Origin of the sequence: Pseudomonas sp. IT-P253 (assembly GCF_949768125.1) — a bacterium.
GTDB lineage: Bacteria > Pseudomonadota > Gammaproteobacteria > Pseudomonadales > Pseudomonadaceae > Aquipseudomonas.
Window position 1 is genome coordinate 169113 of the sequence record NZ_CATKPT010000055.1, and the last position, 57671, is coordinate 226783.

Consider the following 57671-nt stretch of genomic DNA (forward strand, 5'->3'; position numbering starts at 1 on the left):
TATTTGTGCGATCCGGTGATGGGTCATCCGGAAAAAGGATGCAGCGTGCCCGGGGAAGTCAGTGATTTCCTGTTGCAAGAGGCGGCGGCCGTGGCGGATTTCATGTGCCCGAACCAGCTGGAGCTGGACAACTTCTCGGGGCGCAAGCCGCAATCATTGTTCGACTGCCTGGCCATGGCCCGAGCACTGCTGGCGCGGGGTCCGAAAGCAGTGCTGGTCAAGCATTTGAACTATCCCGGCAAACCGGAGGATGTTTTCGAGATGCTGCTGGTGACGGCCGAGGACAGCTGGCATTTGCGTCGCCCGCTGCTGGCGTTTCCGCGTCAGCCGGTGGGCGTTGGCGATCTGACGTCCGGGTTGTTTCTGGCTCGTGTCTTGTTGGGTGATAGCTGGGTGGCAGCGTTCGAATTTGCCGCGGCAGCGGTGCATGAAGTGCTGCTGGAAACCCAGGCTTGCGCCAGCTATGAACTGGAACTGGTGCGGGCTCAGGACCGGATTGCTCATCCGCGAGTGCGGTTCGAGGCGACCGCGATCAGCCTCTGATCCGCGTGGACTCGTTCGCGAGCAGGCTCGCACCCACATGGATCTCCTGTGGGAGAGCCCGCTCGCGAAGATTTGAAGCTCAACACAGCCCTCAAGCGTCGCCCTTGATCTCCTGATAACGCTTTTCCAACTCCTGACGAATCTGCCGACGCTGCTGGGCCTGCATGAAACGGCGTTTGTCCTCACTGTTCTGTGGTTGCAGTGGCGGGACAGCCGTCGGTTTACGGTCGTCATCCACCGCGACCATGGTGAAGAAACAACTATTGGTGTGGCGCACCGAGCGCTCACGGATGTTTTCGGTCACCACCTTGATGCCCACCTCCATTGAAGTGTTGCCGGTGTAGTTGACCGAAGCCAGAAAGGTCACCAGTTCGCCGACATGAATCGGCTCACGGAAAATCACCTGATCCACGGACAGTGTCACCACATAGCGGCCGGCATAACGGCTGGCGCAGGCATAGGCGACTTCGTCGAGGTACTTGAGCAGGGTACCGCCATGAACATTGCCAGAGAAGTTGGCCATGTCGGGGGTCATCAGTACTGTCATCGACAGCTGGGCGTTTCCGGGTTCCATAGCGCTCTCACGGTTCAAGGCAGGATTTGAGGGGCGCACCTCTGCGGGTGCCTTGTCAGCTTTTTCAAACCAACAGTTATCGGGACGCCGGGCGGCTGGCTGCCGTCACGCCGGGATCGATCTGTTTCCATATATTGCACCGGCTTTTCGCCGGAAGTCGCGGTGTTAACCTCCAAAAGTCCACCTTTGGAGGAGGGCATCCTCGGTATCGGCATCATTGCCTTGCTGTCGAGCATCGCGGTCGGCGGTACAGTCAGCTCCGGTGAAGTCTTTTTCACGGTCGGCAAGCTTTCGCTGTTCATGATCGTCGCACTGGTCATCGGCATCCTGTTGGTGCCGCGTTTGTTGGCCGACGTAGCGAAGTTCGATAGCAACGAAATGCTGCTGATCACCGTACTGGGACTGTGTTTCGGCTTCTGCCTGCTGGTCGTCAAACTCGCACGCAGCGAGTGCGTCGGGTGATCGCCGAGGTGATTCCGATCCTCTCGCTGCTGGTGATTTTCCTGCTGCTGGCAGCCTTGTCGGCGAGTATTTTGCCGACCAACAAGTTGCTGATGCTGATCGCCGTGGTCGCGGCCGCCGTAGCGGCGCTACTCTGGCGCTGGTTCATCCGCGTCCACACGCGCATGTAGGTGGCCCTGCTGGAAACCCTGGACAATCACAACGAATCGTCAGGCCACTGATATCTCTGTAGCAGCTGGCGCAGCCTGCGTTCGGCTGCGCAGCAGTCGCAATTCAGGCGATGAGGTTATTCAGGTTAACCGAGTGTCAGGATTTACGACTGCTTCGCAGCCGAACGCAGGCTGCGCCAGCTGCTATAAGCTACAGGCTACAAGTCGAGTCCGATCAGCTTTCCAGCCAGACATCCCGCGCCCAGTGCCATACCGATTCCCAGGTTTCTTCGGCAATCAGCTCTTCTTCGGCCTGCCACAGCACCACGGTGCCGTCTTCTTCGACCAGATAGTAGTCATCACCGTCCTGGCAGATCGGAATCATGCTGCGATCCACGCCGGCATCCCAGGCATTGGCGGCAACGTCCGGCAGGTAGGTGTGGGATTGCGGGTCGGTGACGGTCACCGGCTCCAGGCTGCCGTAGACCACGTCGCTGACGGTCAGCAAAAATTCTCTGAAGACAAACGGAATGTCGATGAACAGCTGTTCTTCGATTTCCACGATCTGATCTTCGTCGGGCAACTCCAAGGGGACCGGTACCGGTTCGTTGGCTTCACGTAGTTGTTCGATGATTTCTTCCACGTCCGGGATCCTCTTGCTTGATGGCGCGGTTTATATGGGGCGGTTTATACAGTAGCTCGCTATAGATGCAACCGCGAAATAGAAAACCCCAGCCTGGGCTGGGGTTTTCATTACAGCATGCTAACGCAGGAGGGATCAGCCGTTCTGGCGGATACCGGCGACCAGCCAAGGCTGGTTTTCGCCCTGTGGACGTTCCATGTTCCAGCTCTCGCTGAACACTTCGCCCTGGTCGAAACGCGAGGTCTTGGACACACCGCTGAAGGTCAGGGTGGCGATGGTCTTGTCGGCGCGATCATCCACACCGTCCAGTTGAACATTGAGGTTATCAATGTACGTGGACTGGAACCCGTCGCCCAGGTCGGCACGTTCGCGCTTGAGGAACTCCAGCATCTGTGGGGTCACGAACTCCGCGATTTTGTCCATTTCGTTGGCGTCCCAGTGTTGTTGCAAGGACTGGAAATGGTTGCGGGCCGCTTCGATGAAGTTCTTTTCATTGAACCAGGCCGGAGCATTGATCACCGGACGAGCGGCAACAGGTGCTGCCGAGCCGCCAAAGATCGAACCGTCGGCAGGCTTTTGCTCGAACACTTCACGTTGCATCGGCGCGTGGCCAGCCGGAGCCATGTGCTCCTGTTGCTTGCGACGACGCGCAGCGATGAAGCGGAAGATCAGGAAAGCGATGACCGCCATGATCAGGATGTCGAAGATCTGCATGCCCTGGAAGCCGCCGCCCATGAACATGGAGGCCAACAGGCCGCCGGCAGCGATACCGGCCAGAGGGCCGAGCCAGCGCGAGGCACCGCCGGCCTTGGCAGCAACGCCAGCTGCGCCGGCAGCACCAGCGGTCGCCGCAGCGCCGCCCATGCCTGAAGAAGAAGGAGCCATTTGGCTGGTCTGGTGGGTCGGCGCGGCGCCGACACTTTTGCCGCCACCAAAGCGCTTGGCGTTGGCGTCGAGGCTCATCGTCAGGCCGATGCACAACGCCATGGCGATGCTAAGAAAACGTTTCATAAAGGGAATTCCCATTTGTGGATGGCACGCGCGCCATGTTGCACAGCTGAAGTGTTACTGGCTAGCGGCAGAGTGTTTCGGGCTTTTGCCTGACAGGTTGTGTTCAGCTTAAATCAGCGCAATAAGGCCTGTTACGTTGCTCTGTAGGACAAGTAGATAGGTTGTGTCGGACGGTTACCTAGCGTCGCAACGCCAGCATCACGACCCCGGCCGTAATCAGACCGATTCCGCCCCATTGGCGCAGGTCGAGCCTCTCGTCCAGCAGGATCACGCCCAGTACCGCCACAAATACCACGCTGAGCTTGTCGACCGGGGCAACAAGAGAGGCCGGGCCGAGTTTCAGGGCCCGGAAATAGCAAATCCACGACGCTCCGGTGCCCAGTCCGGACAGCAGCAGGAACAAGTAGCTCTTGGCGGAGATAGATCCTAATGACTGATATTGGCCCGTCGCGTACAAAATCAAGGCCAGGCTGATCAAAACCACAATGGTGCGCAGCAGGGTGGCGAAATCGGAATTGACGTTTTCGATGCCGATTTTGGCAAAGATAGCGGTCAGGGCCGCAAACGCCGCCGACAACAGGGCCCAGAATGTCCAGGAAGAAAAGAAGCCCGAGCCCATCATTTGCGCCTATTCAGATCAGCTTGTTTCGCAGGGTTAAACAAAAAGCCCTGTGGGAGCGAGCCTGCTTGCGAAAGCCGCACCGCGGATTATCGAATACTCCGAGGCGCTTTCATTCGCGAGCAGGCTCGTTCCCACAGAATATCTATTCGATAGCCTTTAGATCGCTTCCAGTTTCGCGTAGCCGAGCATCAGCCACTTGCTGCCTTCACTGAAGTTGACCTGGACCCGAGCCTGAGCCCCGGCGCCTTCGAAGTTCAGGATCACGCCATCGCCGAACACTGAATGCCGAACGGTCTGGCCGAGACTGAAACCGGTGTCTGGAATCTCGCTGCCGCCGAACAGGCTGCTGGAACTCTGTTGCTGACCGCCACCAAACGGACGGCTGACGCTGTTGGACAGTCGCACTTCCTGGATCAGACCTTTCGGCACCTCACGTACGAAACGCGACACCTTGTTGTAAGTCTCACTGCCATACAGGCGTCGGGTCTCAGCATAAGTCATCACCAGATTCTGCATGGCCCGGGTGATGCCGACATAGGCGAGGCGACGCTCTTCCTCAAGCCGGCCCGGTTCCTCCAGGCTCATCTTGTGCGGGAACAGGCCTTCTTCCATGCCCACCAGGAACACGTAAGGGAATTCCAGCCCTTTGGCGCTGTGCAGGGTCATCAACTGAATGCTGTCTTCGTGCTCGTCAGCCTGGGTATCCCCAGCTTCCAGGGACGCATGACCGAGGAACGCCGCCAATGGCGTCAGGTCTTCGTCTTCCTCAGCGTTTTCGAAGTTGCGCGCGGCGCTGACCAGCTCCTCAAGGTTTTCTACGCGGGCCTGGCCTTTTTCGCCTTTTTCCGCTTCGTGGTAGGCGATCAACCCCGACTGTTCGATAACGGTCTGGGTCATCAGATGCAGTGGCATTTCCATGCACTTGGCGGCAAGGTTTTCGATTAGCTCGATAAACGCCCCGAGCGCCCCGGCAGCGCGCCCGGTCAGGCCTTTATTGACGACCAACAGGCGCATGGCTTCCCACATCGATACATCGCTGTGGCGCGCATGGTCGCGAATCGCTTCGACGGTTTTCTCGCCAATGCCGCGGGCCGGCACGTTGATCACCCGCTCCAGTGCTGCATCGTTGCCTCGGCCTTCCAGCAAGCGCAGGTAAGCCATGGCGTTCTTGATTTCTGCCCGTTCGAAGAAGCGCTGACCGCCATAGATACGGTAAGGAATGCGCTCGCGCAGCAAGGCTTCTTCCAAAACGCGCGATTGGGCGTTGGAGCGGTAGAGAATCGCGATATCACTGCGAGCCAGACCGGTTTTAAGCGCGCTTTCGATGGTTTCGACAACATAACGAGCTTCATCGTGCTCGTTGAATGCGGCGTACAGGTTGATCGCTTCGCCTTCGCCGCCGTCGGTCCATAGCTCTTTGCCCATACGCCCGGTGTTATTGGCAATCAGGGCGTTGGCTGCTTTGAGAATCCCGGCGGTAGAGCGGTAGTTCTGCTCCAGACGAATGGTTTCAGCGTCCGGGAAGTCGTCGGAGTACTGATAAATATTCTCGATTTTCGCGCCGCGCCAGCCGTAGATCGACTGATCATCGTCGCCCACTACCATCAGGCTGTCGCCGCCCTTGGCCAACAGGCGCAACCAGGCGTACTGCACGGCGTTGGTGTCCTGGAACTCGTCCACCAAAATGTGCCGGAAGCGCTTCTGATAATGCGCCAACAACCCCGGGTGGTCGCGCCACAGGTCGAGGGCGCGCAGCAGCAGTTCGGAGAAGTCGATGACGCCGGCGCGCAGGCACGCGGCCTCATAGGCCTCATAAATGTTGCGCATGGTGGCCAGGAACAAATCGCCGCTGGCCTGGATGTGTTTCGGACGCAGGCCTTCGTCCTTCTGTCCATTGATGAACCACTGAGCCTGACGGGCCGGCCAGCGTTGCTCGTCCAGGCCCAGCTCGCGGATGACCCGCTTGACCAGTCGTTGCTGGTCGTCGCTGTCGAGAATCTGGAACGTCTGGCTCAGGCCGGCTTCGTGCCAGTGCGCCCGCAGCAAGCGGTGCGCCAGGCCGTGGAAGGTACCGACCCACATGCCGGCCGGGTTGATACCCATCAGCTGCTCGATGCGATGTCGCATCTCGGCAGCGGCCTTATTGGTGAACGTCACCGACAGGATTGAGTGAGGCGAGGCGTTTTCGACCTGGATCAACCAGGCGATACGGTGCACCAGCACTCGGGTTTTACCGGAACCAGCACCGGCCAGGACCAACTGACGACCCACGGAGGCGGCTACGGCCTGGCGTTGGGCATCGTTGAGGGAATTCAGCAGAAGGGAGAGATCATCGCGCATCGGGGCATTCTAGGGGGCTGCGCCACACCGGGCAAACTCCGCATTGATTTAGCCGATGAAAGTTACTTGGAGGACGACCGGTCAGTCATTCGCTGGAAGCATTGGCGGGGCTCGCCTGACGGCTTTTACGCTGACGGGCGCTGTGGATACTTTCGTCTACATTATGACCTGCAGCTGTTTGGTCCGGGCACTTGCTTGTGTATGCTCCGTCGACGTTTCGGGCTCATGCTCATCATTATAAGAACAAGAACACTGCCTATGACCCTCAGCTCTGACCTGTCGGGCCCCATTGTGGAGCCCCGGGTTATCCGCAAACAATACGCCATGGAAATGGCGGTTGAGCGCACGCGCCTGCTTTACCAGGGTTCGTTGCTGCCCACGCTCTTCATGTTGATTAATGGTCTGGTTTGCGCCGGTTTGCTCTGGAGCCCACAGCGCTACTTCCTGGTCAGTGTCTGGCTGGTGTGGTTGTTGTCGCTGGTGGCGTTGCGGGTGATTCAGGTCGCGGCCTTCGATTCGGCGATTCCCAATCGCCAGGCGCATCCGGTCTGGCGTCGCATGTTTTTACTGGGCTCGGCCATGACCGGCCTGACCCTGGCCGGCGCCGGCATCGCGCTGGTCCCTGCCGACGATTTCATACAGCAAGCCTGGGTGTTCGGCCTGATTGGCGCGGCTGCGCTGTCGGCCAGTGTTGCTTATGCGGTCAGCCTGCCGGCATTCCTGTCCTTTACCTTGCCCTGTCTGTTGCCGGCTATCGGCTATCTGTTTTGGGGCGGTGACGAGCAGGGGCAGGGTTGGGGCTGGTTTGGGCTGATTTTGCTGGGCGCCTTGAGCGTGGTCGCCTGGCAGGTCAATCGATTGATCGATCGCGAGCTGCTGCGGCGCTTCCAGAATCAGGCTTTGATCGAGCATTTGCAGGAGGCTCAAAGCCGCGGTGCCCAGCTAAATAATGCATTGGCCAAGGAAATCGACCAGCGCCGTCGTGCTGAAGACGAACTGCGGGAAATTCAGACCGGGCTGGAAAGCCGCGTCGCCCAGCGCAGCCTGGAGCTGGACGTTGCCAACCAGGCCTTGAGCAAAAGTGAAGCACGTCTGGCGTTGGCGTTGAAGGCCAGTGAGCTGGGGCTGTGGGACTGGAACCTGCAAACCGACGAAGTCCATCACACACAACTTCAAGAGCTGTTCGGCCTGGAGCCGGACCATGTGACGGCGATGCTGCGCCATCTCAAACCGCGCCTGCACCCTGATGATCTGCCGTCACTTAAACGCGCATTGGTCGAGCATTTGAAGGGCCGTAGCGAGGACTACCAAATCGAATACCGTGTGCGCCATGGCGACGGTCACTGGGTCTGGATCGAGGACCGCGGGCGAGCCGTCGAGCGAAGCGAGTCCGGCCGGGTGACCCGCATGGTCGGCACCCGTCGCGACATTAGCGTCAGCAAAGGTCTGGAAGAGCAGCGGCAACTGGCGGCGACGGTGTTCGAAGCGGCCAGTGAAGGTATCGTGATTCTCGACCCGAATTACGTACTGATCGCCATCAATCAGGCGTTCAGCCAAGTCACCGGCTATGACATCGATGACATGCTTGGGCGCAATGTTGTCGAGCTGCCGTGCAGTCGCGACGCTCGTCGGCACTTCGGGGCCATTCATCAGGCCTTGGGACAGCACGGCAGCTGGCAGGGCGAGCTGGTGGAAACCCGCAAGAATGGCGAGTTGTATCCGCAATGGCTGCACCTGAGTGCGGTGCGCGATGCTCGGGGAAATGTAAGCCATATCGTCGGCTTCTTTGCCGATCTGTCGGCTCGGCGCGAATCCGAAGAGCGTATGCGTTACCTGACCCATTACGACGAGTTGACGGGCCTGGCCAATCGTTCGTTGTTCCGCGAACGATTAAGCGAAGCTCATCAACGGGTGCGTCAGGGCAGCCACCGCAATCTTGCGTTGCTGCACATCAATCTGGATCGTTTCAAGCTGCTCAACGACAGCCTGGGCCATGAAATTGCTGACCAACTCCTGCAGAAAATGGCTCGACGGCTGGTCAACGCGTTGCCTGAGGCGGACACCATCGCACGGTTGTCCGCAGACGAGTTCGCCGTGCTGTTCAACGCCTACGGCAACCTCTCGAGCCTGGCACGGGTGGCGACACGCTTGTCGACCAAGTTGCGTTTACCGGTGGTCATCGACGGCCATGAGCTGGTGGTCAGCGCCTCAATGGGCATCAGCCTGTTACCGGACAACGCCCGGGAAATTTCCGCGTTGGTCAGCCAGTCGAATATGGCCATGCAGCATGCCAAGCACTTGGGCGGCAATAATTTCCAGTTCTACACCGACAGCCTGCAAGCCAGCACACTTGAGCGGTTGCAGCTGGAAAATCAGCTGCGCAAAGCCATAGAAGAGAAGCAGCTAAAGGTGTTCTACCAGCCGAAACTATGTCTCGCCACAGGCAAATTGAACGCCGCGGAGGCGCTGGTGCGTTGGGATCATCCGACCATGGGTCGCGTGCCGCCGGGGGATTTCATCGGCCTGGCCGAGGAAACCGGGCTGATCGGTCCGATCGGCGAGTTCGTCCTGCGCCAGGCCTGCTGGCAAGCCTGTGAGTGGCAGCGTCAGGGGCTTGAGCCGATTCGGATGTCGGTCAATCTGTCGGTGTATCAATTGCGTCACGGCAAACTGGTCAGTCTGGTGCGCCAAGTGCTGGAGGAAACAGGTCTTGCTCCGCACTATCTGGAACTGGAACTCACCGAAAGCCAGTTGTTGGACAGTGTCGAGCACATCATCGCGACCTTCCAGCAATTGCGCGATCTGGGGGTGAAACTGGCGATCGATGATTTCGGTACCGGCTATTCGTCCCTGAGCTACCTCAAGCGCATCCCGGTGGATTACGTGAAGATCGACCAGGCATTTATCCGCGGTCTGGGGGAAAGCAGCGAGGATACAGCGATCACCCGGGCGATTATTGCCATGGCGCATGGGCTGTCGCTCAAAGTGGTGGCTGAAGGGGTAGAGCGGCCGGAGCAGCTTGAGTTTTTGAAAGCCGAGCGCTGCGATGAAGTACAGGGCTATTTGATCAGCCGCCCGATAGAAGCGGGTGGGTTGGCGGGCCTTCTGCGAGCGCAATCGGCCCCCTGAAAGTGCGTCGCACAATAACGCCTTCCTGCCACGTAAAGTGAGGGGAAGGCGTTTGTAGGCGCTTAGTTTGTAATCAGAACATCATCGATGTGGTGAATTTGTTCACCTTTATAGAAGATGCTCACGCCTGAAACATTGGAATTGCCCAGTGCTTTATATTCGACAACTTTGTCTGTTTCAACTTGCAACGAAACTTCGTTGGAGTTTTCGAGAAGCAACTCCAGTCGCAGGTCAAAGGATTTATCCTGAATGTCTGTCATTACCAGTTTAGGGGTAATGCCTGTGTGTGCAACGGTTACGGTGCCGAAGGCGCGGAAAGAAGCTGCGCCAGGCATGCGGTCGATTTGTGCGGTCCAGCTTTTGGTTTTAATGCTCATAGTGTGTAACTCCTGTAATTAAGTTTGATTGCGTCCTGCACGATCAATATATCTAACTTGGCTAAGGTGTGGGTAAAAAAATAGCGCGAACTTGTAAGGCGATATTATTTTATTGCATATCTATGAGAATCTTGATATCCACCATCTTACATAAGCCTCGAGGTGTTCATTTGACCATGATATGTACTGCCGCCCTTGATAGGTTGTTAGATGTTTCACGCTTATCGATTCCGATTTTACTTCTGGATATAGCTTGAATATAGCGTCTGGAGTATTTGGGAGGTAGGAAATGGAAGATAGCCGTCCATTGATGAAGCTAAATTGAGCGATTCCCATATTCGAATCACCATCTACTTTAAAGTTGGTTATTTCAAACGTTTGTAGATGGAACTGTCCCCTAAGTAATCCGCCACGCGCCTTTGTATTCTCGAGTAAAACAGGGTTGTAACCACTCGCCTGAAGAGTCATCCGCACTTGATCAACAAGGCTGCAGCTATTTATATCATTTACTAGCGGCGGCGAGGCGTCTTTGCAAACACGTTCAATATCCACCGGGCTGTGATATTTGAACATGATGGCGGTAAAAATTATAAACATCGTAACGACCAATGCTGATATTGATATTTTCGATATCTTTATTTTGATATTAATAGTATGCGCCTTCAGAACTTGTCTCGGTTAGTACACCTAGCGACACTGCCACTATTGTAGGTTGTGACTGGAACTGCATTGACAGTGGTTGATGCAAAAACATTTTCTCCAATGATGCTGTCAATGCTCGACTCCGGATACAGCCAGATCACTAGTTCAATATGTTCCTGGTTCGCAAGTTCAGAAAACAATTGCATCCGTTTTACGAAGTTACTTTCTTAAATGTAAATCATCTTTATTTTCCGATGCCCCATTTTTCAAGAAGAGTCATGCAGTACCCCCAATTTTCAGACGGGTTGTTGCTCTTGGATGTAAAACTACTTTTCTTCACATGACCTAGATAATTTTTCCTCTATTTCTGCCATATCCGCTTTCCCGTATGCGCTCCCTTGGCGAACCCACCCAAATCTGTCTATGTATATTTCTGCGCCGGACGTCAAAACAACAGCTCTTACGTTCTTAGGGTTATAGGCTTGCACTTCGGTTGTTGGGAAGTTCTCGGGGGCTAGTGAGATTGCTACAGACTTAGGTATTGAACCCTTTTCAAACGCTCGCGCCTCAATTGTTAATTCTGACTCCGGCGCATAAAGCTCGGCATCAAAAGGAATCCAGTACGAGTTGATACAATTTTCTCGGGCAACCGTGGGCAGACTAAAAGCCAAGGTAAAAACTGCCATTAATATTTTTTCCATTTTTAGATCCCTCACGGTTTATATTCATAGCTAGTTCTTTCGGGGAGGCCGAGCTCCCTTCTGACATGGTTTTCGTTGGCACTAATATTGTTCATTTCATTGGTGCCATCGTCCCATATTTTAGTCGCGGCGTGTCCGACCTCATGCGCCATAATTGTGGTCGTATCTGCGGGCCGATCACCTTGTGTGGTGTTTGTCATAGGGCTAAAATTTGGGTCAATTCGAATTGCCCTGTTTTTACCATCATACCAAGCAGAACCATTGGCACCATATGTTGTAATTAAGTAATAATTTGGAGACTCCTCCAGTTTTCTACAAATCTCCTCGCCGTGCTTCGTCCCTCTCATTTTGTCGTAAGCTTTTTCTAGTCCTCCAATTCCAAGCGAGTCATCGAACCCTACAGCCAACCCATACGGGTCGATGAAATTGATGGGATTTCCATACACATACCCATAAGTATTCAACCCACCTCGCAACCCAATCGGATCACTCTGCACATACCGGCCTGTATTCGGGTCGTAATCCCTGAAGTAGTTATAATGTAGTTCAGTCTCAACATCATAGTACTGACCAGGGAAGCGGAGGTTGAGATTCAAGGAACCACTGGCCTTCCCAACACCAAAGGCATCGGATTTCCACTCCCACACCATGTCCCGAGCCGCATTTGTTGCGATGCTCGGTGTATTGAGGTGGTCGCTGTGGAGATAAAACAGGTCGCTGCGAGCAAGTGCACCTGTCGTATCGTAATTAACGTTCACGCCGCCCAACGGCATTCCGTCGAGCCAGAAATAAAACTGACTTGTAAGCTTCATTCCGTGGCTGTCAAACTGCGTTTCACCCAGTAATTCTCCGCCAAGTCCATAGAGAAATGTGGTAACACCCTGTGGAGTGATTTTCTGGGTGCGTTGACCTAGAGCGTTATAGCGAAACTGAGCCAGCACCACTCCGTCAATCTTGACTGTGCTAAGTCGTTTTTGCTCGTCGTATGAAAATTCGCGATTGGCTTTATTTTTGATGAGATTACCAGCCACATCGGTGCTGACCAGACGGCCATCTATTTCGATCAAACGATTATTGTTGTCGCCATACTGGTAGGTTGTGACAGCACTGTCTTGACCTTTTTCACTAGCCAGTGGAGTGAGTGTTTTGCTGTTACGGTTACCTACCGCATCATAAGTAAAGGTTTGCTGGTAGCTGACATTTGCTTCTTCTGTCAGGCGATCAAGCGCGTCATAGCTGTAGTTAAGATCACCGAGAGAGCTGCTCTGAATTTTGGTGATGTTTCCGATGGAGTCGTATGCGTAGGTGTTGCTCCATCCAGCGACGGTTTGTCCCGTTAGCCTATAGTCCAGATCGTAGGTACGCTGAAGCGTAGTCCCATTGCCCCACGCCAGGCTTTTGAGCGGACCGAAAGGGAAATATGAAATCTCGCTCGCGAAGTTGATTGGTTTCTCTGTGTCACGGAGAATTTGCACTCGAGTGACCTGTCCTGCGGAGTCGCGCAAGTAAATGACGCTGAAGGCCGCCGGATAGTCGATTCGGCTGAGTCGATTTGCGCCATCGTATCCATAACCCAATTTTTCCAGTTGTGTTGCTGAATTCGAGAGTGGTGTATGCAATTGGGCTGAGAGATTACCTTGAGCGTCGTAGATGTAATTCAGCACGCCGTTGATATCTTCCACAGAAGTCAATCGACCGATACCTATGTTGCCTGCGACAGTTGAGTCGTAGTGGAGCCGGGTGTCCAGTTCCGGGTTTGCCGGATAGTGGCGGGCAGCTAAACGATTAAGGGCATCATAGGTGAAGGACGTGACTACGCCGCGTGCGTCCGTCTGTTGTGTGTTATTGCCAGCGACGTCATATTTATAGGTGCTGGTACCGCTGTCAGGGCTATCCAACATCGTCAGGTTGCCTAGTCCATCGTACTGATATCTAGTTTTAACGCCCCGAGGATCAACAATTTGAGTGAGGTTATCCTGAGTGTCGTATTCAAACTGGGTGATACCGTTCAGTGGGTCGGTGTTTTTCACCAATCGGTCGAGTGAGTCATAGGTTCCGGTATGACTGTAATTGAGGGGATTGGTAAGGATGGTCGGATTATCATTCGGGTCGTATTGCGTGCGACTGGTTTGGCCAGAAGCCCCCACAGAGTTTAATAAGCGACCGAGTTCGTCATATACATTTCGATGTTGCTTGGTCAGATTACCTACATTGTCACTAAACCGTATAGCGGTACGGTTACTCATTGGGTCGAGATCAAATTCGACCTTTTCCCCAAGGCTATTATTGATTCGAATGAGCCTTCTGGCGTCGTCCCAAGTGTAAGTTAACCAGCCACTGTCGCCGCGAATCAGTTTGGTAATGTCACCGACAGCATTGTATTCAAAACGAGTGATGCTATTGGCAGTACTCACTGACGTTACCCAGCCTTGTGGCGAGTAGGTCAAGGCGGTGGTGATTCCATTGGGATCGATAACTGTTTGTGGGTCGCCCATAAAGTTAAAATTCGAACGTTCCGTGATATGTCCGAGTGCGTTGACAACGTGTGTCAAACGTCCTTTCGTATCGTATTTGAAGCGGGTGATGTCATTTACATCTGTCCGGGGTCCATCTGATGACTCAAGCAGGCCTTCCGTGTTGTAGGTGAAAGACCAACCTCGCTCTTCAGCTTTAAAAAACAGGGCGGTGATAATGGTGCCGCCCAGAGCGAACGCTAGCAGTCCTACCCTAAATATAAGTGTGCTCATGATCAGATCCTTCTGAATCAGCGTGAAGTTATAGTTTTCCTAAGTTGTCGCCCTTGGGTGTCGTAGGTATATCGGGTCTGCCGTGTGGGTTCTGTGACTGTTATTGGAAGAAACATAGTGGGGTGCCATTCGGTAACTATCGTTTTTGATGCTGATGTCCCACTGGCCTCCGTTCTGGATACTTCCAGTCCCTGCTCATTATGCGCATAAGTTGTTAGATTCCCGTTGTTGTCTGTTTTTGATTGAAGATGGCCGAGGTCATCATATGTAAAAGTCGAGTTGGAATCAGAGCAATTAGCGGAAGGGCTACCGTTGATGGATTTTATCCGCTTGATGCCATGAATAACTTCAAATTGATAATGTGTTTTTTGGCCCAGTTCATTCGTGACAGTTGAGGATCCGTCAGTGTTATACCTGATTGAGGTTTTGCCGACTCCTTCGGGATGTTCGCTTGATGTCGCGCGCCCTTGTTCATCGTAGGTCCATTTAGCGTAGCGAATCCCGCGCTCATCTATAATGCCGGTTAGGAGCCTGTTGTCGCGAGAATCCTCATAAAGATACTCTCTTTTTTTGGATTGCCCTTGAATCGTTGCGTGCATTGATGTGAGCTGTTTATAACTATTGTAATTGTAGTGTATTTCAATATCCCGAGTCTCGATTTGCAGCGGCTGCTTTTTTTCATCCTCAACGATATGCAATGAATTTTCGAAGTCATCTTTTACCGATATTTTTTTATCTGCATAGGATATGCTCAGGGTGGAGCCGTGCTTTTGCAGTTTGGAAAGATTTCCTAAGATGTCAAACTCGTATCGAAAGTTATCGCCCGAGTCGTATATCCAGTTGTTATCGCTCTTTCTCAATTTTCCTTTTGCTGGAGGTCTAGCAGTATATATATCGTCAGTTTTGTCAAAGTACGACCTTTTGCCATCTGCATGGATTAGCCTAACCACGTCAGGCTCGAATTGTAGTCTTGACGAATAGGAATGGGTCCAGAGACCGTTCGCGCTGCTGTAGTATCGTGCGAGTTTTATGGCGACAATGTTGTTGTCTTTATACCGGGTCGGTAAATCTTGCTCTGACTGGATTTTGTAACCGCTTATGAGGTCGATAGGGTTGCCAGCGATATTTGAAGGGCACGTACTATCAATACTTTGTATCTCACATTGTCCAGTTAGCTTGTTGAATACTTTATCATTCGTACAGGAGTCGCCATATCTGTTGATTGAGAACCCAAATTTATCTTCGTCCGGATGGGGGTCATACATAAAATAGCAGTACCATTGATCATCACTGGATGATGTAACTGCTGAGTCGTAATCCATCCAATTATATTCAGTGCTCGCGTGAAAATCTCGACATGCAAGCTCGGGGGAGCGATATTTTTTTGGAGGCTCTGGCCAATAATAAATTTCCGGCTGGACTTCCCAATAATATTCTTCCGCGATTACATTTTGAATTAGTGAGGGGATAAAAAATATGGATAGGATTTTAGGTAGCTGTTTTAACATCATATTACATCCTTGTAATTTAGACGTGTATTGTGTATCCAATGTCGCACATGCTTATATCTTTCATGAGTACATATTTATCGTATGTGTTAGCTTTTGTAATTGGGAAATAACTGAGCACTCAATCGTGATGGCTCACGGCTTGCCATTGAAGGTCGAGGCCGATGATTTGACCGCGCTCCTAGGCCTGACACACTCCGGCAGCAGCGTCCTATACAAGTCTGCGATACCTGCTCTGAAGGTTGCGGTGCTACATGAAGCGCACACGGCATGGATGGGGACATTGAGTTACGCATTGAGCAGGCAAAAAGCCGATTCATGTAGTATAACTACAAGCTTGCTACATCCCCGGCACCTGCCAATAACAAAGAGTCCAGACCTTGAATCTGCAGCAACACATCGCCCAGTCACGCCACCTGTTACGCAAGTCGGAGCTGAAGATCGCCGACCATGTGCTGCTTGATCCAGCGGCGGTGATGCAAAGTTCCATGGCCGACCTGGCCCACAGTGTGGGCATCAGCGAGCCGACCATCGTGCGGTTCTGCCGCGCCATTGGTTGTTCCGGGTTTCAGGATCTGAAACTGAAGCTGGCGTAGAGCCTCGCGGCCGGTGCGAGCTTCGGCCAGTTTGCGATCCATGAAGACGACTCGGTCGCCGACTACAGTCTGAAAATTTTCGACATTACCTTGCACACTCTGATGGAGGTTCGCGAGAAGCTCGATCCGGTGGAGTTGCAGCGCGCGGTGTTGCTGATGTCCCAGGCCCAGCGTGTCGAGTTTATGGCTTTGGCGCCTCGGGTGCCGTGGCGGCGGATGCCCAGCACAAATTCTTCCGCTTGCTGCTGACAGCCGCGGCGTATTCCGACCCGCACATGCAGGCGATGTCGGCGGTGACGTTGAAGCCGACCGACGTTGCGATCTGCATTTCCCAGTCTGGGCGTTCCAAAGACCTGTTGATCACGGCCAACCTGGTGGGCGAAAGCGGCGCCTCGCTGATCACCTTGTGTTCGAGCCAGACGCCGTTGGCCGAACTGTCGACCGTCAATATCTCGATCGATGTGCACGAAGACACCGAAATCTATACGCCGCTGACCTCGCGCATCGCCCACCTGGTGGTGATCGACGTGTTGGCGATAGGTGTGGCCATGGCGCGCGGGCCGAGCCTGGTCAACCACCTCAAGAGCGTCAAACGCAGCCTTCGCAGCTTGCGGCTGTCACCCAAGTCGTGAAAGCCCTCGACGATTGATTTTGATCTGATATCGCCGGAAGGTCGTTCCGACCTTTTCGCGAGCAGGCTCGCTCCCACAAGGGCGGTGTTGTATCAGCTGAGTTCGCCGCACAGGTCGAGCTCTACCAGCCGCCGAACCTCGGCGGTGTCGAGCCCGGCACCTAGCAACCCATGCAACTTGCCGAACGCCGCTTCACGGGTCATGCCGCCGCCGGATAACACGCCAACGCTCCGTAAACGGCTACCGGCCTCATACACATCCAACTCGACACCACCTTCATGGCACTGCGTAACCGCAACCACCGCCACACCGTTGTCCCGCGCGCGACCGAGGCTGGCAAGAAACTCAGGATTGTCGCTCGGTCCGGTGCCGCTGCCGTAGCACTCCAGCACCAGGCCCTGAATGCCGCTGTTGAGCAGGTCGTCGAGAATCTCGGCGTCGATGCCAGGAAATAGCGGCAACACCGCGATCTTCGCCAATTGCTTTGGCTGGTTGTAGTTGAGTTGTGCAGGTATCGAGGGCGCTTTCACGCCGCCACCCTGACGCGCCAGCTGCTTGAACGGATGCCGACCGAAACTACGCACCTTCGCGCAGCGGGTCGGGTCGAGCAGTTCGCCGTGGAAGAACAAATGAACGCCCGGTGCCAGGCCGTGGCCGAGAGCGACCAATGCACCGCCAAGGTTTTCCCAGGCATCGCTGTCGGTCACGCCTGCCGGCAGCATCGAACCGGTAAAGCATACGCGGGCATGCAGGCCGAGCAATTGAAAACTCATGGCCGCGGCACTGTAGGCGAGGGTGTCGGTGCCGTGCAGGATCAGCACGCTGTCGCAGCCTTGAACATCCACTGCATCGACCACCGCTTCACGCAACTGCTGCCAGTAAGCCGGGGTCATGTTGGCGCTGTCGATCAACGGCGACATCTCGCGAAAGCGCCACTGCGGCACCACCAATTCGGGTTGGCTGTGCAGGTATTCGCGCATCCGCACTTCGAATCCGGAGGCCGGGGCCAGGCCATGGGCGCTGGCTTGCATGCCGATGGTGCCACCGGTGTAGAGCACCATGACGTGCTGGGCGGCAGGGTAGGTCGAAGGGTTCATGGTCATTCTCCGGGAACGATGACTGTGGGAGTGAGCCTGCTCGCGAAGAAGGCGACGCGATCCTGCAGGCTCCCCACCAAAAACAGCATACAACCGAGCATGACGCCGGTCGTACGCTATGTCACGTCGGGCGCAGGGAAGGCGCCCGGTTTTTTACCGATCAGCGTTGCGCTGCGGGTACGCCTTGCGGCTCGGCTACAGCCTGTGGCGCGGCCGCGGGCGGATTGGCTGGCCAGGCTTTCAAATCCAGGTCCAGGTCCGGGAATTTGCTCGAGTCGAACACAGGCGTCTTGATCCCGGCCGCGCGCTGGTCGTCGTAGTCACGCAAGATGCGCATGCCGACCTTGAACAGCAGGAACAGCGCGATCAGGTTCACGAACGCGAGCAGCGTCATGGTGATGTCAGCGAAGGCGAACACCGTGCCGAGGTTTTCGATGGCTCCCCAGAAGATCAACACCAACACCAGCGCGCGGTAGCCGATCAGCGCCTTGCGGTTGTCACCGATCAGGAAGCGCAGGTTGCTCTCGCCCAGGTAGTAGTTGTAGAGAATCGAGGTGAACACGAACAAGGCCAGCGCCACGGAGATGAACATCCGGCCCCAGTCACCGACCACGGCGGCCAGTGAGTTCTGGGTCAGGGCAATGCCGTCGCCTTCGAAGCCCGGGGTGTAGAAGCCCGAGAGCAGGATCAGCAACGCGGTGCAGGTGCAAATCACGAAGGTGTCGAGGAACACGCTGAACGCCTGGACCACACCTTGCGCCACCGGGTGCTCGACCGACGCGACTGCTGCCACGTTAGGCGCACTGCCCAGGCCCGCTTCGTTGGCGAATACGCCACGCTTCACGCCCATCACGATAGCGCTGCCGATCAGGCCGCCAAACGCTTGATCAAGACCGAAAGCGCTTTTGACGATAGTCATCAGCATCGCGGGTACGTGGTCGAATTGCAGCACGATCACGTAGACGGTTACGCCGATGTAGACCAGGGTTTTCACCGGCACCAGCAAATCTGCGACCTTGGCGATGCGCTTGATGCCACCGATGAACACCAGGCCCAGCAACACCGCCAGCGCCAGGCCGGTGTAAGTGGTGTCGAGGCCGAAGGCGTTGTTCAGCGAGTGGGTGACGGCGTGGGATTGCAGGCCGTTGAAGGCAAACCCGAAGGTCACCAGCAACAGGAACGCCATGATCATACCCAGCCAGCGTTTTTGCAGGCCGTGCTGGATGTAATAGGACGGGCCGCCACGGAACTGGCCTTCGGAGTCGCAGCGCTTGTAGAGCTGGCCGAGGGAGCATTCGAAGAAGCTGCTGGACATGCCGACCAGTGCTGTCACCCACATCCAGAACACCGCACCTGGCCCGCCGAGAGTTACGGCGATGCCGACACCGGCGATGTTGCCCGCACCGACACGCCCGGCAAGGCTGAGCATCAGGGCTTGAAACGAACTGAGTTGGCCGGCGCTGCTTTTGAGGCTGTCGCGGAACACCGCGAACATGTGGAAGAAGTGACGCAATTGAACGAAACGCGAGCGGATCGTGAAGTAGCTACCGAGCCCGACAATGAGCACGATCAGTACTTTCCCTGAGAGGAAGTCGTTAATGACTTCGAGCATGGAGTATTCCTCGCTGTTTTTTGTGTAGGCAAATGCTGGGCGGATCGAAACACCGCGTTACACCGGTTTGCACAGGGCAAAACTGGCGAAGCGACTATTCGTCCCGGTTCCAAATTGCGGGTTTGTTATTAGTTCGGGTTTCGCATGGGTTTGGGCCTCGCTACCGACGACCGCTCACGCGAAGAGGGGCGGCACTATACCGATGAGTGTGCCGTCCGTCTGCACGGTTGTAGTGCAAGCGATGACGCGAAGCCTTTGAAACACCTGACATTTTCGGTATCAGGTTATGTGGGCGCTGCTTTTCTGTAGGAGCGAGCTTGCTCGCGATGGCGGTGTGTCAGTCAGCATCAATGTTGGATGAACGACCGCAATCGCGAGCAAGCTCACTCCCACATTTCTCAGCTTCCAGACATTCTTGGTGCCGCCAGAATGTCAAAAAAAAGGGCCTGGGGAATCAATCCCCAAGCCCTCAAAAGGTGAGAGGTGTCTAGTCCCTCGACCTGGTGAGCGGTGCTACAAGTAATGCGTCGGATCAGGCTTTAAGCGGAACCAGACGCGGAGCAATCATGTTTTCCGGGCGCAGGATGTCGGCGAGCATTTCGTCGTCGAGCAAGCCTTCTTCGCGCACCAGTTCCAGCACGCCGCGGCCGCTTTCGAGGGCGATACGGGCGATGCGGGTGGCGTTTTCATAGCCGATGTACGGGTTCAGCGCGGTGACCAGACCGATCGAGTGTTCGACCAGTTCGCGGCAACGCTCTTCGTTGGCGGTGATGCCGACGATGCAGTGCTCGCGCAGCATGTCCATGGCGCGCTGCAGCAGGCGGATCGAGTCGAAGATCTTGAACGCGATCAGCGGCTCCATCACGTTCAGTTGCAGCTGGCCGCCTTCGGCCGCGATGGTCAGCGCCAGGTCGTTACCGATGATCTGGAACGCTACCTGGTTCACGGCTTCCGGAATAACCGGGTTGACCTTGCCGGGCATGATCGAGCTGCCTGGCTGACGCGCTGGCAGGTTGATTTCGTTGATGCCGGTGCGTGGGCCGCTGGACAGCAGGCGCAGGTCGTTGCAGATCTTCGACAGCTTGACCGCGGTGCGCTTGAGCATGCCGGAGAACAGTACGAAGGCACCCATGTCGGACGTGGCTTCGATCAGGTCGGCGGCTGGAACCAGCGGCTGGCCGCTGATCAGTGCCAGGCGCTGAACAGCCAGGTGCTGGTAACGCGGGTCAGCGTTGATGCCGGTACCGATCGCGGTGCCGCCCAGGTTCACTTCGGTCAGCAGCTCGGGTGCCAGTGTTTTCAGGCGTGCCAGGTCTTCGCCCAAGGTGGTGGCGAAAGCGCGGAATTCCTGGCCGAGGGTCATCGGCACGGCGTCTTGCAGTTGGGTACGGCCCATCTTCAGGACGTGGCTGAATTCCTGGCCCTTGGCGGCGAACGACTGGATCAGGCTGTCGAGGCTGGCCAGCAGTGCGTCGTGACCCAGCAACAAACCCAGACGGATTGCTGTCGGGTAGGCGTCGTTGGTCGACTGCGCCATGTTCACGTCGTTGTTCGGGTGCAGGTATTGGTATTCGCCCTTCTGGTGACCCATGGCCTCCAGCGCGATGTTGGCGATGACTTCGTTGGCATTCATGTTGGTCGACGTGCCAGCGCCGCCTTGAATCATGTCCACCACGAACTCTTCGTGGAAGTCGCCGCGGATCAATCGTGCGCAGGCTTCGCTGATGGCAGCATGCTTGGCTTCGCTCAGGTGACCCAGTTCGCGGTTGGCGTCAGCGGCGGCTTGTTTGACCATCGCCAGGCCGACAACCAGCTTCGGGTAATGCGAAATCGGAACGCCGGAGAGACGGAAGTTGTTCACCGCTCGCAGGGTCTGGATGCCGTAATACGCTTGAGCCGGTACTTCTAGTACGCCAAGCAGGTCTTTTTCTGTGCGGAAAGATGCAGCGGAGGACATGATAGAAATCATCTCGATATGGACCCGGTCTGTGCCGGAACACTGCAAATGCTAGGCTTGTAGAGAATTTTCGGCCAATGCTGTTAAACACTGGCCTATGCATATTCGGCATAATACCCATGTGACGCCGCGTGTGCGGCGAGCGTGTGACCTAAATTGGTGCGTGTCCGGGAGGACGTGATGAATCTGGAAAGTAAATGGCTCGAGGACTTCAGCGCCCTGGCCGCCACCCGCAGCTTCTCCCAGGCCGCCGAACGACGCTTCGTGACCCAGCCGGCATTCAGTCGGCGGATTCGCAGCCTTGAGGCAGCGCTGGGGTTGCAACTGGTCAATCGTTCGCGCACGCCGATTGAGCTGACAGCGGCGGGGCAGTTGTTCCTGGTCACCGCGCGGACCGTCGTCGAGCAGCTCGGTGAAGTGCTGCGCCATCTTCATCACTTGGAGGGCGGGCAGGGTGAAGTGATGCAGGTCGCGGCCGCTCACTCGCTGGCGTTGGGTTTCTTCCCGCGCTGGATCGCCCAGTTGCGCAACGAAGGCCTGAACATTGCCACGCGGCTGGTGGCGACTAACGTCGGCGATGCTGTGCACGCCCTGCGTGAGGGCGGCTGCGATCTGATGCTGGCGTTCTACGACCCGGACGCGGCGATGCAGATGGACCCGGAAATCTTTCCGTCGCTGCACCTAGGCCAGACCGAGATGCTGCCAGTCTGCGCGGCGGACGCCGATGGCAAGCCACTGTTCGACCTGGAAGGTGAGGCCAGTGTGCCGTTATTGGCCTATAGCGCCGGGGCGTTTCTCGGGCGTTCGGTGAACATGCTGCTGCGCCAGCGCGCCCTGCGGTTCACCACCATCTATGAGACCGCTATGGCCGACAGCCTGAAAAGCATGGCGCTGGAGGGCTTGGGCATCGCCTGGGTCCCGCAACTCAGCGTACGTGCCGAACTGGCGCGCGGTGAACTGGTGGTCTGCGGCGGCCCGCAATGGCATGTGCCGCTGGAGATTCGCCTGTATCGCTGCGCGCTGGTGCGCAAGGCGAACGTGCGATTGCTGTGGCGCAAGCTGGAAGGCGGCGCTGCTCAAGGCACCATGGGTACTTGAACACAATGAACACCCCTGTGGGAGCGAGCTTGCTCGCGATGACGGACTCACATTCAACATCAATGGTGACTGTTACGACGCTATCGCGAGCAAGCTCGCTCCCACAGGGGATTTGCGGTGTAATTGATTGACCTTGAGGTCAATAAAACCGGCGCTTTGCGCCGTATGACAGATGGTCATCTCGGGGGCTGTTTATCTGCTTCATTGAGGTATACTGCGCGGCCTTCGGCCGGTTTGACTGGCCATAATTCGTACAATCAAGCCACGCATTTTGCGTGGCTTGTTGTTTTTTGACGCGCCTGCGGGCGCCCAGAGAGAAGAGGCACGACGATGAGTGCACTGGTTGGCGTGATCATGGGCTCCAAGTCCGATTGGTCCACCCTTAGCCACACCGCCGATATGCTGGAAAAGCTCGGCATTCCTTACGAGGTGAAAGTGGTCTCTGCCCACCGCACCCCGGACCTGCTGTTCCAGTACGCGGAAGAGGCAGAGGCGCGTGGCATCGAGGTGATCATCGCCGGTGCCGGCGGCGCGGCCCACTTGCCAGGCATGTGTGCGGCCAAGACCCACCTGCCGGTGCTGGGCGTTCCGGTGCAGTCGGCGATGCTCTCGGGCGTCGATTCGCTGCTGTCTATTGTGCAGATGCCAGCAGGCATTCCGGTCGCCACCCTGGCCATCGGCAAGGCCGGCGCGATCAACGCAGCATTGCTTTCGGCGAGCATCCTGGGCGCCAAGCACCCGCAGTTCCACACGGTGCTGAAAACTTTCCGTGCTGAGCAGACAGACAGCGTCCTGGAAAATCCAGACCCACGCATCGCCTGAGGTTGTTGACGATGAAGATCGGTGTAATCGGAGGCGGCCAGTTGGGTCGCATGTTGGCGCTGGCGGGTACTCCGCTGGGTATGAACTTCGCTTTCCTGGACCCGGCGCCGGATGCTTGCGCAGCCGCGTTGGGCGAACACCTGCGGGCCGATTACGGCGATCAGGATCACTTGCGTCAGCTGGCCGATGAAGTCGATCTGGTGACCTTCGAGTTCGAAAGTGTTCCGGCCGAAACCGTGGCGTTCCTGTCGCAATTCGTCCCGGTCTACCCGAGTGCCGAAGCCTTGCGCATCGCTCGTGACCGCTGGTTCGAAAAGAGCATGTTCAAGGACCTCGGGATTCCGACGCCTGCGTTCGCCGACATTCAATCGCAAGCCGATCTCGACGCCGCGGTGGCTTCCATCGGCCTGCCGGCCGTGCTGAAAACCCGCACCCTGGGTTATGACGGCAAGGGCCAGAAAGTCCTGCGCACACCTGAAGATGTGGTCGGCACCTTCGCCGAGTTGGGGAGCGTGGCCTGTCTGCTGGAAGGCTTCGTGCCGTTCACCGGTGAAGTTTCGCTGATTGCCGTGCGTGCTCGCGATGGTGAAACCCGGTTCTATCCGCTGGTTCACAACACCCACGACAGTGGCATTCTCAAACTGTCCGTGGCCAGTACCGACCACCCGTTGCAAGCATTGGCCGAAGACTATTCCAGCCGCGTGCTCAAGCAACTGGAATACGTCGGCGTCATGGCGTTTGAATTCTTTGAAGTCGACGGTGGCCTCAAGGCCAACGAAATCGCTCCGCGCGTGCACAACTCCGGGCACTGGACCACCGAAGGCGCCGAGTGCAGCCAGTTCGAAAACCACTTGCGGGCGGTTGCCGGCCTGCCGCTGGGGTCGACCGCCAAGGTCGGTGAAAGCGCGATGCTCAACTTCATTGGTGAAGTGCCGGAGACCGACAAGGTCCTGGCCATCGCCGATTGCCATCTGCATCACTACGGCAAAGCGTTCAAGGTCGGCCGCAAGGTGGGTCACGCCACCCTGCGCTGCGCCGATAAGGCCACGCTAGAGCAGCAGATCCTCAAAGTCGAAGCGCTCATCGCCGAATAGTTTCATGTTGCAGCGGCGGAACCATTCAGGGGCCGCCGTTCTCTCATGGCAGGATGCCAAAGTCTGACTAGGCTTTGGCAAGGTGTTCTGTCTCACCAATCAGAGGGAAATGCCATGGGAATTATTGGAACCATTTTTATCGGCTTGATCGTCGGCCTGCTGGCTCGGTTCCTGAAACCGGGCGATGACAGCATGGGCTGGATCATGACCATCCTGCTCGGTATCGGCGGTTCATTGGCAGCCACATACGGCGGCCAGGCGCTGGGCATCTACCAGGCCGGCCAGGGCGCGGGCTTCATCGGTGCGCTGATGGGCGCCATAGTGTTGCTGGTGATCTACGGCTTTATCAAAAAGAGCTGATCCAAAGCGACGAAGCCTTCTCTGCGATGCACGCGGAGAGGGCTAAAATGCTCGGCGATTTAATGTCTTTCCTTTACGAGCACCTTCATGCGCCGTTTTCTACTGACTTTCCTTTTACTGGGCGCGGGCGTTGCCCACGCCGGCGAACTGCCGGAAACCGACTGGCTCGAACTGATGCCCAAGTCGGACCAGAAAGCCCTCGAGGCCATGCCCGAAATCGATCACAACTCACCTGAAGGCAATGGCACCTTTACCAAAAAGGGTGGCATGAAGCAGAGCAAGGGGCTGCCGGCAGTGATGTATTCGACCAAAACCGTACCGTCGATGAACGATAAGAACATCCGCATCGGCGGTTATCCAGTGCCGCTGGAGACCGACGCCAAGGGCCGCAGTACGCTGTTTTTCCTTGTGCCGTATCCGGGCGCCTGCATCCACGTGCCGCCACCGCCGCCTAACCAACTGGTGCTGGTGCGTTATCCGCAGGGGTTGAAGCTCAATGATATCTACACACCGCTGTGGGTGACCGGCACGCTGAAGATCGAAAAGGTCAACAACGACCTGGCTGATGCGGCGTATGCGCTGGATGCGGCGAAGGTCAGGGTGGTGAAAGAGTCGGATTTGTAACTGTGGGAGCGAGCTTGCTCGCTCCTACAGTGGTTTTGTGGTGTTACAGAGGCTGGCTGCCGATGCTCACGCCAAGGGTATGGCTCGCCCCCGGCGCCAACGTCACCACATCATCCATCACGTTCGCCGTTTCAATGCACACCATCCGCTGCCAGCCATCGTCGGCCATGTCACTGAACGCTGCCGCACGATCGATCCACGGGTTCCAGATCACTGCCGAGCGTGAGCCGCTGCTGGTCAGCTCGATGCGCCGTTCCCAGGCGGGATCGACAATGCTCAGCTTCGCCGGGGTGTTGAGGTAGATGCGATCGGTCTCGCCCGCAAAACGCAGATCACCGGTCTGAGTCACGGTTTTCCAATCGTCCAGCGTCTCGATGTAACTCAAGCCATCCAACCCTTCGACATGCACATTGCGTACATCGCTGACCGCGAAGTAGCTGTGCAGCGCCTGGCTGATGGTGACTTTTTCAGTGCCCTGGTTATGGCTGGTCAGGCTGATGTGCAACTGCTCATCCAGACGAATGCTCAGCTTCAAGTCCACCTGATGTGGCCAGCCCGGCAAGCCGGCTTCGGGGTACGGCAGAAGAAACTCGACCTTCAGGCTCTCACCTTCGGTCTCGATGCCGTCCAGCTCCCAATCCATTGCGCGTACCAGTCCGTGCGCGGTTGGCGGTTCGCTGCTGACACGCATCGCCTGAACGCTTTGCGGGTTGCGTGACAGATTACCGAACCACGGCCAGCACACCGGCACACCGGCGCGGATGCTCTTGCCGGCCTTGAACACGGCCTCATCGTTGAGCCAGATCAGCGGCGGTTGGCCGGCAAATTGATAACTGAGGATGTGCGCGCCTTGTTGGGCGACCAGCAATTCGGCCTGACCGTGGCGGATGCGCCAGCAGTTCAGTTCATCCAGTTTCACGGCTTCAACGTTGGGCGTGTTCATGGGACAACTCTCGATCAGCAACAATGACGACTACAGACCGCAAAAAGGGCGCCGGGTTTAACCAGGCTCTTTTTAACGGGCCCGGGGCGGAACCGAACGGGTACGACCGCTGCCATCGATGGCGACGAACACGAACACCGCTTCGGTGACTTTGCGCCATTCGCTGGACAGTGGATCGTCGCTCCAGACTTCAACCATCATCTTGATCGAGCTGCGGCCGATTTCCAGCGCCTGGGTATAAAAGGAAAGTTGAGCGCCTACCGCGACCGGCACCAGGAATGCCATGCGGTCGATCGCAACGGTGGCCACACGACCTCCCGCGACTTTGCTGGCCATTGCGGTGCCGGCCAAATCCATCTGCGCCACCAGCCAGCCGCCGAAAATATCGCCGAAACCGTTGGTTTCACGAGGAAGCGCGGTGATTTGCAGGGCCAGGTCGCCTTGCGGAATGGGATCTTCTTGTTCGAGCTCTATCATGCCGGGGGTGCCTCTGACCCGTGACTCTTCATTGGTACTTCAGGTGAATAGCCGCTTTCAAGAAAAACGATTCAGCCCCGAACATACCGCGTTCGTCACGTTTTTCGTAAGGCGCCTAAAGGGAAACTCTGCGAAATCGCCTATAAACCCCGGAAGGCGTTTTCGCACAGCAACCCATTCAACATGTCGCAATATTGCGAGTATATCGGTCGGTAGACTCCGAGACGACCGTCCGGTTCTCATTTTGACTGTCAAATACGCGCTTCTATGTGCTTTTTCGAACTATTTGTTATCGTGCCGGACCTGCCCAAGCCTCCGCCAGCGTTGTTGGGGGTGCAGATCCGACTATAAGAGAAGCCCTTGCCATGACCACAGCGCCCTCGAGCATCGCGCAGCCAACACAACCCGCACGTCCGCTGACCCGCAATGACTACAAGACGTTATCGCTGTCTGCCTTGGGCGGGGCGCTGGAGTTCTACGACTTCATTATCTTCGTGTTCTTCGCCACGGTGGTGGGCAAGCTGTTCTTCCCGGCGGACATGCCTGAGTGGCTGCGGCTGATGCAGACCTTCGGCATTTTCGCCGCCGGTTACCTTGCAAGGCCCTTGGGCGGCATTGTGATGGCGCACTTCGGTGACCTGCTGGGACGCAAGAAAATGTTTACCTTGAGCATTTTCATGATGGCCGTGCCCACCCTGATCATGGGGCTGCTGCCGACGTATGCGCAGATTGGCATGTGGGCGCCGATCCTGTTGCTGCTGATGCGGGTGATCCAGGGCGCAGCGATTGGCGGTGAAGTACCGGGCGCGTGGGTATTCGTTTCCGAACACGTTCCGCAGCGTCATATCGGCTACGCCTGCGGTACCCTGACCAGCGGTTTGACGGCGGGTATCTTGCTGGGTTCGTTGGTCGCCACGGTGATCAACAGCCTTTACACCCCGGTGGAAGTGTCGGATTACGCCTGGCGGATCCCGTTCCTGCTCGGGGGTGTGTTTGGTCTGTTCTCGGTGTACTTGCGCCGCTGGCTACACGAAACCCCGGTGTTCGCCGAGTTGCAACTGCGCAAAGCCCTGGCCGAAGAAGTGCCGCTACGTGCCGTGTTGCGCGACCATCGCGGCGCGATCCTGATTTCCATGCTGCTGACCTGGCTCCTGTCCGCCGGCATCATCGTGGTGATTCTGATGACGCCAACCGTTCTGCAAACGGTCTACCATTTCTCGCCAACGACCGCGTTGCAGGCCAACAGCCTGGCGATCGTCTTCCTCAGCCTGGGCTGCGTAGCGTCCGGCGCGCTGGCCGACCGTTTCGGCGCCGGCCGGGTGTTCGTGTTCGGCAGTGCTGCGCTGTTGATCAGTTCGTGGACCTTCTATCACAGCCTGTTCAACCACCCTGAGTGGCTGTTCCCGATGTACGCCTTGACCGGTCTGCTGGTCGGCACCATCGGCGCGGTGCCGTACGTGATGGTCAAAGCCTTTCCGGCGGTGGTGCGCTTCAGCGGGCTGTCGTTCTCCTACAACCTGGCCTATGCCATTTTTGGCGGGTTGACGCCGATGGTGGTGACCTTGTTGTTGAAGGAGAGTCCGATGGGGCCAGCCTATTATGTGGCGATCATCTGTGGGGTCGGGATTGTGGTGGGTGGGTATCTTTGGAAGAAGGGGCGCTAGACCGGCCGACGTCTTCGCGGGCAAGCCTCGCTCCTACAGATCACCTAGACCTGTAGGAGCGAGGCTTGCCCGCGAAGAACGATAACTCGGTCCCCCTGCAAAACATCGAATGCTGGCCTTTCATCCAATTGTCATATTTCAGCCATAGAGTGTTCACACGGCCTGCTGATACTTGGCCCCGACTTAACACACCCTATCTGCTAGGAGTAAGGCATGAAACTGAAGCGTTTGATGGCGGCAATGACTTTTGTCGCTGCTGGCGTTGCGACTGCCAACGCGTTCGCCGCTGTAGACCCGTCGATCCCGAGCTACACCAAGACCACTGGTGTGTCGGGCAACCTGTCCAGCGTCGGCTCCGATACCCTGGCCAACCTCATGACCCTGTGGGCTGAGAACTACAAAAAAGAATACCCGAACGTAAACATCCAGATTCAGGCCGCTGGCTCCGCCACTGCGCCACCTGCGCTGACTGAAGGCACCTCCAACCTGGGCCCGATGAGCCGCAAGATGAAGGACACCGAACTGGCTGCCTTCGAGCAGAAGTACGGCTACAAGCCAACCGCTATCCCGGTTGCCGTGGACGCCCTGGCTGTGTTCGTGCACAAAGACAACCCGATCCAGCACCTGACCATGGAACAAGTCGACGCGATCTTCTCGTCCACCCGTCTGTGCGGCGCTAAAACCGAAGTCAAAACCTGGGGCGACCTGGGCGTGACCGGCGACCTGGCCAACAAGCCGGTTCAACTGTTCGGTCGTAACTCGGTATCCGGCACTTATGGCTACTTCAAAGAAGAAGCCCTGTGCAAAGGCGACTACAAGCCAAACGTCAACGAACAACCAGGTTCGGCTTCGGTCGTGCAGTCGATCAGCTCCTCGCTGAACGGCATCGGTTACTCGGGCATCGGCTACAAAACCGCTAGCGTGAAGACGGTGGCTCTGTCCAAGAAGGGCAGCACTGAGTTCATCGAAGACAGCGAAGAAAACGCACTGAACGGCAAATACCCGCTGTCGCGTTTCCTCTACGTTTACGTCAACAAAGCCCCGAACAAGCCTCTGGCCCCGCTGGAAGCCGAGTTCGTGAAACTGGTTCTGTCCAAACAGGGTCAGGAAGTTGTAGTGAAAGACGGCTACATCCCATTGCCAGCCAAGGTTGCTGCAAAAGCACTGGCTGACCTGGGTCTGACGGAAGGCGGCCCTGAAGTCGCAAAAAAGTAAAACCTTGATCCGGGGCTAGCCTCGGATCCGTGTAGGAGCAGCCGGTCGACGTTCGATTGCTCGCGATGGTCGTCCAGCACAAAAGATGCGTCGGATGTTCCAATTTCGCGAGCAAGCTCGCTCCTACACACCCCCCAAATTTCAGTCCGCTGCCTGTTTCCACAGGCGGCGGATTTGCTGCGTCACTGCATTGTCATCTTTCTGTCATACAGGATCGCTAGGGTGTGCGAATGAATGATCTGGCCAATTCCACAATGACTACTAATCCCCCCAAGCGAATTGACTTCAATACGCCTGAGCTGCAACGCAAGCGCCGCATCCGCGCGCTCAAAGATCGCCTGACCCGCTGGTACGTCCTCGTTGGCGGCCTTGCCGTGCTCGGCGCGATCACGTTGATCTTCTTCTTCCTCGCTTACGTCGTCGCGCCTCTGTTTCAAGGGGCGAGCCTGACGGCCAAAGACGCCATCACGCCCGCCTGGATGCAAGACGCCGGCAAGCCGTTGATGATCTCCATGGAAGAACAGAACCAGGTGGCCATGCGGGTATCCGACAAAGGCCAGGCGCTGTTCTTTGATATCGACAGTGGCGCTGAACTCAAGCGCGTCGATCTGCCGATCCCGGCCGGCACTACCGTGACTTCCATCGGCGAAGACCAGCCAGGCCATCCACTGGTGGCAGTGGGCTTGTCCAACGGTCAGGCATTGGTGTTCCGCCACACCTATAAAGTCAGCTACCCGGACGGCAAGAAGACCATTTCGCCGGCCATCGAGTATCCATACGGTGAAACGCCAATCGCGTTGAACGAGGCGGGCGGTGTGCTGGAGCACATCAGCCTCAACGCCACCGACACGACCCTGATGCTGGTCGGTGCCACTGGTTCACAACTCAATGTGCTTTCGCTGACCAGCGAAGAAAACATGATGACCGGCGAAATCACCACCGAGCAGAAGCGCATCGACCTGCCGCAGATGACCGAGGCGGTGAAGAACATCTTTGTCGACCCGCGTCAGCAGTGGTTGTATGTGGTTAACGGTCGGGCCCAGGCCGACGTGTTCAGCCTGCGCGACAAGAGCCTTAACGGTCGCTACAAGCTGCTTGAAGATGGCGAAGCCCAAGTCACCGCCAGCACTCAACTGGTGGGCGGCATCTCGCTGATCATCGGCGACTCCAAAGGCGGTCTGGCCCAGTGGTTCATGGCTCGCGACCCGGATGGCGAACTGCGTCTGAAGCAGATCCGTACTTTCCAGATGGGCACCGCGCCCATCGTTGAAATCACCGCCGAAGAGCGTCGCAAAGGCTTCGTCGCCCTCGACGCCTCGGGCAAGCTCGGTGTGTTCCACAGCACCGCCCACCGCACCTTGCTGGTGGATCAGGTCGTCGATGGCCAGGGCATTTTCGGCCTGTCGCCACGGGCCAACCGCGTGATCGTGGAAGCGGGCGGCAAGATTCAACCGCTGCTGCTGGACAACCCGCACCCGGAAGTTTCCTGGAGCGCGTTGTGGAGCAAGGTCTGGTACGAAAACTACGACGAGCCTAAATACGTCTGGCAATCGACCGCCGCCAACACCGATTTCGAACCCAAGCTGAGCTTGTCCCCGCTGACCTTCGGTACCTTGAAAGCCGCGTTCTACGCCATGCTGCTGGCTGCGCCACTGGCCGTTGCCGCTGCGATCTACACCGCGTACTTCATGGCGCCGGGCATGCGCCGCAAGGTCAAGCCGGTGATCGAGTTGATGGAAGCGATGCCGACGGTGATCCTCGGTTTCTTCGCCGGTCTGTTCCTCGCGCCGTATGTGGAAGGGCACTTGCCGGGCATCTTCAGTCTGCTGATGCTCGTGCCGATCGGCATTCTGGTGGCCGGTTTTGTCTTCAGCCGTCTGCCTGAGTCCATCCGCCTGAAAGTGCCGGACGGTTGGGAAAGCGCGATTCTGATTCCAGTCATTCTGTTCGTGGGCTGGTTGTCGTTGTACATGAGCCCGTACATGGAAACCTGGTTCTTCGGCGGCGACATGCGCATGTGGATCTCCCACGACCTGGGCATCACTTACGATCAGCGCAACGCTCTGGTGGTGGGTCTGGCCATGGGCTTCGCGGTCATCCCGAACATCTATTCCATTGCCGAAGATGCCGTGTTCAGCGTGCCTCGCGGTTTGACGCTGGGTTCCCTGGCACTGGGTGCTACGCCGTGGCAGACCATGACCCGCGTGGTAATCCTCACCGCCAGCCCGGGCATCTTCTCGGCACTGATGATCGGCATGGGCCGTGCGGTCGGGGAAACCATGATCGTGCTGATGGCTACGGGTAACACCCCGGTCATGGAAATGAACCTGTTTGAAGGCCTGCGCACGCTGGCTGCCAACGTCGCGGTGGAAATGCCCGAATCGGAAGTCGGCGGCAGCCACTACCGCGTGCTGTTCCTCTCGGCGCTGGTGCTGCTGCTGTTCACCTTCATCATGAACACCCTCGCGGAACTGATTCGTCAGCGTCTGCGCAAGAAATACTCGTCGCTTTAAGAAAGGTAGAAGTCTGTGAAACAGAACTCCCTGAACGGATGGTTCAAGAGCGGCGCCCCCGGCGTCTGGATCAGCGGCGGCGCGGTGTCCATCGCGGTCATCATGACCATTGGCTTGCTCGCGGTGATTGCCGTGCGCGGCCTGGGTCACTTCTGGCCGGCGGACCTGATACACGCCAACTACGACGTGCCGGGCCAGGCCAATCACCTGGTGATCGGCGAAGTGGTGCAGAAAGAAGAAGTGCCGCGCGAGCGCTTGAAAAGCGCTGGCCTGCCGGTGCCCGATCAGGGCCCGGAGTTCATGACTCGCGAGCTGATCAAAGTCGGCAACCGTGACCTGAACGGCAACGACTTCACCTGGGTCGTCGGCGAATGGCTGACTAACCAGACGAGCCCGCCAGAGTTGATGACGATCGAGCGTCGTGAGTGGGGCAACTTCTACGGTTACCTGGTCAACGTCAAACAGGACGGCAAGGTCATTGCCGAGGGCGAAGCGGCGTGGCCTGAGTTGCAAGCGCGTGTGGATCGGGTCAACAAACTCGCGGCGCAGCTCAAGATTCTGGAAAAAACCGACATCGGCGCGATCAACTCAGGTCTGGAGCGCGTCCGTCTGCACGGTCGCAAACTGGAGCTGACCGGCAAACTCGACGCCACTGCACAAGCGGACATGGCGTCCGAGCGCGCTGAACTGAATGCACGCTATCAAGATATTGAAGCTCGACTCAGCGACTTGCACGCGCAGTTCAACCGCGACAGCCTGACGGCACGCGATGCGAACGGCAAAGAGATCGAAATGGGCATCGGCAAAGTGGTTCACGCCTATCAGCCGAACGCCATGGGCTACTTCACCAAGATCAGCTTCTACTTCAGCAAGGTCTGGGAATTCCTCAGCGATGACCCGCGTGAAGCGAACACCGAAGGCGGGATCTTCCCGGCCATTTTCGGCACCGTGATGATGACCCTCATCATGGCGATGATCGTGACACCATTCGGCGTGCTGGCGGCGGTTTACCTGCGTGAATACGCCAAGCAGAACGTGCTGACTCGGATCATCCGCATCGCCGTGAACAACCTGGCGGGCGTTCCGGCCATTGTTTACGGCGTGTTTGGTCTGGGCTTCTTCGTCTACGTACTCGGCGGCTCGGTGGATCGGATTTTCTTCCCCGAAGCTTTGCCGGCGCCGACCTTCGGTACTCCGGGCCTGCTCTGGGCCTCGTTGACCCTGGCACTGCTGGCGGTGCCGGTGGTGATCGTGGCCACCGAAGAAGGCCTGGCGCGGATTCCTCGCACCGTGCGTGAAGGCTCGTTGGCCCTTGGCGCAACCAAGGCTGAAACCTTGTGGAAGATCGTGCTGCCAATGGCCAGCCCGGCGATGATGACCGGCATGATCCTCGCCGTAGCGCGCGCCGCCGGTGAAGTGGCGCCGCTGATGCTGGTGGGTGTGGTGAAACTGGCACCGTCGCTGCCGCTGGACGGCAACTACCCGTACCTTCACCTTGACCAAAAGATCATGCACTTGGGCTTTCACATCTATGACGTCGGCTTCCAGAGCCCGAACGTCGAAGCCGCGCGTCCGCTGGTGTACGCCACGGCGCTGTTGCTGGTGCTGGTGATCGCCACATTGAACCTGTCGGCGGTGTGGATTCGTAACCACCTGCGCGAAAAATACAAAGCGCTGGAAAGCTGATAACCGCCGCTCCGGTAGGAGCCAGGCTTGCCGGCGAAGGCGATTTCAAGGACGCCTTCGCGGGCAAGCCTCGCTCCTACAAAGAATGACGTAACCGCAGGCCCGGCCTGCGGCTCACCGAACCGAATTTGTTAGCACAGGGAGCCTCCCATGCAGCACGAAGCACATACCCACGGCATCAACATGTCTGCCCTGGGCCGAGACAAACAGAGCTTGAGACTCGAGCAGGAAACCGTCGCCATCGAAGTGCCGGGCCTGAGCCTGTTCTACGGCGACAAACAAGCGCTGTATGACGTCAGCATGAACATTCCGAAACAGCGCGTGACCGCCTTCATCGGCCCGTCCGGCTGCGGCAAGTCCACGCTGCTGCGCACCTTCAATCGCATGAACGACCTGGTCGACGGCTGCCGCGTAGAGGGCGAAATCAACCTGTACGGCAACAACATCTACCGTAAAGGCGAAGACGTGGCCGAGCTGCGTCGTCGCGTCGGGATGGTGTTCCAGAAGCCGAACCCGTTCCCGAAAACCATCTACGAGAACGTGGTTTACGGCTTGCGCATCCAGGGCATCAACAAGAAGCGCATCCTGGACGAAGCCGTCGAGTGGGCATTGAAAGGTGCGGCGCTGTGGGACGAAGTCAAAGACCGTTTGCACGAGTCGGCACTCGGCCTGTCCGGTGGTCAGCAGCAACGTCTGGTGATCGCCCGCACCATCGCGGTGGAGCCCGAAGTGCTGCTGCTCGACGAACCCTGCTCGGCACTCGACCCGATCTCCACGCTGAAAGTCGAAGAGCTGATCTACGAACTGAAATCGAAGTTCACCATCGTCATCGTGACCCACAACATGCAACAGGCCGCGCGGGTTTCCGACTACACGGCGTTCATGTACATGGGCAAACTGGTGGAATTCGGCGACACCGACACTCTGTTCACCAATCCGGCGAAGAAGCAGACCGAAGACTACATCACAGGCCGATACGGCTAGCCGTACCGCCGCAAGCTGCAAGCTGCAAGCGGCAAGAAAGAAGCGGTGCGATACCAGGACTTATACATAACTGCTTGAAGCTTGCAGCTTGAAGCTTGCAACTTTCGCGGAGCGAACAAGATGATTAGTAAAGAAGGCCTTACCCATCACATCTCCCAGCAGTTCAACGCCGAGCTTGAGGAAGTGCGCAGCCACCTCCTGGCCATGGGCGGGCTGGTCGAGAAGCAGGTCAACGATGCGGTCACCGCGCTGATCGAGGCCGATTCCGGCCTGGCCCAGCAGGTGCGCGACATTGATGACCAGATCAACCAGATGGAACGCAACATCGACGAAGAATGCCTGCGCATTCTGGCCCGTCGTCAGCCGGCGGCGTCCGACTTGCGTCTGATCATCAGCATTTCAAAGTCGGTGATCGACCTGGAACGCATCGGCGACGAATCCACCAAGATTGCCCGCCGCGCCATCCAGCTGTGCGAAGAGGGCGAAGCCCCGCGCGGTTACGTCGAGGTTCGCCACATCGGTGACCAGGTGCGCAACATGGTGCGCGATGCACTGGACGCGTTTGCCCGTTTCGACGCCGACCTGGCGTTGTCGGTGGCGCAATATGACAAGATCATCGACCGCGAGTACAAGACCGCCCTGCGTGAGCTGGCGACCTACATGATGGAAGACCCACGCTCTATCTCGCGAGTCTTGAGCATCATTTGGGTACTGCGTTCGCTGGAGCGGATCGGCGACCACGCGCGCAATATCTCGGAATTGGTGATTTACCTGGTGCGCGGCACCGATGTGCGTCACCTGGGCCTTAAGCGCATGAAAGAAGAAGTTGAAGGCACCAGTGCCGAAAGCGCTAATGTTCCGGGCAAAGCTGACGATAAGTAAGACTGCCCAAGAAAAACGCCCGGTCCTTTGGCCGGGCGTTTTTGTGTGCGGTTTTCGACGTTCAAAGCAGCACCCGCGAACGAAAAGTCCCGGCGTGACTGACGGTTTTTGGCAATGTGCCATCAGCAAAGCGGTATGCTTGCCGGGATTTTTTCGAGGGGTGGTGGATGAGTAAGATCAGTGTGTTGGTGGTGGACGATGCGGCGTTCATTCGTGACCTGGTGAAGAAGTGCCTGCGTAACTACTTCCCGGGCATCCGGATCGAAGATGCCATCAATGGCAAAAAGGCTCAGTCCATGCTGGCCAAGGAAGCGTTCGACCTGGTCCTGTGCGACTGGGAAATGCCGGAAATGTCTGGCCTGGAACTGCTGACCTGGTGCCGCGAGCAGGACAACCTCAAGACCATGCCCTTCGTGATGGTGACCAGCCGTGGCGACAAAGAGAATGTTGTCCAGGCGATCCAGGCCGGCGTAACCGGCTACGTCAGCAAGCCGTTCACCAACGAACAGCTGTTGACCAAGGTCAAACAGGCATTGAACAAGGTCGGCAAGCTCGACGCCTTGATGAGCAGTGCGCCGGTCAAAATAAACTCCGCGTTCGGTAACGATTCCCTGATTGCACTGACCGGCGGCAAGACGGCCGTGGCCGCGCCAACCATGCCAACAGCACCATCAGCGGCCCCGTCGCGTGGCCTGCTCAACAGCCCACCGGTCAAGGCCCCCGTCAACGCCGCCGCTGCAGCAGGTGGTCGTGGCCAAGGCCAGTTGCGCTTGCCGAGCGGCATTCAGCAATGTGTGATCAAAGCCTTGAGTCTCAAGGAAGCGCTGCTGGTGGTGAAACGCACCGACACCCTGCCGCAAGTGCTGGACAGCGCCGTACTCGACCTGGAACAGGGCGAGAGCGCTGAAGTTGCCCGCCTCAACGGCTACCTGCACGCTATCGTCGCCCACGAACCGAAACCCGACAGCGACTGGCTGCAACTGACCTTCCGCTTTGTCGATCAGGACGCGCAGAAGCTCGACTACATCTCCCGTTTGATCGCGCGGGGTACGGCGCAGAAGCATTTCGTACCGGGTGCTTAAGTCCCGCGTCGCCTGAGAGCCCGCCTTCGCGAGCAGGCTCGCTCCCACATTGGAATGCGTTCCCCTGTAGGAGCGAGCCTGCTCGCGAAGGGGCCATCAAACTCACCATACATCCGCTAAACCGACCATTCTGAAACATCTGCCGACGCCATGGGTCCATTGCAGCTGCTAGGCTCAATCCCAGGCCTTACTCGACAGAATCATGCCCATGTTCGCGCGCCTGCTGTTTTTCTGCGGTCTTTTCGTGGCCTGCGCCTCGGCGGGGGCCGTGACGATCTACAAATCCACCGACGCCAATGGCGTGGTTTCCTACAGCGACCGCCCCACGAAGGGCTCCACGGTGTTCACTTTTCGCGATCGCATGGTCGAGCACCTTGAGCGGCAGGTGTACCTCGTCATCACCAAGAAGCAGGGCGTGGACAGCGTCTACGTGCGCAATGACCTGTATGCGCCGGTAGAGATCGAGTTGAGTTTCGCCGGGTTGGCGAACGTCAGTGGGGCGCCGAGCCGACCGATTCGCCGGGTGATGCCGGCCCGCAGCAGCATACGTCTGGCGCTGCTCACGGCTACGCAGCCCGAAAGGCCGCTTGTGTACACCCCGAAATTCGAATACTCCCTGGGCGACCCCTCAGGCGCCGCCATAGCCTATCGCTACCCGTTTCCCTGGCGTGGCGGACCGTTTCGACTGACTCAGGGCGCCAATGGCCAATACAGCCATTTTGGCCCGAAGAACCGCTACGCCCTGGACATCGCCATGCCCGAAGGCACGCCGATCATCGCCGCGCGTGGCGGGGTGGTGGTGAAAACCGAGAATGCCCAGACCGGGCGTGGCAACGATCCGTCGGGCAACTTTGTGCGAATACTGCACGATGACGGGACCATGGGCGTGTACCTGCACCTCAAGCAAGGCTCCGTGTGCGTTCGGGAAGGTCAGCGGGTGGTAGTGGGCACTGCGTTGGCGCTGTCGGGCAATACCGGCAACAGCAGCGGGCCACACCTGCACTTCGTGGTGCAACGCAATACCGGGTTGGGGCTGGTGTCGATTCCGTACCAGTTCAATCGACCGGTAGGCGTATTGCCCAACTTTGCGTTGGGCAAGCAGTGATGAGTTGTCTGGGCTGACGCTTTCGCGAGCAGGCTCGCTCCCACCTTTGAAATGCATTCCATTGTGAACGAGCCTGCTCGCGAAGGGACCGACGCTGGTCCGGATCAGCGCATCAATCGAGCATCAACACCTTGGCCAGAATGATCTTCGGCCCTTTCATCTTCTTGATGATGATCCGCAAGCCCTCGACTTCCAGCACTTCTTCCTCTTCCGGCACCCGTTTCAGGGTTTCATAGACCAGCCCGGCGAGGGTTTCGGCTTCAACATGATCCAGATCGATGCCCAGCAGGCGTTCGACCTTGAACAGAGGCGTATCACCGCGCACCAGCAGCTTGCCGGGCTGGTACGCGAGAATCCCGCGCTCGGCCTTGTGGTGTTCGTCCTGGATATCGCCGACCAGGGCTTCCAGTACGTCTTCCATGGTCAGGAAGCCGATCACCTTGCCGTCGGCCTCCTCGACCAACGCGAAGTGCGCGCCGCCCTTGCGGAACTGTTCCAGCAGGCTGGACAGCTGCATGTGCCTGGTAACCCGCTCCAGCGGGTGCAGTAGCTCGGTCAGATTGAACTTGGATGGCAGCATCTCCAGCACCGACAGTTGCAGCAGCAGGTCCTTGATGTGTAGCAGGCCGATAAAGTTGGCGGTTTCCTCGTCGTACACCGGGAAGCGGCTGTACTTGTGACGGCGGAACAGGCTGAACACTTCTTCCAGCTTGGCTGTGCTGTTGAGGTAGATCAGGTCTTCGCGCGAGTTGGCCCAGTCGACCACTTCCAGCTCGCCCATTTCCACGGCCGAGGCCAGCACGCGCATATCCTGGTCGCTGGGGTCACTGGCACGACTGGAGTGGAGGATCAGCTTGAGCTCGTCACGGTTGTAATGGTGTTCGTGATGCGGGCCAGGTTCACCCTGTCCGGCAAACCGCAGAATCGTGTTGGCGCTGGCATTGAGCAGGTAAATGGCCGGGTACATCGTCCAGTAGAACAGGTACAGCGGCACCGCCGTCCAGAGCGACAGCAACTCGGGTTTGCGGATGGCCCAGGATTTAGGGGCCAGTTCACCCACCACGATGTGCAGGTACGAGATGACAAAAAACGCGGCGAAGAACGACACGCCTTTGATCACTTCGGCCGACTGCACGCCGACGGCGTCAAGCAGCGGTTCGAGAATGTGAGCGAACGCCGGTTCACCCACCCAGCCAAGGCCGAGGGAGGCGAGGGTGATACCCAATTGGCACGCCGACAGGTACGCATCGAGCTGACTGTGCACGGTGCGCAGGATATGTCCGCGCCAGCCGTTTTTATCAGCGATGGCCTCGACCCGGGTCGAGCGCAATTTGACCATGGCAAATTCCGCCGCAACGAAAAATCCGTTGAGCAAAACCAGGATCAGAGCAAAAAGAATCATGCCGAAATCGGCGAAGAGTGTCGCGAGGGTCAAGCCAGGGGAAGGGTCCATGATGGAGTTTTGCGGGTTCCGTGTGATTCAAAAGGAAATAAAAAAGTACGCCTGAAGGTCAGGCACAAGTCAGCCAATGTAGCGGCTGACTGGGCGATTGCCTAGTGGCGCGTGCTGGCCGGTATCAGTCGGCAGTGCTGATGACTCGGGATTTAGTGACCTGGGCCGGCGCAAAATGGCAGGTAAAAGTGCTGCCGTGCCCCGGGACGCTGCTGATTTCCATCCGCGCGCGGTGGCGCAGCAGCACGTGTTTGACGATCGCCAGCCCCAGGCCCGTACCGCCGGTGTTGGAGTTGCGGCTGGAGTCGACCCGGTAGAAACGTTCGGTCAGGCGTGGCAGGTGCTTGCTGTCGATGCCGATCCCGGAGTCTTGCACGCTCAGGTGTGCGCCTTGCTCATCGCCCCACCAGCGAATGCGGATATGGCCTTCGGCCGGCGTGTATTTCACCGCGTTGAACACCAGGTTAGAGAACGCGCTGCGCAATTCGGCTTCGCTGCCCTTGAGCAGAATCGTCGGGTCGGCCTCCAGGGTGATCGTCTGATTACGCTGGCCGGACAATTGCTGCGCGTCGCTCTTGATCGATTGCAGCAAGCCGTCGATGGCCACCGGCTGGTTGTCCGAGGGGTAATCGGTGGCTTCCAGTTTGGCCAGCAGCAGCAAATCGTTGAGCAACGTCTGCATGCGCCCGCCTTGTTGCTGCATTTGCTGCAAGGCACGGGTCCAGCGCGGGTTCACGTCCTCGACGTTGTCGAGCAGCGTTTCCAGGTAACCGCAGATCACCGTCAGCGGCGTGCGCAACTCATGGGAAACGTTGGCGATAAAGTCTTTGCGCATCTGTTCCAGCTGATGGATGCGCGTGACGTCGCGCACCAGCATCAAGTGCTCGTTGTTGCCGTAGCGGGTGATGTACAGCTGAATGCGCAGGCGATCATTGATCGGCGAAGGAATTTCCAGTGGCTCGGTGTAGCTGTTCTGCTCGAAGTATTCCTTGAAGCGCGGATGACGCACCAGGTTGGTCACCGGTTGGCCGCTGTCCTGCGGAGTCTTGAGGCCGAGCAAGGTTTCGGCGGCGCGGTTCCACCATTCCAGGTTGCCGTCGGTGTCGAGCATGATCACTGCGTCTTTCAACGCAGCGGTGGACTCCTGAACCCGGTCAATCACCGCTTGCAGGCGCCCACGCACACGTTGGTCGCGGCGTTGCAGATGGTAGATGCTGTCGAACACCTCGCCCCACAAGCCATAGCCATCGGGCGGGGCTTCATCGGGTTTGTGCAGACGCAACCACTCATGCAGACGCAGCAATTGCTTGAGGGTCCAGGCCAGGTAAAGGCCCAGGCCTGCGGCGAGGCTCCAGCCGTAGTAGCCGGAAATCAGGCCGATCACCAGGCAGGCGGTGACCAGTAGCAGCATGTGGCGAATCAGGGTGCCATGCCAGTTTTGGTTCACTTGAGCGCGCGTCCTTGAAAGAAAAGCAGCTTCTAGCGTCAAGCCTCAAGCTGCAAGTTTGAAGCGACCTGGCTGTTAGCTTGCCGCTTGAAGCTTGCCGCTCGTAGCTGCCGTCAAGCTTTGGTAGAAAAACGGTAACCGGTTCCGCGCACGGTTTGTACCAGATTTTCGTAGGCGTCGCCGAGGGCTTTGCGCAGGCGACGGATGTGCACGTCGACGGTGCGTTCTTCGACATAAACGTTGCCGCCCCAGACCTGATCCAGCAACTGGCCACGGGTGTAGGCACGTTCCTGGTGAGTCATGAAGAACTGCAGCAAGCGGTATTCGGTCGGGCCCATCTCGGCGGGTTTGCCGTCGATGGTCACGCGGTGGCTGATCGGGTCCAGCAGCAGGCCACCGACTTCGATCGGGGTTTCGCCATCGGTCGGGCCCGTACGACGCAGCACGGCCTTCAGGCGTGCAACCAGCTCACGAGGGGAAAAGGGTTTGGTGATGTAGTCGTCGGCGCCGACTTCCAGCCCCTGAATCTTGTTGTCCTCTTCGCCCTTGGCGGTGAGCATGATGATCGGGATGTCCCCGGTCAGCTCATCGCGCTTCAAGCGGCGGGCCAACTCGATGCCGGACGTGCCGGGCAGCATCCAGTCGAGCAGGATCAGGTCCGGTTTGCGGTCGATGATGATGGCGTGGGCCTGCTGCGAGTTCTCAGCCTCCAGGCAGTCATAGCCGGCCATTTCCAACGCAACGGCGATCATTTCGCGAATGGGCGCTTCGTCGTCGACGATCAGAATGCTCCTGCCAACCATGCCTTAATCCTCTTGTCATTTAACTGTCTTGCGCCGCATTAGATAACGGAATTATTGCAGTCGTGTGACAGTATTTTAGCCGCCCTGCGATCGTCACGATCCTGAACTAAGCTCTAAGTCCGAATCCTGACAACCACAAAAGGAAGGTTTCCATGAGTCAATACTCGCAGTCTTTCAAAGCCCTGATGCTGGCAGCTGCCCTGGCTTTGCCATCAATGGCCTTCGCGGCTGACCCCGTCATGATGAAAGACGGTGTGATGGTCGACCAAAAAGGCATGACCGTTTACATGTTCGACAAGGACTCCGGTGGCAAGTCGATGTGTAACGGTGAATGTGCAAAGTACTGGCCGCCCATGATGGCTCCGGCAGGCGCCAAGGCTGAAGGCAAATACAAGCCCATCAAACGCGATGACGGCATGATGCAGTGGAGCTATGAGGGCAAACCCTTGTATACCTTTTCGAAGGATGAAAAGCCTGGAGATCAGAAGGGCGAAGGCTTTAAAGATATGTGGCACATGCCTAAGCATTGATCCACGAATAGATTTGAACCGTTTAAAGATCGCAGCCTGACGGCTGCGATCTTTTTGCAAACGTCAACGCAGCGCGTAATCCAGCACAATCCCCACGAAAATCGCCAGCCCGGCCCAATGGTTGTGCAAAAACGCCTTGAAACACCGCATCCGGTCCTTGCCACGGGTGTACCAGAACTCCCACGCAAAACAGCCCGCCGCCGCCAGCAATCCCAAGTGGAACCAGCCGCCCAGCTCGAATTTCGACCCCGCCAGCAGCAGGCAACCCAACGCCAACCCCTGCAGGGTCAGAATGATTACCCGGTCTGCGTCGCCAAACAGAATCGCCGTGGATTTCACGCCGATCTTCAAGTCATCGTCGCGGTCAGTCATCGCGTAATAGGTGTCATAGCCTACCGTCCACAGCAGATTGGCGATCCACAGCAACCACGCCGCGGCCGGTAGTTCACCGGTTTGGGCCGTGAACGCCATGGGCATGCCCCAAGAGAACGCCGCGCCCAGCACCACTTGCGGGTAATAGGTGTAGCGCTTCATGAACGGGTAACTAAAGGCCAGTGCCAAACCACCGAACGACAACCAGACCGTCGCCGCGTTGGTGCACAACACCAGCAGGAAACTCACGCCCATCAACAGCGCGAAAAACACCAGGGCTTCCTTGGAGCTGATCCTGCCGCTCACCAGTGGCCGCTGTTCGGTGCGTTTCACATGACCGTCGACCTTGCGATCCGCCCAGTCGTTGATCACGCAGCCGCCGGCGCGCGTCAGCACCACGCCGAGGACGAAAATCACGATATTGGCCAGGGAGGGTGAACCTTTGCCGGCAATCCAAAGCGCCCACAGCGTTGGCCACAACAGCAGATAAATGCCGATCGGCTTGTCCATTCGGGTCAGCTGAATGAAATCCCAGGCCCGTGGATTGACGCGGTTCAGGGACTTGAGCAGGCTCTGGTACATCAGCAGTTCTCCGGATGCGCGCGAGTCGCGGCCCACAGGGTCGGCAGGAAAATCTCGGCCACCAGCACGCTCAAGGCGCCGCGGTCGAAGCGTGAACGACGGCCCCACAGTTCCGGTGCCCGGGACTCCATCGGCAGCCACTCCTGAGGATAGTGACAAACTTCGATAGCGCGGCGCTGGAACGCTTGATCGCAAAACAGCAACTCACCCAACGAGCGGCTACCCAATTCGTCCATGTGCAAACCATCGCCCTGCAAGGCGCTACGTGCCGCGACGCTGCGGGCAAACACCCACGCTTCACCGTGCCCGCGCAAATACACCTCGCGCACCCAGCCTTCACTGCCTTCGGTCAGGTCCAGTGCCGCACACTCGTCGGCGCGCAGGGGCTGCCAACCTTCGAACAGCGGCATGACGCTGAAGCCATCATTCGACAAACGGATCAGTCGTCGCGTCAGCGAGCCTTCGTCGAACAGCCAGTCGAGGGTAGACGCGTCGGGAAGGGGGGCGAGCTGGCTTTGGGAGCGCCAGAATGGTGCAGTGCGGGGGAGAGTAGAGTGCGGCACAGTGAGTCATTATTGGCAGCAAATGAGGCGGCGAGCTTACCATGTCAGCCGGCGAATTTGATTGATCCGCCCGCCCGTTGCGCCGAACAGGCTTGCATCTGCCGGGCCCGATCAGTACAAAGCGCCGTTAGCCGGACGGTAGCGCTTGATCCGTCGACTGTTCGCGCCAGTAAAAGCCTGAATCCTGAGGATGAACCGAATGAAAAAGTGGCAATGTGTGGTTTGCGGCCTGATCTATAACGAAGCAGACGGCTGGCCGGACGACGGCATTGCGCCGGGCACCCTGTGGCAAGACGTACCGGAAGACTGGCTGTGCCCGGACTGCGGCGTGGGCAAGATGGATTTCGAAATGATCGAAATCGCTGCCTAAAAAAATTAGAGGAGTAAGGAATGAACGCACCTGTCGTGATCGTCGGCACCGGGCTCGCTGGCTACAACCTGGCCCGGGAGTTTCGCAAACTCGATGGCGAAACCCCGCTGCTGCTGATTACCGCCGATGACGGACGCTCTTACTCCAAGCCGATGCTCTCCACCGGTTTCGGCAAAAACAAAGACGCCGACGGCCTGAGCATGGCCGAACCCGGCGCCATGGCCGAGCAATTGAACGCCGAAGTGCGCACCCACACCCGCATCAGCGGCATCGACCCTGGTCACAAGCGGTTGTGGATCGGTGAGGAAGCGGTGATTTACCGTGACTTGATCCTCGCCTGGGGCGCAGAAACCGTCAGCGTGCCCATCGAAGGTGACGCAGCCGATTGCGTGTTCCCGATCAACGATCTGGAAGACTACGCGCGTTTTCGCGCGGCCGCGGCCGGCAAGCGCCGGGTATTGCTGCTGGGCGCCGGCCTGATCGGCTGTGAGTTTGCCAACGACCTGAGTCTCGGCGGCTACGAGGTGCAACTGGTTGCACCGTGCGAACAAGTCATGCCGACCTTGCTGCACCCGGCGGCAGCCGCCGCCGTTCAGGCCGGGCTGGAAAGCCTCGGCGCACGCTTCCACCTCGGCCCGGTGCTCAACCGCTTGCAGCGAGTCGAAGGCGGGCTGGAAGCGCATCTGTCCGACGGCCAGGTCATCCCGTGCGACGTGGTGGTGTCGGCGATCGGCCTGCGCCCACGCATCGACCTGGCCGCCGCGGCCGGCGTGCAGGTCAATCGTGGCGTGGTGGTCGACCGTCACCTGAAAACCTCCCACGCCAATATCTACGCGCTGGGCGATTGCGCCGAGGTCGACGGGCTGAATCTGTTGTACGTCATGCCCCTGATGAGCTGCGCGCGAGCGCTGGCGCAAACCCTCGCCGGAACACCGACCGCCGTGAGCTACGGCCCCATGCCGATCACCGTCAAAACACCGGTCTGCCCCTTGGTGGTTTCGCCGCCGCCACGGGGCGCCGAGGGCGTCTGGACGGTCGAAGGGCAGGGCGCAGACATCAAGGTGTTGTGCCGTGATGCCAGCGGAAAACTGCTGGGTTATGCCCTGACAGGCGCGGCGGTGATGGAAAAACTCGCCCTCAACAAAGAGCTTCCAGCCCTGCTGGCGTAAATACCGGACGTTCTGTCGGAATCACCCCCATTTTGCCCCTACAAAGGTCGCGCCGAGACTGGCGCGGCTCTTCCGTGCGTGCCATCCTCACTCCCGTCTGCCGCAGAGTAGAGCACCTGCGGCGCTTTGGGCGCTGTTCCAACGAGAACAGCACGGACATAACAACAAAAAACCGTCAAAGGGGCTTCACTAATGCGTAAACCAGACCTCGCCGCTGCAATTGCTGAAAAAGCAGACCTCACCAAAGAGCAGGCCAACCGCGTTCTCAACGCCGTTCTCGAAGAAATCACCGGCGCCCTGCACCGCAAAGATAGCGTCACGCTGGTAGGTTTCGGCACCTTCCTGCAACGCCACCGCGGAGCCCGCACCGGCAAAAACCCGCAAACCGGTGAGCCCGTCAAAATCAAGGCCAGCAACACCGTTGCCTTCAAGCCAGGCAAATCGTTGAAAGACAGCGTCAATCCGTAACACACACCGACGTCCCGCCTGGCGGGTAAGCGGGATAAAAAATGGGCACGCCAACGAGGTTGGGTGCCCATTTTTTTATGGGCGGCGAAAGTAACGCCGACCAACCAAGCCAAACCCCAATCCGTGTAGCAGCTGGCGAAGCCTGCGTTCGACTGCTGTAGGAGCGAAGCTTGCTCGCGAAGGCGTCAGTTCTGACACACCGCGTTATCGTTCTTCGCGGGCAAGCCTCGCTCCTACAGCAGCCGAACGCAGGCTTCGCCAGCTGCTACAGGGTATGCGTTGCTGCTGAACTGCTTGGCAGATCAGCTGACTCGGCTTTGTTGTCTGGCGAGTATCGCCGCCATTTCCGGTTCATCCAGATGATCCAGCGCTCGCTCTACTAACAAATGCACCCCGTCGGCCATGCGGCTGAGCGCCAGGGCTACGGAGCGGCGTGAGCCGTCTACATCGTCGGCGAGGTCGGCGGCGATGGCGCTGATGGACAGCAGATCTTCTGAGGCGTTAGCGAGGAGGGCTTCAGTGTTGATGCCCGGGCAGACGCTGAAGAGTTGGCCGTTGCGTTTCGGTGGTGCTTGTTCGGCTGGGGGAAAGTGATGGTCGAGGGCGCGCTCGGCGGCGCCCTGCGCACAGCCGTCATCAAATGCAGGAATGGGAAATCAGCCTGCATTTATTCATCTAAATTAATTAGCAAGCACTTACCGTTTTTTTTTCCTACCAGACTAATCGGTTTAGAGGTTGCTCCTCCATCCAATGACAGTTCAACTATCAAACTTTTATCTTCAAATGACTCGAGCTCCTTTATTAACTCGAGAATAGACTTTCCGCGCTTGACCCAGTTTTTATCAGCCTTCATTCAATCACCGATTCTGTTTAAGTTTGTGTCATATGTTCCAAGGCGAGTATTTTTACTACCAAGATCCTTTACAGAGGCAGCCATTTTCCAAGCGCCGCCATTATGTCCATCCATATCCCGCGTGATGTATAAATTCCCATTTTTATATACTACCTGCCCTCCATGCACAGTTTCTTTTATCCTTCCAAATCCTAACGATTCCGCAGCAAGTTTAGCTTCTTTGTTTGTTTTAAATACCGCTCCCGCTGAACCGCCTACTCCACTAGGTCTCATTCCTCCCAGGACACTACCGAGCAATGCACCTGCGAAGGCGGATCCAAATCTGGAGTCTTCGCCATCTCTAGCGGCGGACAACTCTGTAGCAATGGTCGACCCAGCAGCAATATTACTGTTTGTGATCAAAAATCCTACGACGGCGGCCTGACCGTACTCCCCACGAGCTTTCAAATCGGCCGCTAACGATCGCAGCTTTGGATCGTCCTCCATAAGACGATTCGACAAGGCATCACAGCTTGCCGGATCGCTTTGACATATTGAGACTAGATCCCTATTTCTGCTCTCATCTAGTTCAGCATAGCGCTCCCGGACCTTATTCTTTTCTTCTTCAGTCACCTGAGCATCGACGTCGCGCAGCATTTCTACCACTTCTTGATGATTCAGGTAGTTGTACTGCGTTGAGTTGTCCGCCACCCAAGCCCCTGCTTGCAGGCTCTCACCGTCGACGTCACTTTGTGTCGCCGCCGCCAACATACCCACTAACTGCGAGGTCATGCTCAGCAGGTTTTTATCGCCTCCGACCCAGGTATTGAGCTGGTCGACCAACGCCTCGTTGGCACCTGCTGCCAGCGCGCCCGTCTTGAAGTCACTGCCGCTGACTTGCGCCAGTAGTCCACCGACCATGGCGTGGATCATGATTTTTTGCAGGCTGCCGTCGGCGTAAACGTCCTTGGTGTAGTCGCCCACCGCATTAAAGCTGGCGGCCGCCAAAGTGTTGAACAACGTACTTTGCAGCGCATCGCCCAGATCGCCGCCTTGGCCCATGATCTTGCCCAACGCAGCGGAGGTCCCGTTTTGCAGGCCCTGACTGGAAGCGAATTGGCCGACACCCTTCCAGGTGCCGAGATCGGCACTGATTTTGCCGGTGAGGGGGTCTGTCGTGGTGCCAGTCCAGTCGTTGTAGTAACCAGCAGTCATGCCCGCCGTGAGACCAGAAATGGTATATCCCTTCAGGGCATCACTGGACGTGACGTCCTTGAACACCGCCCCAAGGTTGCCGCCGTTGTTGATGAAACTGACCGTCGCATTGGTCGCCGCACCTGTCGCGATGGCTGCACCACCAGCCGCAACTGCGCCGGCACCTCCCAATGCAGTCAGAGCGGCGGGACCGACAAAGGCCGCCATAACAATGGCGATCGCTAGCTGTGCTCCAGCGCCCAGACCTGAGCTGCTGTAGCCGTAGGAATCATGTATCTCTTTGACCAATCGCCAGTCCACATCCCCGCGTTGCTCGGCCTCTTTCAACCAGGCCAAATTTGGATCGCTTTGCACCATCGCATCGATGGTCTGGCTGACTGACTTCTGGTCGATGTGTTTAAGGTCGATGCTCAAGCCATCGGCAGCTTTGATCACCAACTGCCCTTGGGCTACTAACTCACTCTGGCGCAGGGTTTCATCGGTGTTGCCCTTGCCTGATGCGGATTGCCAAGCCAAGTTGCCCTTGCTCTTTTCGTGGCTCTCCTGATGCAGATCCTTGACGGCTTCAAAGGTGATGCTGCCGCCACTGTCGAGGGTAATGTCCTTGCCGCTTTCGAGTTTGGCGCCCTGGTAGCGTTGGTCGCCACCGCTGACCAGCGTCAGGTCACCGCCTGTCTTGATTTCACTGCCGATGTATTTGACGTCCGTGACTTCATCACGCTGGGTTTCCTTGCTGCCCCAGCCGCCTTTTTTCTTTTTGTCGTACAGCGAGTAGTCGCTGTCTTGTGCCGCCAGCAGACTCAGGTCACCGCCTGCCACCAAGTAGGCTTCACCACCCGCGCTGACCTTGCTGGAAATCAAGGTTAGATCCTGGCCAGCTGTGAGTACGACGTTGCCACCAGCATTGAGGCCGGTGCCGATCTGGCTGACGTGGTCTTCCTGCGCCTTGACCTTTTTGGTTTTGCTGTAGCTGTGTTCCTCATCCACCGCCGAGGCCAACGTGAGGTTGTTGCCAGCGTCTAGAGCGATGTCGCGGCCTGCGTCGATTTGGCTGGCAACGACACTTAGGTCACGTCCGGCGCTGATCAACATGTCGCGGCCTGTGTCGAGGTTGGCGCCGTGTTGGCTGACGGTTAGGTCACGGTTATTACTGCTATGTTCGTTGCTGTTGACCTGTTCGGCAGAACCGATGGTGACGTCGCGCCCGGCGCTGATGCTGGTGTCGCGACCGCTTTGCAGCACGCCGCCGATGTTGTTCACATCGCGCCCGGCCGAGATGGTCAGGTCGTTGGCCGCTTCAATGCGAGCGGCGTTGTTAACAAAGTCGCGGTGCTGGTTGTTGTAGCCGTTGCCGCTGGTATACCCCGTCACCGTGCGCTCGTTGATCACGTCGCCGCTGATGCTGGTCACGCTTACGTCACGCCCGGCGATGATACCGCCGGCCTTGTTGCTCAAGTCATTTCCAGCCAGCAGATCGAGGCGGTTGCCAGCGTTCACCAGACCACTGTTGACCAGATTGTTTCCGGCCAGGGCAGTCAGGTTGTCGCTGGCTTTAAGTGTGCCGGCGTTTTTCAGGTCTTTGCCAGCGATCAGGCTTACGTCCTGGCCTTGAATCAGTGCGCCGTTGGCGACCAGGCGGTTGTTCGAGTTGGCCAGGTACAACACCGGCACCAACACGTTTTCGCCATTGACCACCACGGTTTCCATCCAGACGATATCGTGGGTCAGCGCGGCCACCTGTTCGGCGGAGAGGGTCACGCCCAGCGACAGGTTGAGTTCGTCCTTGCTGGCGATGGCGTTATCCATCAGGTAACGGAACATGGCTTCGTCCGAGGTCAGGCCGTCGATGAAACGCTGCCCGGCGCGGGCCACCACCGCTTGCTGGATCAGCTTCTGTTCATAGAAACCGTCACCCAAACGCTTGGCACTGTCGTCAGGGTTGTAGCCGAGTTTGCCCAGCAGGTAATCCGAACCCATGAACTGCTTGAGGTCAGTGAGCGCCGGGTTGGTTTCAATCAGGTATTTGTGCGGGCTGGACTTCCCGTTACTACTTGGTTGGCCCTGAACTTTACTGATTGAGCCCACTCCGGCGCCTCCTACGCTCCAACCTTGTGGGCCGTTATCGGCGGTGCTGTTGCCCTGACCGCTGAGGCGGAACAGGCCGTTCTGCCCTATAGGCAGCTCAAACCCAGGCACTGTCAGCGGGTTGACTTGCTGTTGTGCCAGGTCCGGCGGTAATTGCTGGTTCAACGAGATGCGCGTAGAGAAGTCACTGCCCGGGGAATCGGTATTGGTGCGCGGGCCACTGCCGACGTAATCGAAGCCACTACGGACCACGCTGTTGTCGAAGTTGTTATGGGTGCTGATGCTGACGTTGCCTGCGGCCTGAATGATGGCGGCATAGGTTTGGTCACCCGTGGCAAGTTGGGTCGACCGTCCAAGCGCTGGCAACTCAAGCTCGGTGGTGCCAATAAAGCGGCTCATGGCCTCGACCAAACCACTCAGGTTGTTGACGTCATAGCCACTGCTTAGAAACCAGTAGCGCTCGGTGAAGTCGTCGGCAGCGTTGCTCCAGCTGCTGCCGTTACGGGCGCGTTCGGTACGAAACACGCGCACGGTTTCGGTGTCGGAAGTTTCCACGCCGGTGTTGGTCAGGTTGTTCAGCGTGGCGGTGAAGTTGCGGCTGGTGGCGATGGTACTGCTGTGGTTGAGCAGGTCGCCGCCGTTGATGTTCAGGTTGCCACCGGCGGTGATGCTGGATGCGGAACTGGCGGCGGTCACTTCCAGTTTGTCGCGTTGGGTAATCTCCCAGACACGGTTTTGCTTGCCTCTGCAGTCACCGGCGTTGACGCCTTCAATGCACTCGATTTGTTCAATCTTGGCTGCGTAGATACCGCTGTCGTTGATGGTCAAAAGCGCACGGATATTCTGTATCGTGCTGGCCGCCAGGCTCATGCTGCCGTCGCTCTGGATCAAGCCGGAGCGGTTGACGATGCTAGTAGCCCAACCACCGTTACCGTCACGATCGATGTCGAGGTCGCCCAGGCTGTAAATGCTCGCGTAATTGTTGCTCAACGACGCCACTCGCAACCCCATGTCCCAGCCACTGAAGATCAGCCCGTGATCGTTGAACAGTGCGTTGGTCGTAAGGGTCAGGTCTTGCCCGCTGCCGAGAGTGCCATAGTTGTTCAGGTTGCCCGCGTACACCGTCAGGTCGCCAGCAGAGGTCAATCGACCATGGTTGCTCAGCAGGCTGGCCACGTTGATCAGACTGTCCCCACCACTGGCGATGCTTGCAGATTCGGCCAAGGTCAGTTGTCCGGCTTGCAGGTTCAGGTCACCTCGGCTGGTCAGTCGTCCGGTGCCGTTGTAAGCGCCAGACAATCCCAAGTACAGATCACCGTCGCTGGCGATCAGGCCATCGTTGCTCCAGTTCACACCAGTGGCGTACAGGCTGTCGGAAGCCAGCAACTGGCCAGCGACGGTCTGGGCAAAGTTGTTGACGTTAAGTGTCAGACGCCCGGCCTGGATGATGCTGGTATTGGTCCAGCTGTCAGCGTTGAGCGTCAAACCACCTCGGGTGACCAATGAACCACCCGCGCTCAGGACGTTGGCCGTGGCTATGTCGAAACTGCCGCTGCCAACATGCAACACGGTGCCACTGGTGTTCATGAAGTTACCGGCAGCCAGGTGCAGATCGGTGTTGGCGCTTTCCAGGGTGCCGTTGCGGTTGTCGAACAGGCCGCCAATCAGAAAGCGCGAAGCGCCGCTGGTGCCCAGGGCACGGAGTTGACCGAACTGGTTGTCCACGCTGGCGGCGCTGAGCGTCAGGGTGTTGCTGCTTTCGATGATGCCCCGACGGTTGTTCAGCGCGCCAGCAAGGCTCAAGTCAATCTGCTGGGCTGCGATCTGGCCGGCGCTGTTATCCAGCGCTCCACCGGTAACGCCGGCAGCTTTGGCGGCATACAAACCACCTTCCCGGTTGTCGAAGTAAGCAGTGTTGATGATGACATCGCCCGATTGCGCCGCGAGGCGTCCACCCTGGTTGTCGATACCCCCCAGTGCAGTCAGGTTCAGGTGTTCAGCCTGAGTGTTGCCGCCCAGGTGGTTGAGCAGGTCATAACCATTTTTCAACCAGCCGTTGAGGAAACCGGTGAGGGTCGCTTGCAGACTGGATAGCACGCCGCCCCGGTTATCAAAGTTCGCGGCCGCCAGGTTCAGATCACCGCTTTGGGCGAGGAGCCGACCGTTCTGGTTGTCGATATCCCCGGCAATCTCAAGGTTCATTTCGCCCTGGCTTTGCAGCGTACCTTGGCTGTTGGCGAGGCTGGCCGCGTGCAGGCGCAGGTCGCCATGTCGACTGTAGATCAGGCCGTCGTCGCTGTTCTGCACGGTGCCGCTCGCGGTCAAGATGAGATGGTCGTTAGCCGCAACGGTGCCGCCATTGCGGTTATCCAAGCCACCGATGAACAGGGTCATCAAGCCTTGACTCGCCAACTGGCCGCCCTGGTTGTTGACCTGGCTGGCGCGCTGCAACAGCAAGGGGCCGGTGCTGGCCAGTTTGCCGTTGCTGTTGGTCAATACACCGAGCAGATTGAGGGTGACGGCAGTGTTGCCGATCAGGTTGCCGTGACTGTTATCCAGCGAGGAGCCGGTGAATCTGACTGACTGCTGGGCGCTGATGGCGCCGTAGGTGTTGTCGAATGCCATGGCCTGCAAGGTCAAGGCGCCGCCGCTGTCAATCAGTCCGCCTTGGGCGTTGGTCAGCAAGCCTTGCACCGTCAGGGCTTGATCGCCGGCACTGGAGAGAATGCCGCCAGCGCTGTTATCGAGGCTGCCAGCGTTGATGGTCAGACGCTGCTGGCTGACCAGCGCACCTGCACCGCTGTTGAGCAAGGTGCTGCTAACACTGACGTCTAGGTCGCCGTTGCGACTGGACAACGTGCCGTTATTGCGGTTGTCGAGGCTGTTGGCAGTGACACCCAATCTTTCCCAACCCGAGATCAAGCCGTTCTGATTCAGAATGCTACTGGCGTCGAGACCTAGCTGCTGACTGCTGATCAGTTTGCCCGCTCTATTGTCGAGGGTGCGACCGCCAAGGGTGAAGCTTTGACTGCTGGAGATTTCACCTCCCTGGTTGGTGAGATCACGCAGGTGGCGGATGCTCAACTGCCCGTCCGTGGTGATCAGGCCGCCAGCATTGCTCAGATCACCAGCGGCGCTACCAAAGTCGATGGCAATCGCACTGCCGAACAAAGTGCCGCCGTTGTGGTTGTTCAGCGCGGCGCTGCTGATGTTCAACCCGGTCACCGCTTTGATCAGCCCTTGATTTTGGTTATCCAGCAGGCTGCTGACGTTCAGGTCGAGACTGCTGTGGCTGGTCAGGGTGCCGCCGCTGTTCGCCAGGCTGGCCACATTGGCGGTCAGGGCATTTTCACTGGCGATCAGACCTTTGCCCTGGTTGTTCACCTGCGTAGCAGTGAGGGTGAGGTTGGCGCCACTGGTCAAACGACCACCTTGGCTGTTGTCAAATGTACCGGTGTTTACCTGCACTGCGCCCTTGCCGCTGATGCTGCCTTGTTGACGGTTATCGAGGCTGGCGCTCCGCAGGTCGAGACCGGCATCGGTCACCAGACGGCCACCCTGATTGTCGATCCCTTCACTGCTGGTGAAGCGCAGTTGACCGCCACTGGACAGACTGCCTAATCGGTTGACCAGACTGGCCGCACTGGCCGTGAGCAGGCCTTTACTGCCAATCAGGCCACCACTGTTGTCGAATGTCTGGCTCACACGAGCATCGAGGTTTTGGCTGGCTACCACGTTGCCGGTATTGCGCAGATTCTGTGCAGACAGACTGATGTAGCCGCGAGCATTACGGCTGTTGTCGGCATTCACACCCGCCTCGATGATGCCGTTGTTACTCAGTTGGCCGCCGCTGCTCAGGCTGATGCGATCACGTGCGGCCAGACTTCGCTGATTGCTCAGTGCGCCGCTGGTTTGCACGTCCAGTGTCGAACCCGCATAGACCGGTCCTTGTGCATCGAGACTGGCCGCTTTGATGTTGATGGCATGGGTGGATGCGGCCTGCGCGAGGCTCAAATTACCGTTAGCATCGATCTGAATATCGCCGCCGCTGGCCGCCAGATTACCGGCCAATCGAACACCGACACCTGCTTCGGTAGCCACCAGTTTGATCGCACCGGCGTACATACCGCCGAGCGCGGAACTGTCGATGGCAAGTTCCGGTGCAGCGCTGCCATCAGTGGTGCGAGCGACGGCATTAAGGCTTTGTGCGTCGACATCATTGCGACCAGCGACGATGCTCAGTTTGTTCGCCTGAATCTCGGCGTTGATCTTCGCTGAGCGAGTGATGATTTCGAAGCTGTCGACGTTGTTGGCGTTCAGCCCGGCACCGTCGATAAACACGCTGCCACCGTCGACCTTGTAATGGTCAAGCTGACCGTTGTTCAGTACCGGCTTGCCGGTGGTCAGGGTCACCCGTGGGGTGTTGATAAACCCGCAGCCGTTGCAACTGATGCCATAGGGGTTGGCGATGATGACCCGCGCCGATTGCCCTGCCACTTCGGTATAACCGCGCAATTGGCTCGGATTGCCACCGCTGACTTCATTGAGAATCGTGCTGGCCGCCGTGCCCCCAAGGTTCGGGTTGCCCAAAATGATCCCGCCCAACTGGGTCGCTTGCGTGCGGCCCGTGGCGTTGTTGAGGATCACCCCTTCGCTGCCGACGTTGTAGTCACGGAACTGGTTGTGCGACAGCCCGCTGGCATTGGGCGCGGCGATGTTCACGATAGGTACGCCATTGCCGGCGTGTTCCAGTCCCGTCCCCGGAGCATGGACGACGATGCCGTCGGCTTGTGCCCACAACGGTTGCCAAAACATGGCGTTGGCTAGCAAAAGGGCTACGCCACGCTTGGGCATGCCCCAGAAGCGCTCACGGTTCAAAAGAACGGCAGACGGCTGGCGAACCAGGAAAGCAAATTGACGGACATCCATGTTGGAACTCTCAAAAAGTGCAGCAATTAATCGTCCGGCTACAGGAAAAAACTCAGGCTGAAATAGATCGGCGCTTCGTGTTTGGTCAGCGCATCGGGGCGTTCGAGCGAATGGGCAAAGGTCACGCTGGTAGCCAGGTGCTCGCCTCTGGCAAACAGTTCGAGGGAGTTGCTGGATACCCGTCCGTGCTGATTGCCGTTGTAACGATCGTTCTGAATCACGCCCTGGTCGTATCCCAGGCTGGTGCCGTATTCAGCCAGGACCGGTCGTAACCAGGGCCAAGTGACCTGACGGCTCCAGCGCAGGTCGTTGCGCCAGTAATCGCCACTGTCACCAGACAGCAATTGTTCCTTGTAGCCACGTACGGAGCCTTGCCCGCCAAGGCTCATGCGCTGTGAGCTGAACAGCACATCCTCGCTGCGTTGACCGGTGGCGAGACTGCTGAAAATCAAGGATTCGCCCCACAGGGTGAAGGGCTGCAAATAGCTCATTGTCGCGGTGTACTTGCGGTAGCGAGCAGTGGGTTCGCCGGGGCCCGGATCGTGATCACCTTGAGCATCAAAGGCACCGATGCCGTTTTGCATGCCGAGGTCCAGGTTGACGAAAGCGCTGCCGATGCGTCTGCCATGGTTGACACCGAACTGCGCTTCGCTGATCCGGTTGCTGCTTTGCTTAAGCTTGGTGTCTTCGATGAAGTTGTTTGTGCGCAGATAGGCCAGACCGGCATTGAGCGAGGTCTTGCTGACGGCATCGCGATGGACTACCCGCTCGGCACGCAGTTGATGGTTCTGGCTGTCGCCGGTCTGCTTGAAGCCAAAACCATAAGCCTTGGCTTGTGAGCGGTAGTCGCTCTGGCTGTAGCTGTAGTTGAAGTTCCACCAGCCCCATGGCAGGTTGTAATTCATAAACGCGCTGCTGGAGCTGCGTTGATGATCGCTGACGGCGTCATGACCGCCGCGCAGCATCAACTGGTCGGCCAATCCCAGCGGGCTGTCCCAATCCAACGAGGTGTCCCACTGCTGTTCGCCTGTGCTGTCCTGGCCGCCGTTATTGCGTGACAACGAGGCATGCCACGGCTTTTGCGGAGTGTTTTTCACCACCACATCACTGCCACCCGGAGCCTGGCCGGGAGTTAGCTCCATCTGAGCCTGATTGGACGGCAGGCGGTTGAGCTGGTCGACCATCTGCTCTATTTCACGCAGGTTCAGTAACTCACCTTCACGGCCAGGAAAGCTCATGGCCAGTTCGCGCACCGACACCCCGGCTTGCGCTGTGACTTGCAGTTTTTCCAGACGACCCTCGACGACCAGCACTTTCAGCAGTCCGCCGGACAGGTCCTGCTGTGGCAAATAGGCTCGACTGGTCACCAAACCTTTGTCGATGTAATGGATGGTGATGTCTTTGAGCAGTTCATTGAGTTGGGAGGTGCCCAGGCATTGGCCTTCATAGGGCTGCGTTGCTTCCTTGCGATCAGATTCGGAAAGATGATCGGCGCCGTTGATCAATATCTGCCGGATGGGGAAACAGCGACTATCGACCGGAGCACTTGGCGCTGTGGGAACCACGGTTTTACCCGGTAGTTCCTTGAGTTCATCGAGCCGGCGTTGCTGCTGTTCCAACAACCGGTTCTGACGCTCACGAATCAAATCCTGTTCGCCCGGCGTCGGGCCAGGCGCGGCCACGGCCGAACTCAGGCCGCCCAGACACCCGACCAATGCATAAGAAAACGACCTCACGGGTGTTTTGTCGCCCAGACGGATGAAGTGTCCAACAGCCATTGATTGAATTCCCTTTCTATTGGCGCCCTTTCGGCGAAGCGCGCTGCCATTAACGATGAGTTGCACCGGCCCAGAATTGAGTTGGGCTTACGCAAAGTACTCGGGCAGAGGCGCACTTCAAGACCAGAAAGACCGATCCGGACGCGTCCTACGTATGTTTCAGAAACAGGGAAGAGATCTGAGGTGGTTTTGTGCTCCTAGCAGTGTGCTGGGCACCGTGACGAGAAAAACCCCGATGGGTAGGGAAACACCCAACGGGGTTGTTTACTGCTTGGCGAGTTAGCTGACTCGGATTTGTTGCTTGGCTAGAATCGCTGCCATTTCCGGTTCTTCCAGATGATCCAGCGCTCGCTCCACCAACAAATGCACCCCATCGGCCATGTGGCTGAGCGCCAAGGCTACGGAGCGGCGTGAGCCGTCCACGTCGTCGGCGAGGCCGGCGGCGATGGCGCTGATGGACATTAGATCTTCCGAGGCATTGGCGAGGAGGGCTTCAGTGTTGATGCCCGGGCAGACGCTGAAGAGTTGGCCGTTGCGTTTGGGTGGTGCTTGTTCGGCTGGCGGGAAGTGATGGTCGAGGGCGCGCTCGGCGGCGCCGTTGAGTTTTTTTGAATCGGGGCGTTCGTATGGGGAGACCGGATCGGTGTCCGGTGGGTTTGGGGTGACCTTGAACATTGGCTCTAACTTCTAAGAGTGAGGCTGCAACCAGTTCGCGACTAAACGAAAGGGAGGCAGCTGTGCGCAGGTTAGTCGACCGATGAGCCAAGAAATCGGCGCGCCCGAAGGCGCCCTGCGCACAGCCACCATCAAGTGCAGGGATGGGATACCCGCCTGATAGAGACATAGTGCGACTTGGCAACAACGGGCGACTAAACCCGATCACTGACGATCAGTGACAGGAACCAAGTTACCGACCGCTCCCAAGGCGCACAAGCCGGCGGATTCTGGCGTAGCCGTAGGCAACTGCGCAAGATGTTGTAGCTTTCAAGAAGCAGCTTTTAGGGCGTTTAAGCAAGTGCTATTGATCGGTGTTTAATTCGCAGAGAAACAGAATCTGAACATCATATAAGTGCCAAATATACCGAGAGTATGAAAGACAGTGAAAGCATGCTTTGCCATTACCAAGATCTACGGTGAGGCAGTCGGACTCGATGGTTAGTTGCATGTTCTCAAACAGAAGGGAC

43 protein-coding genes and 2 pseudogenes (1 of these 45 only partly in view) are annotated in these 57671 nt (G+C 57.7%); 22 read left to right on the forward strand and 23 right to left on the reverse strand.

Annotated elements, in window-relative coordinates; translation table 11 throughout:
• Nucleotides 1-543: the 3' portion of a pyridoxal kinase PdxY gene (pdxY, locus tag ACM6IR_RS23235; RefSeq protein ID WP_414909861.1), read on the forward strand. 330 nt of this gene lie to the left of the window's left edge; only the last 543 of its 873 coding nucleotides appear in the window; the start codon falls outside the window, past its left edge; it ends in the stop codon at nucleotides 541-543.
• A 91-nt stretch (nucleotides 544-634) separates the two neighbouring features.
• Here the strand turns inward: pdxY and ACM6IR_RS23240 are convergent, their stop codons facing one another.
• Nucleotides 635-1117, reverse strand: coding sequence for an acyl-CoA thioesterase (locus ACM6IR_RS23240; protein WP_414909862.1), 483 nt, complete (start codon nucleotides 1115-1117; stop codon nucleotides 635-637).
• A gap of 192 nt (nucleotides 1118-1309) precedes the next feature.
• On the opposite strand from ACM6IR_RS23240, the pseudogene ACM6IR_RS23245 reads away from it, so the two are divergent.
• Nucleotides 1310-1576 (forward strand): annotated as a pseudogene (locus tag ACM6IR_RS23245) (cation/H(+) antiporter); the annotation flags it as partial.
• On the forward strand, nucleotides 1576-1749 hold the full coding sequence (locus tag ACM6IR_RS23250) for a hypothetical protein (protein ID WP_414909863.1): 174 nt from the start codon (nucleotides 1576-1578) through the stop codon (nucleotides 1747-1749). The pseudogene ACM6IR_RS23245 and the gene ACM6IR_RS23250, both read left to right, overlap by 1 nt.
• 214 nt (nucleotides 1750-1963) lie before the next feature.
• Here ACM6IR_RS23250 and ACM6IR_RS23255 read toward each other — a convergent pair whose 3' ends face one another.
• The 4 genes from ACM6IR_RS23255 to uvrD all read right to left on the reverse strand — a co-directional run bounded on the left by ACM6IR_RS23255 (nucleotide 1964) and on the right by uvrD (nucleotide 6344).
• The gene (locus ACM6IR_RS23255; RefSeq protein ID WP_007943369.1) at nucleotides 1964-2371 is read right to left on the reverse strand and encodes an SMI1/KNR4 family protein; all 408 of its coding nucleotides are present in this window, start codon (nucleotides 2369-2371) and stop codon (nucleotides 1964-1966) included.
• A gap of 135 nt (nucleotides 2372-2506) precedes the next feature.
• The gene (locus ACM6IR_RS23260; protein WP_414909864.1) at nucleotides 2507-3382 is read right to left on the reverse strand and encodes a Tim44 domain-containing protein; all 876 of its coding nucleotides are present in this window, start codon (nucleotides 3380-3382) and stop codon (nucleotides 2507-2509) included.
• 178 nt (nucleotides 3383-3560) lie between these two features.
• The gene (locus ACM6IR_RS23265) at nucleotides 3561-4001 is read right to left on the reverse strand and encodes an EamA family transporter (protein WP_414909865.1); all 441 of its coding nucleotides are present in this window, start codon (nucleotides 3999-4001) and stop codon (nucleotides 3561-3563) included.
• Between the two features lie 159 nt (nucleotides 4002-4160).
• Complete coding sequence (gene uvrD, locus ACM6IR_RS23270) at nucleotides 4161-6344, reverse strand: DNA helicase II (protein ID WP_414909866.1); 2184 nt, start codon at nucleotides 6342-6344, stop codon at nucleotides 4161-4163.
• Between the two features lie 258 nt (nucleotides 6345-6602).
• Between uvrD and ACM6IR_RS23275 the strand changes: the two genes are divergently transcribed.
• A complete protein-coding gene (locus ACM6IR_RS23275) occupies nucleotides 6603-9473 on the forward strand; it encodes an EAL domain-containing protein (protein ID WP_414909867.1) in 2871 nt (956 codons plus the stop codon).
• A 62-nt stretch (nucleotides 9474-9535) separates the two neighbouring features.
• Here ACM6IR_RS23275 and ACM6IR_RS23280 read toward each other — a convergent pair whose 3' ends face one another.
• From ACM6IR_RS23280 to ACM6IR_RS23295, 4 genes are all read right to left on the reverse strand, one after another.
• On the reverse strand, nucleotides 9536-9850 hold the full coding sequence (locus ACM6IR_RS23280; protein WP_414909868.1) for a hypothetical protein: 315 nt from the start codon (nucleotides 9848-9850) through the stop codon (nucleotides 9536-9538).
• 968 nt (nucleotides 9851-10818) lie between these two features.
• The gene (locus tag ACM6IR_RS23285) at nucleotides 10819-11193 is read right to left on the reverse strand and encodes a hypothetical protein (RefSeq protein ID WP_414909869.1); all 375 of its coding nucleotides are present in this window, start codon (nucleotides 11191-11193) and stop codon (nucleotides 10819-10821) included.
• 11 nt (nucleotides 11194-11204) lie between these two features.
• Nucleotides 11205-13940 carry an RHS repeat-associated core domain-containing protein gene (locus tag ACM6IR_RS23290; RefSeq protein ID WP_414909870.1) on the reverse strand — a complete coding sequence of 912 codons (2736 nt, stop codon included), beginning with the start codon at nucleotides 13938-13940 and terminating at the stop codon, nucleotides 11205-11207.
• Between the two features lie 17 nt (nucleotides 13941-13957).
• Nucleotides 13958-15451 carry a DUF6531 domain-containing protein gene (locus tag ACM6IR_RS23295; RefSeq protein WP_414909871.1) on the reverse strand — a complete coding sequence of 498 codons (1494 nt, stop codon included), beginning with the start codon at nucleotides 15449-15451 and terminating at the stop codon, nucleotides 13958-13960.
• Nucleotides 15452-15828: 377 nt separating this feature from the next.
• On the opposite strand from ACM6IR_RS23295, the pseudogene ACM6IR_RS23300 reads away from it, so the two are divergent.
• Nucleotides 15829-16693 (forward strand): annotated as a pseudogene (locus ACM6IR_RS23300) (SIS domain-containing protein).
• A 75-nt stretch (nucleotides 16694-16768) separates the two neighbouring features.
• Here the strand turns inward: ACM6IR_RS23300 and ACM6IR_RS23305 are convergent.
• The 3 genes from ACM6IR_RS23305 to aspA form a co-directional block, all read right to left on the reverse strand.
• Nucleotides 16769-17773 carry an asparaginase gene (locus ACM6IR_RS23305; protein ID WP_414909872.1) on the reverse strand — a complete coding sequence of 335 codons (1005 nt, stop codon included), beginning with the start codon at nucleotides 17771-17773 and terminating at the stop codon, nucleotides 16769-16771.
• Nucleotides 17774-17933: 160 nt separating this feature from the next.
• A complete protein-coding gene (locus ACM6IR_RS23310) occupies nucleotides 17934-19385 on the reverse strand; it encodes an alanine/glycine:cation symporter family protein (protein ID WP_414909873.1) in 1452 nt (483 codons plus the stop codon).
• Nucleotides 19386-19917: 532 nt separating this feature from the next.
• The gene (gene aspA, locus ACM6IR_RS23315) at nucleotides 19918-21342 is read right to left on the reverse strand and encodes an aspartate ammonia-lyase (RefSeq protein WP_414909874.1); all 1425 of its coding nucleotides are present in this window, start codon (nucleotides 21340-21342) and stop codon (nucleotides 19918-19920) included.
• Nucleotides 21343-21522: 180 nt separating this feature from the next.
• Between aspA and ACM6IR_RS23320 the strand changes: the two genes are divergently transcribed.
• The 5 genes from ACM6IR_RS23320 to ACM6IR_RS23340 all read left to right on the forward strand — a co-directional run bounded on the left by ACM6IR_RS23320 (nucleotide 21523) and on the right by ACM6IR_RS23340 (nucleotide 25340).
• The gene (locus tag ACM6IR_RS23320; RefSeq protein WP_414909875.1) at nucleotides 21523-22440 is read left to right on the forward strand and encodes a LysR substrate-binding domain-containing protein; all 918 of its coding nucleotides are present in this window, start codon (nucleotides 21523-21525) and stop codon (nucleotides 22438-22440) included.
• A gap of 330 nt (nucleotides 22441-22770) precedes the next feature.
• The gene (gene purE / locus ACM6IR_RS23325) at nucleotides 22771-23262 is read left to right on the forward strand and encodes a 5-(carboxyamino)imidazole ribonucleotide mutase (RefSeq protein WP_103395969.1); all 492 of its coding nucleotides are present in this window, start codon (nucleotides 22771-22773) and stop codon (nucleotides 23260-23262) included.
• An 11-nt stretch (nucleotides 23263-23273) separates the two neighbouring features.
• The gene (locus ACM6IR_RS23330; protein WP_414909876.1) at nucleotides 23274-24356 is read left to right on the forward strand and encodes a 5-(carboxyamino)imidazole ribonucleotide synthase; all 1083 of its coding nucleotides are present in this window, start codon (nucleotides 23274-23276) and stop codon (nucleotides 24354-24356) included.
• A 114-nt stretch (nucleotides 24357-24470) separates the two neighbouring features.
• The gene (locus tag ACM6IR_RS23335; RefSeq protein WP_414909877.1) at nucleotides 24471-24716 is read left to right on the forward strand and encodes a GlsB/YeaQ/YmgE family stress response membrane protein; all 246 of its coding nucleotides are present in this window, start codon (nucleotides 24471-24473) and stop codon (nucleotides 24714-24716) included.
• An 87-nt stretch (nucleotides 24717-24803) separates the two neighbouring features.
• Entirely contained in the window at nucleotides 24804-25340 is a 537-nt protein-coding gene (locus tag ACM6IR_RS23340; protein WP_414909878.1) for a DUF3299 domain-containing protein, read from the forward strand.
• 43 nt (nucleotides 25341-25383) lie between these two features.
• Here the strand turns inward: ACM6IR_RS23340 and ACM6IR_RS23345 are convergent, their stop codons facing one another.
• Nucleotides 25384-26283 carry a D-hexose-6-phosphate mutarotase gene (locus tag ACM6IR_RS23345; RefSeq protein WP_414909879.1) on the reverse strand — a complete coding sequence of 300 codons (900 nt, stop codon included), beginning with the start codon at nucleotides 26281-26283 and terminating at the stop codon, nucleotides 25384-25386.
• Nucleotides 26284-26355: 72 nt separating this feature from the next.
• Nucleotides 26356-26760 (reverse strand): acyl-CoA thioesterase, encoded by a 405-nt coding sequence (locus ACM6IR_RS23350; protein ID WP_007942704.1) that lies wholly within the window; start codon nucleotides 26758-26760, stop codon nucleotides 26356-26358.
• 365 nt (nucleotides 26761-27125) lie between these two features.
• Between ACM6IR_RS23350 and ACM6IR_RS23355 the strand changes: the two genes are divergently transcribed.
• The 8 genes from ACM6IR_RS23355 to ACM6IR_RS23390 all read left to right on the forward strand — a co-directional run bounded on the left by ACM6IR_RS23355 (nucleotide 27126) and on the right by ACM6IR_RS23390 (nucleotide 37891).
• Nucleotides 27126-28424, forward strand: a complete 1299-nt coding sequence (locus tag ACM6IR_RS23355) for an MFS transporter (RefSeq protein ID WP_414909880.1) — start codon at nucleotides 27126-27128, stop codon at nucleotides 28422-28424.
• A gap of 213 nt (nucleotides 28425-28637) precedes the next feature.
• Nucleotides 28638-29639, forward strand: a complete 1002-nt coding sequence (locus ACM6IR_RS23360) for a phosphate ABC transporter substrate-binding protein PstS (RefSeq protein WP_414909881.1) — start codon at nucleotides 28638-28640, stop codon at nucleotides 29637-29639.
• 230 nt (nucleotides 29640-29869) lie between these two features.
• On the forward strand, nucleotides 29870-32152 hold the full coding sequence (locus ACM6IR_RS23365; protein ID WP_414909882.1) for an ABC transporter permease subunit: 2283 nt from the start codon (nucleotides 29870-29872) through the stop codon (nucleotides 32150-32152).
• A gap of 15 nt (nucleotides 32153-32167) precedes the next feature.
• Complete coding sequence (pstA, locus tag ACM6IR_RS23370) at nucleotides 32168-33838, forward strand: phosphate ABC transporter permease PstA (RefSeq protein WP_414909883.1); 1671 nt, start codon at nucleotides 32168-32170, stop codon at nucleotides 33836-33838.
• 150 nt (nucleotides 33839-33988) lie between these two features.
• Nucleotides 33989-34822, forward strand: a complete 834-nt coding sequence (pstB, locus tag ACM6IR_RS23375) for a phosphate ABC transporter ATP-binding protein PstB (protein ID WP_201115638.1) — start codon at nucleotides 33989-33991, stop codon at nucleotides 34820-34822.
• Nucleotides 34823-34942: 120 nt separating this feature from the next.
• Nucleotides 34943-35704: a phosphate signaling complex protein PhoU gene (gene phoU, locus ACM6IR_RS23380; RefSeq protein WP_414909884.1), complete on the forward strand. Its 762-nt coding sequence runs from the start codon at nucleotides 34943-34945 to the stop codon at nucleotides 35702-35704.
• Nucleotides 35705-35871: 167 nt separating this feature from the next.
• Nucleotides 35872-36786 (forward strand): response regulator, encoded by a 915-nt coding sequence (locus ACM6IR_RS23385; protein ID WP_414909885.1) that lies wholly within the window; start codon nucleotides 35872-35874, stop codon nucleotides 36784-36786.
• Nucleotides 36787-36994: 208 nt separating this feature from the next.
• The gene (locus tag ACM6IR_RS23390; protein ID WP_414909980.1) at nucleotides 36995-37891 is read left to right on the forward strand and encodes a peptidoglycan DD-metalloendopeptidase family protein; all 897 of its coding nucleotides are present in this window, start codon (nucleotides 36995-36997) and stop codon (nucleotides 37889-37891) included.
• Between the two features lie 112 nt (nucleotides 37892-38003).
• Here the strand turns inward: ACM6IR_RS23390 and ACM6IR_RS23395 are convergent, their stop codons facing one another.
• The 3 genes from ACM6IR_RS23395 to phoB form a co-directional block, all read right to left on the reverse strand.
• Nucleotides 38004-39344, reverse strand: a complete 1341-nt coding sequence (locus ACM6IR_RS23395; protein WP_414909886.1) for a hemolysin family protein — start codon at nucleotides 39342-39344, stop codon at nucleotides 38004-38006.
• Between the two features lie 124 nt (nucleotides 39345-39468).
• Nucleotides 39469-40755 carry a phosphate regulon sensor histidine kinase PhoR gene (phoR, locus tag ACM6IR_RS23400; RefSeq protein WP_414909981.1) on the reverse strand — a complete coding sequence of 429 codons (1287 nt, stop codon included), beginning with the start codon at nucleotides 40753-40755 and terminating at the stop codon, nucleotides 39469-39471.
• 149 nt (nucleotides 40756-40904) lie between these two features.
• Nucleotides 40905-41594, reverse strand: a complete 690-nt coding sequence (gene phoB / locus ACM6IR_RS23405) for a phosphate regulon transcriptional regulator PhoB (protein WP_414909887.1) — start codon at nucleotides 41592-41594, stop codon at nucleotides 40905-40907.
• A 152-nt stretch (nucleotides 41595-41746) separates the two neighbouring features.
• On the opposite strand from phoB, the gene ACM6IR_RS23410 reads away from it, so the two are divergent.
• Nucleotides 41747-42124 (forward strand): hypothetical protein, encoded by a 378-nt coding sequence (locus ACM6IR_RS23410; protein ID WP_414909888.1) that lies wholly within the window; start codon nucleotides 41747-41749, stop codon nucleotides 42122-42124.
• Between the two features lie 63 nt (nucleotides 42125-42187).
• Here the strand turns inward: ACM6IR_RS23410 and ubiA are convergent, their stop codons facing one another.
• Together ubiA and ACM6IR_RS23420 are read right to left on the reverse strand one after the other, a co-directional pair.
• Nucleotides 42188-43078: a 4-hydroxybenzoate octaprenyltransferase gene (gene ubiA / locus ACM6IR_RS23415; RefSeq protein WP_414909889.1), complete on the reverse strand. Its 891-nt coding sequence runs from the start codon at nucleotides 43076-43078 to the stop codon at nucleotides 42188-42190.
• Complete coding sequence (locus ACM6IR_RS23420; RefSeq protein WP_414909890.1) at nucleotides 43078-43641, reverse strand: chorismate--pyruvate lyase family protein; 564 nt, start codon at nucleotides 43639-43641, stop codon at nucleotides 43078-43080. The genes ubiA and ACM6IR_RS23420 overlap by 1 nt, the downstream gene beginning before the upstream one ends.
• A 199-nt stretch (nucleotides 43642-43840) precedes the next feature.
• Here ACM6IR_RS23420 and ACM6IR_RS23425 point away from each other — a divergent pair, with 199 nt between their 5' ends.
• The 3 genes from ACM6IR_RS23425 to ACM6IR_RS23435 all read left to right on the forward strand — a co-directional run bounded on the left by ACM6IR_RS23425 (nucleotide 43841) and on the right by ACM6IR_RS23435 (nucleotide 45648).
• Entirely contained in the window at nucleotides 43841-44011 is a 171-nt protein-coding gene (locus tag ACM6IR_RS23425; RefSeq protein ID WP_007942683.1) for a rubredoxin, read from the forward strand.
• A gap of 20 nt (nucleotides 44012-44031) precedes the next feature.
• Complete coding sequence (locus ACM6IR_RS23430; protein ID WP_414909891.1) at nucleotides 44032-45180, forward strand: NAD(P)/FAD-dependent oxidoreductase; 1149 nt, start codon at nucleotides 44032-44034, stop codon at nucleotides 45178-45180.
• Between the two features lie 192 nt (nucleotides 45181-45372).
• Nucleotides 45373-45648 (forward strand): HU family DNA-binding protein, encoded by a 276-nt coding sequence (locus ACM6IR_RS23435; protein ID WP_003195589.1) that lies wholly within the window; start codon nucleotides 45373-45375, stop codon nucleotides 45646-45648.
• Between the two features lie 302 nt (nucleotides 45649-45950).
• Here the strand turns inward: ACM6IR_RS23435 and ACM6IR_RS23440 are convergent, their stop codons facing one another.
• The 4 genes from ACM6IR_RS23440 to ACM6IR_RS23455 form a co-directional block, all read right to left on the reverse strand.
• Nucleotides 45951-46298, reverse strand: coding sequence for a DUF6124 family protein (locus tag ACM6IR_RS23440; protein WP_414909982.1), 348 nt, complete (start codon nucleotides 46296-46298; stop codon nucleotides 45951-45953).
• Between the two features lie 203 nt (nucleotides 46299-46501).
• The gene (locus ACM6IR_RS23445) at nucleotides 46502-54709 is read right to left on the reverse strand and encodes a DUF637 domain-containing protein (protein ID WP_414909892.1); all 8208 of its coding nucleotides are present in this window, start codon (nucleotides 54707-54709) and stop codon (nucleotides 46502-46504) included.
• A gap of 38 nt (nucleotides 54710-54747) precedes the next feature.
• On the reverse strand, nucleotides 54748-56487 hold the full coding sequence (locus ACM6IR_RS23450) for a ShlB/FhaC/HecB family hemolysin secretion/activation protein (RefSeq protein WP_414909893.1): 1740 nt from the start codon (nucleotides 56485-56487) through the stop codon (nucleotides 54748-54750).
• Nucleotides 56488-56766: 279 nt separating this feature from the next.
• On the reverse strand, nucleotides 56767-57162 hold the full coding sequence (locus ACM6IR_RS23455) for a DUF6124 family protein (protein ID WP_414909894.1): 396 nt from the start codon (nucleotides 57160-57162) through the stop codon (nucleotides 56767-56769).
• Between the last annotated feature and the right edge of the window lie 509 nt (nucleotides 57163-57671).

Bases quoted from the DNA above. Each gene is read 5' to 3' on its own strand.
- ACM6IR_RS23240 (WP_414909862.1), bottom strand. From the start codon at position 1,117: ATGGAACCCGGAAACGCCCAGCTGTCGATGACAGTACTGATGACCCCC.
- ACM6IR_RS23260 (WP_414909864.1), bottom strand. From the start codon at position 3,382: ATGAAACGTTTTCTTAGCATCGCCATGGCGTTGTGCATCGGCCTGACG.
- ACM6IR_RS23265 (WP_414909865.1), bottom strand. From the start codon at position 4,001: ATGGGCTCGGGCTTCTTTTCTTCCTGGACATTCTGGGCCCTGTTGTCG.
- uvrD (WP_414909866.1), bottom strand. From the start codon at position 6,344: ATGCGCGATGATCTCTCCCTTCTGCTGAATTCCCTCAACGATGCCCAA.
- ACM6IR_RS23275 (WP_414909867.1), top strand. From the start codon at position 6,603: ATGACCCTCAGCTCTGACCTGTCGGGCCCCATTGTGGAGCCCCGGGTT.
- ACM6IR_RS23280 (WP_414909868.1), bottom strand. From the start codon at position 9,850: ATGAGCATTAAAACCAAAAGCTGGACCGCACAAATCGACCGCATGCCT.
- ACM6IR_RS23285 (WP_414909869.1), bottom strand. From the start codon at position 11,193: ATGGAAAAAATATTAATGGCAGTTTTTACCTTGGCTTTTAGTCTGCCC.
- ACM6IR_RS23290 (WP_414909870.1), bottom strand. From the start codon at position 13,940: ATGAGCACACTTATATTTAGGGTAGGACTGCTAGCGTTCGCTCTGGGC.
- ACM6IR_RS23295 (WP_414909871.1), bottom strand. From the start codon at position 15,451: ATGATGTTAAAACAGCTACCTAAAATCCTATCCATATTTTTTATCCCC.
- ACM6IR_RS23305 (WP_414909872.1), bottom strand. From the start codon at position 17,773: ATGAACCCTTCGACCTACCCTGCCGCCCAGCACGTCATGGTGCTCTAC.
- ACM6IR_RS23310 (WP_414909873.1), bottom strand. From the start codon at position 19,385: ATGCTCGAAGTCATTAACGACTTCCTCTCAGGGAAAGTACTGATCGTG.
- aspA (WP_414909874.1), bottom strand. From the start codon at position 21,342: ATGTCCTCCGCTGCATCTTTCCGCACAGAAAAAGACCTGCTTGGCGTA.
- ACM6IR_RS23320 (WP_414909875.1), top strand. From the start codon at position 21,523: ATGAATCTGGAAAGTAAATGGCTCGAGGACTTCAGCGCCCTGGCCGCC.
- purE (WP_103395969.1), top strand. From the start codon at position 22,771: ATGAGTGCACTGGTTGGCGTGATCATGGGCTCCAAGTCCGATTGGTCC.
- ACM6IR_RS23330 (WP_414909876.1), top strand. From the start codon at position 23,274: ATGAAGATCGGTGTAATCGGAGGCGGCCAGTTGGGTCGCATGTTGGCG.
- ACM6IR_RS23335 (WP_414909877.1), top strand. From the start codon at position 24,471: ATGGGAATTATTGGAACCATTTTTATCGGCTTGATCGTCGGCCTGCTG.
- ACM6IR_RS23340 (WP_414909878.1), top strand. From the start codon at position 24,804: ATGCGCCGTTTTCTACTGACTTTCCTTTTACTGGGCGCGGGCGTTGCC.
- ACM6IR_RS23345 (WP_414909879.1), bottom strand. From the start codon at position 26,283: ATGAACACGCCCAACGTTGAAGCCGTGAAACTGGATGAACTGAACTGC.
- ACM6IR_RS23350 (WP_007942704.1), bottom strand. From the start codon at position 26,760: ATGATAGAGCTCGAACAAGAAGATCCCATTCCGCAAGGCGACCTGGCC.
- ACM6IR_RS23355 (WP_414909880.1), top strand. From the start codon at position 27,126: ATGACCACAGCGCCCTCGAGCATCGCGCAGCCAACACAACCCGCACGT.
- ACM6IR_RS23360 (WP_414909881.1), top strand. From the start codon at position 28,638: ATGAAACTGAAGCGTTTGATGGCGGCAATGACTTTTGTCGCTGCTGGC.
- ACM6IR_RS23365 (WP_414909882.1), top strand. From the start codon at position 29,870: ATGAATGATCTGGCCAATTCCACAATGACTACTAATCCCCCCAAGCGA.
- pstB (WP_201115638.1), top strand. From the start codon at position 33,989: ATGCAGCACGAAGCACATACCCACGGCATCAACATGTCTGCCCTGGGC.
- phoU (WP_414909884.1), top strand. From the start codon at position 34,943: ATGATTAGTAAAGAAGGCCTTACCCATCACATCTCCCAGCAGTTCAAC.
- ACM6IR_RS23385 (WP_414909885.1), top strand. From the start codon at position 35,872: ATGAGTAAGATCAGTGTGTTGGTGGTGGACGATGCGGCGTTCATTCGT.
- ACM6IR_RS23390 (WP_414909980.1), top strand. From the start codon at position 36,995: ATGTTCGCGCGCCTGCTGTTTTTCTGCGGTCTTTTCGTGGCCTGCGCC.
- ACM6IR_RS23395 (WP_414909886.1), bottom strand. From the start codon at position 39,344: ATGGACCCTTCCCCTGGCTTGACCCTCGCGACACTCTTCGCCGATTTC.
- phoR (WP_414909981.1), bottom strand. From the start codon at position 40,755: ATGCTGCTACTGGTCACCGCCTGCCTGGTGATCGGCCTGATTTCCGGC.
- phoB (WP_414909887.1), bottom strand. From the start codon at position 41,594: ATGGTTGGCAGGAGCATTCTGATCGTCGACGACGAAGCGCCCATTCGC.
- ACM6IR_RS23410 (WP_414909888.1), top strand. From the start codon at position 41,747: ATGAGTCAATACTCGCAGTCTTTCAAAGCCCTGATGCTGGCAGCTGCC.
- ubiA (WP_414909889.1), bottom strand. From the start codon at position 43,078: ATGTACCAGAGCCTGCTCAAGTCCCTGAACCGCGTCAATCCACGGGCC.
- ACM6IR_RS23425 (WP_007942683.1), top strand. From the start codon at position 43,841: ATGAAAAAGTGGCAATGTGTGGTTTGCGGCCTGATCTATAACGAAGCA.
- ACM6IR_RS23430 (WP_414909891.1), top strand. From the start codon at position 44,032: ATGAACGCACCTGTCGTGATCGTCGGCACCGGGCTCGCTGGCTACAAC.
- ACM6IR_RS23435 (WP_003195589.1), top strand. From the start codon at position 45,373: ATGCGTAAACCAGACCTCGCCGCTGCAATTGCTGAAAAAGCAGACCTC.
- ACM6IR_RS23445 (WP_414909892.1), bottom strand. From the start codon at position 54,709: ATGGATGTCCGTCAATTTGCTTTCCTGGTTCGCCAGCCGTCTGCCGTT.
- ACM6IR_RS23450 (WP_414909893.1), bottom strand. From the start codon at position 56,487: ATGGCTGTTGGACACTTCATCCGTCTGGGCGACAAAACACCCGTGAGG.
- ACM6IR_RS23455 (WP_414909894.1), bottom strand. From the start codon at position 57,162: ATGTTCAAGGTCACCCCAAACCCACCGGACACCGATCCGGTCTCCCCA.